Below are 57,671 nucleotides of genomic sequence, written 5' to 3'. Positions count from 1 at the left end.
CCACCGTGACGACGGGTATACGGACCGGCATGCTTAAACCGACGCCGGCAGGCGAGCTTGAGATAGGTCAGTGGTTCGGATGGCAAGCATCCATGGCTGGAACCGGCCGGCCTCTCGCCCGCCACCTACGAGATACCATGCTCCCCTACGCGGTCGCGCTCGATGTTGCACAACCATGGCTCGAAAGCGCGGGATCAGCTCCACCGTGGTTTGGCTCCGGTGGGGAATCCCCCCTGCGTGCCGCCGACCTCAACGCGGCCTATCGCGCTTTCATGCACGCACCGGAATGGTCGCTCAGCGGGCGATCGGAAGACGCGGCAAAGGAGGCCGCGCACGGGTACGAGGTCGAGCTCGAGGCACTCGAAATGGAGTCACTGGATGCCGGGCCGGTTGCCCAGTACGGAACCGCCGCCGAATCTGCAGAGACAACTGGTGATCCTGAGGAACTTGGCGAACCTGCGGCAGGCCCGGCCGAAGCGGCGGCGATGGAGCATCGGCAGCTCGAGGGAGAAGGTTCCGCCGAGGAGAAAAAGGGTGGCGGCTGCTTCCGCAGTTGCTTCGGGGCCGCGTTGAGCCTATTGGGGACGGGGGTTGTGGTCCTGGTCGTCCTCTTAAGCCTCGATGTGGTCTCGCCGCGCGAAAAGCCGTGTCCTTTGAACTCCATCCCGATTCCTACGCCCGCACAGATCGCCGTGGCCGGCGACCTTTGGCGCGATGGTTGCGTGAGCGTCCGTGGCATGGTCGTGTTCCAGGACGTCGACGAATTGGTCATGGAGGTGAACCGGGGAGAGTACGCGCAGCAGGTAAACGTCCGCGTACCTACTGGGGCCTTCGGCAGTTTCTCCCCGGACAGCGTGGTGACGCTGGCTGGATGGCTCAGGGTGGAGGAGGACGGGACGTACGCGGTCGACTTCGTTCCGGACCATGGATCGGATCGGGGGTGGTGGCGAAATCTTCTGGAGAACCTCGAAGGTTTGTACCAGTAGGACGGGAGCGCGCAAAGCGGTCGCTGCTGGTGTCCCCATGGCGCGGCGTTGGTGATCATCCCGCCGATCCGGACGGGCAAAACGAATCGGTTGTTTGGGCCCGCCGCATTCCGAGGGCTTGGTCAGCAAATCACGTGGCGAGAGTTGCGAACTCGACCGGTGCGATTGCCCCGACCGCGTGACCGTTGCCGCTCATCGCAGCTCGGATCTTCGGAGTGCCTCTTTCTCCAGGATCTTTGGCGAAATTCGAACCCCAAGCGCCGAGTAATTTCCCGCCATTTGGACGCTTCATCTTGCGTAACGAAGGTGATCGCTTCCCCGTTGCGGCCCATTCGCCCGGTACGCCCCACGCGGTGGGTAAACAGCTGCGCCGAATCGGGGAGGTCGAAGTTGATCACACGGCCGATTCCGTCGAAATCCAGGCCGCGGGCAGCCACGTTGGTGGCCAACAGGATCGGCGTTTCGCCGGATCGAAACCTGGCCATCACGCGCTCGCGCGCGTTTTGACTCAGGTTTCCCTGCAGGGCCCCGACCCGGTAGCCGAGCGCATCGAGCTTGCGGGCAAGTTTCTTTACGCCGTGCTTGGTCCGGCCGAACACGATGATCGATTCCCCATCGCGTTCGTCCAACAACGTCTGCAGGGCGTCTAGCTTTTCATCGCGATCGATCGTGTATACCAAGTGGGTAACGCTGGGCAACGCCTTCAGGTCCGCGTCCACCTTGACGGTGGCCGGATTCGTGAGGTGTTTGGCCGCGGTCTTCGCCACCCAATCCGGCATCGTCGCCGAATATAACCCGGTCTGGCTGTCGGCCGGCGTGCGGGCGAGGATCGCCTCCACGTCACGGGCAAATCCCTGGTCCAGCATCTCGTCGGCCTCGTCGAGGACGAATAAGCGGAGTCCGCGAAGGTCGAGGGTTCCCTGGCGGAGATGATCAAGTGTTCGGCCCGGGGTGCCGACCACGATCTGCGGCCCGCGTCGCAGGGCATGGAAGTCCGAGCGCGCCGAGCGACCACCGTAGAGCAGCGTTGTGCGCAGTCGGTGCGAATCCGCAAAATTCTCGATGACGCCGGCAATCTGAATCGCAAGTTCGCGGGTCGGGGTAAGGACCAGAGCCTGCACCTCGCGCACGGACGGATCGCAGCACTCGGTTATGGGGAGTGCGAAAGCCAGCGTCTTGCCGGACCCGGTTCGCGCCTGCGCGATCACGTCGCGCCCGGCCAGCGCCAGCGGGATCGCCTGCTCCTGGATGGGAGTGGGGACCGAAATCTTCATCGACTCGAGGGCGGCGTGCGCGGTCGGGCTCAGGCCCATCGCCGCGAACGTTGCTGCGGGCGCAGCTTGACCGTTGGCGGACGAAACCGCGCCGAGCGACTCTCGCGACGGGATCTTCTCTGGCGCGGCGCGGCGTGTTTCGAAGCACTCCGCGCAATAGACCGGACGGCCCGGACTGGGCCGGAACGGAACCGTCGCCGTTGCGCCGCAGTCCGTGCAGACTATGTTCTGTCGGAACGAACGACGCGGCGACCTGCGCCGGACCGGGGCGGTAACTGGGGGCATGTAGACGCTGCTTCCTGATTGCATTCAGGTCCATGTGTCGTCGGGCGCGAGCCCGGCGAGCAAATGTGATATGGGCGGATTCGAGCGCCGATGTCAATCAGGACGTCGGCAATGTAACGCGCGCAGGGCGCCCTATCGAATCGGTGGAATTCGATGGATTGACAAGGATCCGGTCACCAAGAATGTTGCGATCGGCGGTGTTGTCCGCCGCGCGGCGCGGAGTCGACGCTCTGATGTCCAGCGATTTTGCAGGCCTCAGTTTCTATCGCCACGGGTGAAGGTTTGCGATCACTCGCCGCCAATGACCCGATACGCGTACGCGGTTGAGGCTACGGCGCTGGTTGTTGTCCGTTTGTCTAGCCAATTGCGCGTTGAGATTGTCGCAGGTTGAACGCTTGCCGGGGCGAACTGTCGCCGTGGAGACGGGCCGGACGGCGTTACGGTACCGGGCGTCTCCGACATTTCAGCCGGGCGGAGGCATAAAGACGGAGTCGGGAAGCGACGGATCTATCGCGCCAGCCTCGGCCGATTGCAAAACCCTTGGCGAATCCCAACTCCAAGAATCTGCCGAAAGTTCCGCCGTCGCTAGGGGCCCGGCGCTGAGCGCAAACTCGCATTCAGCGGGTGACGCTTCGCCGGCGACGGTCCCACCGGCGCAGATCCTCCGACGGGGGTCCTGGTCCGATCCTTGCGCAATCCAATCGCCGCCGCCAGCGGCGGCGATCTGCATCAGGCGCCCGCGGAATCCTCCATGGTTGCGTCGATTGCCACATCCAGGTCGCTCCACATTCGCTCCACCATTGACTGCAACCGCATGTTTCGGAATGCGCCCCATACGGCCATCGCCGGGGGCACGAGCAGCACTGAAACGACAAGCGAGTAGGCGATGGTAATCGCCGCTACGATGCCGAATTGCGCGATCGTGGCAGCCGGCGACAGCGCCATTACGCCGAATCCGATCGCGGTCGTGACCGCCGAGCCGACCAACGCCGCCCCGGTGGTGGCGAGGGTCTGCGCGGCGGCGGATTCCGGGTTGCGATTTGCCGTGAACTGCTCCCGATATCGGTGGATCACGTGGATCGTGTAATCGACGCCGATGCCGATACAGAGCGCGGTGATGAGCGAAGTTACGGGCGAAAACGGGATTCGCAGCAACGCCATGGTCCCGAGCACCCAGACGAGCACGATCACGACCGGGACGACTGCGATGACCGCCAAGACCGGCTCGCGATCTGTCGCCCAGAAGAAGGCGGCCAGGACGATAAGGGCCGCGGCCACGGTGGTGAGAATCGCCGCGGTTTGAAGATCCGCCACCGATTCCAGGATTTCCAGCGACCGGATTCTGGTCGAAGTGACCTGGACTTCCTCTTCGGCTCCGAACCAGAGGTCATCCAAGTCGTCCAGCAACGCCTGGGTTTCGACGTTGTCGGTGGTTGCCCCGCTGAATCGCAGCAGCATCGTGTCTTCTCCCGCGGGATTGTTGACCAGCACCCGGCGTAAGCCGTCTGGGTTCTTGGCGGCGAGGAGGTCGAGGAACGACTGGATCTTCGCCGGATCCAGGATTAGTCCAGCTGTCGCTTCTTCGAATGCGGCTTCTACCTCGGAGTCGTATTCGCCGCTTCCGGGCGTGATCACATCGCGGACAAGCAAACCGAGCGAAGCCTCCATCGGGCTGGCAGCGCCAGGTGGTCGGGCTTCGGGGTCGTCAAATGTCTCGGTGATTTCAAAGACGTTCAGGAACGTGCGGGTGTCGGTGATTTCCGCCTTAATCACGACGTTCACGTGCTCGCTCGCTTCGCCAACGGCGGCTTCGATCGAATCAATCGCCTGGGCGGTCTGGCTCCCGCCCGGCAATACGTCGCGCGGACTGAATTCACTGGTCAGGCCGGTGGCGGCGAATGCGAACCCGACGCTGACCGCGACAACGCCCACGATATAGGGCGTGGAGTTGCGTGCGACCGAGATGCCCAGCCGTTCGGCCGCTTTTCGCATGCCCGGCAGGGCTTCCGAAACCGGACGCGGAGCCGTCAGCGTCCCCTCGGCTTCTTTGCGTCGGTCGATGATCACCTTGACCGCCGGTCCCAGCGAGAGCATTACGACGAGGCTCAGCGCGACGCCCAATCCGGACACGACCCCGAAATTGCCGATGGCATCCACTGGTGACAGCGCGCTGGTGGCGAAGCTGATGGCGGTCGTAAGCGCGGCCAATGTAAGCGGAATCAGCACGCGGCGCAGTCCGTTCCGCACGGCCTGGGCGGCCGGTTCGCCGGCGATTCGGTGCTCTCGGTATCTGGCCACGGCTTGGATGGAATAGTCGACCGAAAGGCTCACCAGGATGATCGGAACCATAGCGGTCAACGCGTTTGGAGCACCGATTAATGCCAGCCCGTTCGGTCCGAGCCACCCTTCGGCCCCGATGATCCAGACGACTGATACGATGATTCCCAGCATCGTAACCACCAGATCAGACAGCCGGCGCAGGAAAAGAAAGATCAGCGCCCCGATCAATATCACCGCCAGGCCGAAGAACGGGGCCGACAAGCGGGTAGTGCCTTGCCTGAAGTCCCGGTTCAGGGACGCAGTCGACACCGTGGTAGTGCTCAACGGGCCGGGCGTAGCGTCGGCAATGGTCTCGACGTTTTCCTGCGCCGCAAGCATCCGCTCCCGGTCCGACGAATCGAGGTAGACGGCGGCGATGCCGAGCGGCGCCCCGTCATCGTCGGTTCCGTACAGGCGGTCGAAGGCGCGCTTTGCCCTCGGGATTGCCTCGATCGAAGCTACGGCGGACTCGATCTGGGCGGGGGTTGCGCTGCCCAAATCACCGATTCCGGCCACCGCCGCGATCACGGTAGATGGGGCAACGGCCGGGTTGGACCTTGATTGCACGGCCGCGACGTCGGGGTCGGACGTGACGCCGGCTAACACTTCGTCCATCTGGGCCAGCCCGGCCGGCGAAAGTACGTCGCCCTCGAACAAGATCGTGGTCCTGGCGACTCCCGCGTTGTCGGAGAACAAGTTCTCGACATCCTGAGAGGCCTGGGCCACCTCGCTGCTGTCCGTCAGGAATGCGTCGGAGCCCGCGAATGGTGCGCGTAGCGCAATTCCCGAGCCGAGCAGCAACGTGATTACAAATAGCACCCCCAGCGTCCACCAGGGCCGGGCAGTAATCGCAGCGCTGACAAAGTCCCAAATCCGACCCACTTCAGCCGCCTTCCGATCCTGAACACGCGCGGATTACACGGGAAATCGATCCCTTGCTAACAGCATATTGCCAGTCGGTCGATCCGGCGTCCGGGCGGCCGATCGCGATTTGCAACTCGGCTCCGGAACGCCGAATGTCGTCGAATCTAAACGGCCGCTGTTGGCGCGAATTGCCCTATCCCGCATAGCTCGCGAGCCCCGGCAATCGAGGTGTCCGCCGTATCTGGGCATGGAGATCTACCCGCAATAGATCTGGATCGAATGGCGCAGTCGTAAATGTCTCGCAATCGGACGCGTTACGGGAGGAATTCCCTGTTCACCTTGGCCACGTAGGTGAAGGTCGGGTTTACGAATTGGGTGCACCGGGCTTCGAGCACTTGGCCCAGGAAAAGGTAGGCTTCGCCCCTGGTGAAGCCGTAGCTGTCTTCGAGCCAAAGAATCATCTCCGCCAAGGCCGCGCGAAACGCGTCTTCGGCCGGCCTGGCCATCGCGGTCGTCATGATGTGGGTTTCGTTGGTGATCCGGGGCCAGGTCATCGACGCGGGTTTGGGTTCCAGCTCGCAGGTGATCCGGACGCGGCCGCCGGCTTCGATTCCGCCGGCGCCGCAGATTTCACCGTCCCCCTGGCGGGCGTGCATATCGCCGACGTGGAGTAGGGCGCCGGGGACCGCAACGGGCAGATAGACCGAAGCTCCGGTCGTGATCTCCTGGATGTCGAAATTGCCGCCCCACTCGCCGGCCCAGGCATTAGTCCAGCGCGAGTGTTCTTGCGCCACGCCCACAACTCCGAGCATGGGTGCAATTGGCAGTTTCAACCGATCGTCCCAGAGGATGTGGTTTTCCCTTATTTCGACGACCTTTTGCTGGTGACCGATCCCGGTGCCGCCAAGCCAGCCAGGCATTGCACCGTTGGCCCCCCTGAATTGGGTGAAGCCAATTGGATCGAGGTCAATCTCGCCCACGCGCACTACGAGGACCTGACCGGGTCGGGCACCCTCGACGTACACACATCCGCTGGAGGGATTGCCGCCGCGAAGTTTGCGGCTCAGATCTTCGCGATCAGGATGGTCATCGAGCCAGGGGCCGCGGTTGACCTGCGTCTCGACTTCGATTTCCTCACCGGGTTCAACCCGGAGAGTCGGTTCATTGTCCGGGCCGATCTCAAAGTACAAGACTTCTTTGGTAGCTTTCTGCACGCTCAATCTCCTTGATGCCTTCGGGGTGATGAATTGTTGCGCAGCCAATCTCCGGGCATTTGTACCGTGAAAACGTGATTTCGCGTGGAAGCTACGACCCAAAGCACCCGACATCATTGATTTGGGTTAAGCCACGAGGATGGAAACCATCACAAACTGCCGCCAAATTCCATTCGCGATCGTGGCTGCGGATCGCGACTTCTTGGAAACTTCCGCGCCGAATTCGAGCGAACGAGCCGTTGGCTACTTCTTGCGTCGACGGCGCAATGGCAAGGATCGGGTCGCGCTCAACGCCATTAGCGTATACGTTTCAAGAGACCATCAAACGGCAGCCAGCTCCGGAGAAATGCATGTCCTCGAACGACTACGAGAGAGTCGAGGCCTCCATTCGATATTTGGCAATGAATCGCGAGCGCCAGCCGGAACTCGCCGATTTGGCTGCCCATATCGGACTTAGCCAAAGTCATCTGCACAGACTTTTTTTGCGTTGGGCCGGCGTCACGCCAAAGCGCTTCCTCGAGTACCTCACCGTGCAGCACGCGAAGCAGCTGCTTGACCGTTCAGAATCCGTGCTCGGCGCGGCCTACGGGAGCGGATTGACCGGGCCGGGAAGGTTGCACGATCATTTCGTCACTGTTGAAGCCGTCACACCCGGCGAGTACCGAAACAAAGGTGCGGGCTTAACAATTCGCTTCGGCACTGGAGATTCTCCATTCGGTCCTGTGTTTGTCGCCCGGACCGAGCGCGGCGTATGCCGGGTCGGATTCACGACAGATGGAGATGTTTCCGCCGAGATTGAGGCGCTCCAGCGGACGTGGGAGCATGCGTCGTTGGAATGCGACGAACAGATGGCCGAAGCGTTGGCGCGGTCTATCTTCTCAGCGCCATTGGAAGCCGATAGTCGCCCATTGACCGTGCACGTACGCGGGACGAATTTCCAACTGGCCGTCTGGCGCGCCTTGCTCCGCGTTCCCTTTGGGCAGGTCGTCAGCTACGGCCGCCTGGCAGCAGAAATCGGCAACAAACAAGCGTCTCGCGCGACGGGGGGCGCGGTGGGCAGAAACCCGATTGCCTTTCTCATCCCATGTCACCGCGTTATCCGCGCGGGCGGGATTACGGGTGGCTACGCCGGTGGAGCCACGCGTAAACGTTGCATGCTGGCGTGGGAGGCAAGTCGCCAATCCATCGCGGGCAGGCGCAGCTAACCGAATTCGACGGTTTTAGGGAGCCGGTGTTTCTCGGTTCCGCACTGGATAAGGGCCCCGCAAGGGTGCGCCACCTCATAACGATCTCGCGCCGTCGGCACCACGGGCCCGCAGTTGGATTCCAAGGGCCGAGAAGCATCAACCGAGGCAACCCCGCTTTTTCGCGCGTGGAGCTTCCACCGCAGCGAAGCATTCCACCCCGCGGCCCTGCTCGAATTGAATCAAAGCCTGCGGCGGGGTACCTCCGTGCGCGACACCGGGCGCAGCTGTATTGACATAATGGCTCCTGGTAACTATTTGCTGATTCCGCAGATTTCTAGTTGCCTAGAACTCGAGCGCGGGGCGCAAGTTGCCGGCGCTTTTATCGACAACTGAAAGTGGACAACATGGACGCAGATCCCGCCAACGCCGACCCTTACATGTACAACGGGTTTCCCATGAATACCCCCATGGACATTCGGCTCGGTCTGACCAACGAAGACGGAATCCACCACCGATTGCGCTGGGGCATCATCGCCGCATCGGCAATTTCATCGGATTGGGTCAAATCTCTGCAGGACGTGCCTGGAGCATCCGTGGTCGCAATTGCTGCCCGGGATAAGGATCGGGCGAGCGCATACGCTGACGCCCATGGTATTCCTACGTCATACGACTCTTACGAAGCGCTTTGCAACGACCCCAACGTCGACATCGTCTACATCTCGTCTAAAACCTGGCATCACCACCGCGACCTGATGATGGCGATAGCCGCCGGCAAGCACGTGTTGTGTGAAAAGCCGTTCACCGATACCGCGGATCAGGCGAAAGAAGCGTACGCCGCCGCCGAAAAGGCCGGAGTCGTTTGCTGGGAAGGCATGTGGACGAGCTTTTTTCCGGCGATCGAACACGCCAGGGCCGCAATTGAACGCGGCGACATCGGCGAATTGCAAGTTGTGCAATCGGACTACCCGGATCCGGTCTATGCGCTAAATCCTGTTGTAGCCGGGTTCGGGACGAGTGAATTCCCGGTAATCGCCGCTGCCGGTGGGAAACCCATGCTCCGGGACCAGGCCATGGCCGAGACCGGGCAAGGCGTTTTTTCCGAAGGCTATTCGGTCGGCCATCCCTGCGCCGCCGTCCTGCAATACCCCCGGCAGCGGGGCATCGGTGTCGTTACTATGCCAACCGCCAGTATGCCAACCGCCAGATTCAAGGAGGAGACTCTTTTCGTGGGGACAGAAGGGCGAATCACCGTCGAAACTCCCGCCCATCACCCGACCGCACTGACCGTTGCCACCGGGCGTCCTCCGCGGCGAGGGAGCCGGGCGGCTGAAGGCAAGCCGGATATGGAATACACGTCTGGTGGAGGCCGGGTCGGCGACTGGCTGCCGACGCACTGGAACCAGGACCAGAATCCCTCGAGCGGCGCCTTCAATCATGTGGAGCGCTTCGAATATCCGGTTCCCAACCCCGCGCCAATCCATGCAGGTTATCCGGCAGGGTCACGTTGGACCGGCGAAAAGCTGATTACCTACAAGGGATGGACTTGGGGTCACGGAAACCAGCACGGATTCACTTATCAGGCGCGGGCCGTGCACCGCTGCATGGAGGCCGGGCTCAAGGAAATGCCCCAATTCACTGTCGGCAATTCAATCCACGTCTGCGAAATCATTGACGAAATCAAACGCCAATGTGCCGAGAGAGGGTTTTAGTTGGATCCCTGGGCAGGGGAAGTCTGAATTCGCGTTAGGTGCCTGCGCCGATCGGCGAAATTTCACTGGACATAATGGCGAATATGTTAATCCAAGATCGAATCCGCACGCTGTGGCGTGATTCTTGGTCTTCAGAAGGTGGCAACCGGAATACTGAACCAACTATTCGTTGCCGCCGATTAGATTGCGCTCAACAACGAAGGTTTAGAGGATGAATTGGCCGCAAATCCTTCGAATTGATTCTCAAGGGAGTCCGCGCGAAATCAATTGCGAACTATGAATGAATTCCCGAAGTGGACCAACAAATCGACGGTGTTGTTTAAGTGATCCGCCACGCCGCGATTAAATGGCATGCCGGATACTATTGCGGCCTTGAATCTTTCTGTCGCTTCTTCGGCGTCAGGGCGCTTTCTTAGTTCGGTTACCACTGACATCAGAAAGAGTTGCAGTTGTCGGGGCGGGACTTCTGAAACCAACTCGAGGATGATGCCGGCACCAATTGACGCTGCAATTGCTGCCGGGCATTCATTGAAAGACAACGCGCCCAAGAGAGCTCTAGTCCCAGAATTTGAAGCAAAACCGTTTTCACGGTAGCTGTAAACGACGTCGCTTACGCCCACGCGAATGTGTTTGTAGCCGAAGGTAGCGAGGCTCTCAATTGCGGCAGAGTACCGGTCGTCGGACAGGATTTGAGTGCGATTGAGCTCCTCTAGGAGAGACTGAGTATTGGCGACACTTCTGCCGCGCGCAACTGCCAATCTTCCGAGGATCAGGTCATCGCAGACTATTACGGTTTTTTCCGAATGTCCGATTTCGCACCCGGAAAAGACGACACCCACTCCAGGGGCACGTAGTACCGAAAAACACTCTTCAGCGTCGTTTTCAGCAAGTAACGGGTAACAGGGCGTTTTGCCCAGTGACCCGGAAAACTCGGCCAGTGAATTAACAAATTCCCTCCATTCATCCCAATATGACCTGTCCACTTCGGTTAAGAAGTACCTCCCGTCCTGAGCGACGCCGACATGGCCGGCAGGCGCCTTGAGGCTCGCTTCAGCTGCGCTGCGAACAAACTCGTCAACTACATGCTGTGGAACCAAAACCCTGGCAAACCGGTTTCGTAAATCGTCAGCAATTCCTAACTCATGGATCGCAATGAGCGCCAGCGCATCCACTACGACGGCGTCCGCATTCGCTAACGAATTAGCGGCAGTTTCCGCTTCCTCTTCGGATCCAGTTGCAAATTGGATTTGGTGACTGTCGTCCTTGGAAAAAGCCCGCCAAACTTCGGCAATCGAGCGTCCTAAACGTGCACAAAAAATTGTGAAAGGGAGCATCCCGTCTTCATAGACGCGCCCAACTTCCTCTGCATATCGGCTGTGTTCATTCACGACCCGGAAAAAATTCGAAAAATCATCGCCGGCGATTTCGATGGCGTTAATGCCCAAGTTTGTTGGGAATCGCGTAGAGAACTCGGCCGTGGTTTCTTGGAACGCGCGAACAAATTTGCTTTGGATTTCAATGACTTCATATTTCAGAGTCTCGAAGCCTCTTTCGATTTCAATTTCATCACCGACTTTCTTCCCTATGAGGAGTTGCGCCATCTCGCTATCCGGGCCAATATCGCGGGATCCGTTAGCAAATCTCTCGTCTTCAAATATTTGCCACCACTGCTCAATTTGGCCGACCCTCAACCTCACTGCGCTCCCGACCGTTACTTCAGTCTCTTCCGAGATTTCCCCATCATCGCTACCAATCAGCGCAAAGTAACCCATATGCACGTTCGCGTCGTGAAGCCCCATACGGCGAGCCAAATACGCATCATCCAAGTACCCCTGGATTTGAAGGTGTCTCTTTAAATGTGCTACTCGCATGAGCGCATTGGGATTTCCTGACAATGACCACCGATCAATGCGATTCAGGTGATCCACGCAGCCGCATTTGTTTCCATCGCGAATCAATGCGATTGCTAAATCAATCTCGTCCTCGGCAGTCGAGTCTGGAAGAGCACAAATCTCAGAGCGGCGTTCAATTGCCAACGGCATATCGCCGACCAATTCGTACAGCTTCGCTTCCACCTCCAATACCAAACGCGTTGGCTCGGCTGCGTTTGCCCTGATTGCTCTCGCCCAATCGAGCGCGCACTTGAAGCGCTTCGAGTTCACCAAACAAATGAGCAGATCCGTAGCAAGCAAGTGCTGCGCATCCCCATCCACTACTACAGCAATTTCATCCGCGGCCTCTCCGAATCGGCCACGCTTTCTCAGTAGCACCCCTCTGAGCATTCCAACTTGCAAGGTGTCTAATTGGGTTGAATGACCAGCCGCTCGCTGGCTCCACCGCATAGCGGCATCCAAATCATTGCGCGCATCTTTGTAAAGCGCCGCCATTGCGAATAGACGAGGGTTGTTTGAAGATCTTCTTATTGAATAAGCAATTTCCTTACACGCGGTTTCGCTAAGTCCGTCAGCGACCTCGGCCCTGATGAGCAATTCCGCTCTCCTAACGTCGCTCCAATTCGGTTCGCAAAAATCGATTTCACCCCCCAGTAGGTCAATGGCTGCGCGCGGATTTCCATTGGCAAGTTCGGCTTCAGCAAGAGCGACTTTCGCAGTCGGGTCAGGTTTCGACTCCACTACCGGACGAAGAAGGGAAACGGCTTCCAGGGTCCGGTCATCATCGATCAGAAGCATCCCTTTGATTAAGCGTGCCGCCCTATTGGTTGGATCTCGCGACAGGACTGCATCAAGATCTTCTAAAGCCATCTGATCGGATCCAAGCATTGCATGCGCTTGTCCCCTGATCACTAAAGCTGAGTGGTAAGTGCTATCCAATTCACCGGGATTCAGGGAATCGATCGCGCACGATGCAGCGCGAACTGCCGACAAGAGGTTCGGCCGAGCGTCAATAAATTTCTTCCCAGATTGAAAGTGGTGCTCCACCGACGCAATTTCGATCGACGCTTGCGCGAGAAAAACATTTGGATCAACGGATTCTGATTCCGTGATCTCGCGCATGATTCCGATCGCTTCGGGATGCCTTTGTTGCAGTGATCTGATCTCCGCCAATATTGACGCGCAATATACGTCCTTGGTCATCCACTCATGCGAAGAAATCAAGAGTTCTAAATCATCGACCTGGTTCTGTCGCCAATATGCTCGTAGCAGTACGCCGAATGCACGGGAATTGCGTGCATCTATCTTGATTGCTTTACGGGCCAATTTCTCAGCCAGTTCCGGGTCTTCCCTGATTTCTGCAGCAAGTGCTGCATTCGCTAACGCGATCTCACTGTTTGGCGAGTGCCCCAATGCGTCATCGATCAACTCGCAAGCACGATCGATTTCATCTTCAGCCAAATAGCAGTAAGCCAAGTACGTGCAAATCCGAAATTTAATTGCTGGCGGTAACGGTGTTTCACTTTCCTGGATCTGCTGCAGAGCGGTTCGGGCCGAACGGATCTGGAACTGATTAAATAAGTCGCGCGCCAAATCGACTTGTCCGCTTAATGCAACGAGCGCCGGGTCTTCCGAGACTGAATCGTTGCCCTTGTCCGATTGCGCTGAAAGGGCGGAGAGTGACGACTTAATCTCGGTTGTGGCGTCGCCAAGTGCGGAAAGTATTTCGTTCTTGCGGTCTTCTTCGCGAGCGTCATGTACCAATAGTCCGTTTTCGCTTCGAAGCAATTCGTTCGACAAGTGGCCAATGAATCTGGACAAGACTGCCGCTGCAGTCTTTTCGAGTAGGTCTTGGTCATCGAAGTGAAAGCCTCCGACGTCGGTGAAAGACGCAACGATTTCCGCATGGCCCAGGTCTCTTTCCCCTTGTTCAAGCCTGACGATGAATTGATTGAACTCATCACTCGAAATCCACGTTCCAAGGGCTATTTCGGCACCTGGGATATGTGCAAATTCGGGCACGGTGACCGAGACGGCTTGTTGGGCAATTCCAACGTCAGGCCGAAAAACCTCCCTGATCCGACCAAATCCGTATTTCGCGGCGATCGGCAATATTGCCTGGACGAATTGCACGCCGACATTTAGCATTGCTTCTTCCGCCATTGATTGCGCCTCAACCCGATTTCATAGGCCGAACGTTCTCTCACCCAAGAGGATGCGTCACTGATTCCATCTCGTCGTTCGTACTTATTGCCGCGCTGCCGTAGCAATGAGCCTTCGGAATTCAACCGAGGGATTCTAAGATCGACTACTACATATCGTGGGCAACGGATGTCTCGTGGGCACCATATTCCATATGTGCAATTCGGATTAGCCGAATATCCATGACATCTCGCCAATTCGATTCCACGTTTTTGCGGTAGGGATATCGATCACCCTCGGATCGGGCTAAGCGCGCACTCAACATAATTGGGAATATGTCCAGTCTCAACGCGCTGTACCCCGATGAAATGTCACAGCCACGGGAGACTGGCGACGCCAGATTCTGAGTAGCTTTTTCGGCCAGCGTGCAGTTCAGCAGCACACGGATTGGTTGCAGGCTGCGTTTCAAAATTGGATTTCAAGAGAAACGCGTCGTCGCCTCCGAGTTGGAGTGAATCGTGGCAAATATCCCGCAAACTCATCATTCACTTTGCGGCTCGTCGATCGCCTTGCCAGCAGGAAGTAATGCGTGAAAGGGAATTCAGCAGCCATCTGGGAGGTTCCCAAGCCATCGTCCTTGCTGCAGGTTCAGGTGGAAGATGGCAAGTCAATCACGTTGCGGCGTCACGGAAACCCGAATGGCCCCAGATTGATTGTGAGTCACGGGAACGGTCTCGCCATCGACCTTTACTACCCGTTTTGGTCCCTCCTCGCCGGCGACTTTGACGTGCTTGTGCACGACCTCAGGAATCACGGGTGGAATGAAACTGGCGAATTGGAGGGCCACAGCGTTGATGCGTTTGCGCGCGATCAGGACCGGATTGCTTCCGCAATCTCCAGTCACTACGGACAAAAGCCGACCGTTGGCGTTTTCCACTCAATTTCGGCGCTTGCAAGCCTCCACACACCGTCGAAGGGAGAAAACTACTCCGCTTTGGTTCTATTTGATCCGCCCATCTCGAACACCGCTTCTGGAACCAGGAAACTCGAGACGCGATCCAGAGAAACGGCAAGCATGCTCAGGCGCAGGGCTCGATGGTTTCGGTCCCGGGAAGAGCTCGCGGATCTTCACACGTATTTGCCGTATTTCCGCCGGTCGGTTCCGGGAACCTTGGAACTATTGGCGAGGACAACCCTCAAGGAATCGCCGACCGGAAAAGGTTTCGAGCTCCGATGTCCCTCCCAGTTCGAGGCAAGGATCTGGGACCACGCCTCCGAATATGCGGCTTCGGTTGACTTCGGAGCGCTGAGATGCCCCGTAAAGATTGTTTTGCCGGACGCCACCGCTCAGGATCTGGAAGACCCTGTTTTCAACTTTAGAAAAGCTGATGTTTGCCGGCAGGTGCTGCCAGAAACTACGCATCTGCTTCCTCTCGAAAAACCCCATGCGTGCACGGAAGCCGTTCGGGGATTTCTGAAGAATTTGGGGATCCTTTAGACCAGAAACGCGTCTAACTGAACCTGTCAAGCGCTCCTGAATCTGGATTACCCTTCGCCTGGCAACTACCGTTCGCCGTCATCTAATCCGTATTCCTTACGGGCCGCTTCCTCAGAAACGAATCCTTGCCGGACGTCACGCATAACGAGCTCTCGAGCACGCTCAAGTGGGTCGCCGTAACCCCCGCCGCCGCCAGTCCTGGTTTCGACGACCGTCCCGCTGGGCAATTCGCGGGCCCTCATCTTCAAGGGGTGTTCCTCAGTTCCATCAGGAAAACTGATGGTGTTATTGGGGGCTGCTCCATCGCCGCCGCCGGCAAGTCCCCAGGCCGTCGTCACGGAACGATCAAACCAGAGCGCGCCGAAACAACTCTCGAGCAATTTGAAGCGCCGGACAACGCCACAACCGCCGCGCCACTTTCCCGCACCGCCGGAGTCTCGACGTAACGCAAACTCTTCCACTCTGATCGGGAATTTGGTCTCGTATACCTCCGCCGAAATATTCCGAAAAGACCCATTCACGAGATTGATCAGAGCGCTTTCGCCGTCGCCGTCGACACGTGCTCCCCATCCGCCGGCGGTAGGTTCAATCGCGATCCATTGACCGCGGCTTGGATCGACAGAGAAAAAGCAGGAAACCATCGAATCCCCGTAGTGGGCGGCCGTGGCTCGATCCGGAACCGCTTCCGACATGCACGAGATCATCAGGTCGGCCAACAACCCGAGACCGGTGAAGTACCACTCGCAGGCCACCGGCTCCTGGGCGTTGAAGAGGCAAGACCGGGGGATCTTGACCTTCATGGTTTCGAACGACCCGCCGGTGATGGCCCGGTCCGGGTTGATCATCGTCTTGTAGGCAAGTCGCAGCAGGGATTCGGTTTGCACTGCGCCGCAATTTACCGACCCCGGGACCGGACCCGACGTGCCAGACAGGTCGATCAACATCTCTTCGCCACTGATGGTCAGGGCGAGGGCGATCTTGATCGGCCCGTTCCCAACGCCGTCATCGTCAAGGAATCCCTCGCGGTAGTAAGTGCCGTCGGCGAGCTCCGCAATGGCTTCCCGGTCAAGCCTGCGAGCCTGTTCGAATATGTTTTGGCACGCCGAACGGTAAACCTCCGTGCCGATCCGGTCGAGCAACTGTGCCAACCTTTGCTGTCCGGTTCGGATTGAGGCGATCTGCGCATTCAGATCGCCGATCGACACTTCCGGCAACCTGGTATTGAGCCGCAGGTGATCGAACCATTCCCGGATCGGTTCGCCCGCGCGGACGATACGGGTCGGACCCAACCTGAGGCCTTCCTGGTAGATGTTTGTCGATCCCATTACGGACCCGGGGTCGATCGCTCCAATGTCCCCCCAATGCGCCCGGGCCGCACCGAAACCGACCAGATCGCCTTCATAGAAGATGGGGCCGACCGCGGTGATGTCGTGCAAGTGCGTGCCCTGGAGGTAACTGTCATTCATGATGAAGATGTCGCCGGGCGCGATGTCTTCACCGTAGTAATCACGGACATGGTGAACGCAAGCGTCGATGGCGCCGATAAATAACGGAACCCCGGTCGATTGGCCGAGCATGTTGCCGTCTGAATCGAGCAGTGCCACGGCGCTGTCGCGACCCTCATAGATGACCGCCGAATAGGCCGAACGCCACAGCGCCGCATTCATGTCCTCGGCGCAGGAGAGGACGAAATTGCGGACAACCTCGGTCGTTACGGGATCGGCGGTTGCTCGCATCGCCTATCGCTCCAATCGACTGAGCAGCAAGTGCCCGCCGGCAATGGTCGTTGCGATCCATCCGGGCGGAACCAGGGTGGTTGCGGTTCCTTCTTCGATGATGGACGGGCCGCAGACGGTCTCCTTCGCGCCGATCGCCGCTCGTTGCAATATCGCTGTCGGGACTGCCTTGCCTGAGAAGTACACGCTTCGGCTTCGCTCCGGGGAGGGCTCGGCATCGCCCGGCTCGGCCGCCGGGGGCCGGTCGAGTTTGCCCAGGGCGGCAACTCGGAGGTTGGTCATCTCGACCCTGGCTTCCGGGTTGTTGTGCCCGTACTGGCGCGCGTAAGCATCATCAAACGACGCGCGGATCTTGGCCAAATCGATCAATCCTGGCGGAAGTGCGATCGTTAATACGTATTCCTGGCCGTGATAGCGGAAATCGATCGCGCGCTCGAAGGAAATTTCGTCCTTCGATACGCCGTCGGCAACGAGCTCATTGAGCCCTTCGCGCTCGAGATCCGAAAACCTCTCCTGGATTTCGGCTACCGCCAACTGGTCCCAGAAACCGTAATGAGTGCTCTTGAAGTCGTGGCGAACGTCGGTTTGCAGCATGCCCCAAGCCGAGAACGCGCCCGGGAATACTGGGATGACCACATCCTTGGTGCCAAGCTCGTCGGCCAGCGCCGCCGCCTGGGACGGCCCGGCGCCGCCGAATGCGACCAGCGTAAAGTCCCGCGGATCGATGCCACGACGAACCGTGATGGTACGGATCGCGTCCGCCATCTTGGCGTTGATGATGTCAACGATTCCCTGGGCCATGGCGCAGGCATCCAGTCCGAAGCGGGCGCCCATCGATTGCATCGCTTGTTCGGCCCCCTCGGCGTCCAGAGTTACCCGGCTGCCGGCAAAATTTGCGCCGTCGAGGCGCCCGAGCACCAAATTGGCATCGCTTACGGTCGGTCTATCGCCGCCCAATCCGTAACAGATCGGACCAGGTTCGGAGCCCGCCGATTGCGGCCCGACCCGAATGGCTCCAGCCTCTTCCCAGGCGATGGAACCGCCGCCGGCGCCAATAACGTTGATGTCTACGATCGACATCTGCACCGGCAGGCCCTCGATCCTGGCTTCGTTGGACGTCGAAGGCGAACCGTCAATGATCAGACTGGCATCGAAGGACGTTCCGCCCATGTCGATGCAAATGAGGTTTTTTCTCCCGGTCGAAGCCGCCAGGGCGCGGCCGCCGATCGCGCCCCCCACCGGCCCGGAAAGCAGCGTCTGCAGTGGCGAGGTGCTTGCCGCTGAAGTTGACATAACTCCGCCATTGGACTCCATCACATGCAGGGCGCGACCCTCCGGCAGGCGGTCCCCTATTCGAACGGCCAGTCGCTGGAGGTAACCGCGGATGACCGGGGCTACATAACTGTCCATGACCGTCGTCGAGGTACGTTCGAATTCGCGCCACTCAGGCGAAACGCGATGCGAAAGGGCGATGTCGATGCCCGGCAGCCGCCGGCGCAGGATCTCTTCCGCCGCCAGCTCGTGTGCCGGGTTCTGGAAGGAAAAGAGAAAACAGATTGCAATCGAATCGAACTCGCCGGCCTCGACCGTGTCGGCAAATGCTTCAACGTCATCCGGATTGAGCGGTTCGACTACTTCGCCGTCGGCGGCGATGCGCTCTCTCGCGGTGTAGGTGTTCTCGAGCGGGACGAGCGGCTCGGGTTTGTTCCACCGAATCGAGAAGATCTCGCCCCGGTCGTTCCCCTGGATCGTGTAGATGTCCCGGAAATATCGGGTGGTCAGCAACGCTACGCGGGCGCCGGATCGGGTAAGGACCGCATTGAGGCCGACGGTGGTGCCGTGAACGAAGAAATCGATTTCGTCGGTCTTGGCGATTGCGGCTTCGATGCCTTCGACCACCGCGCGAGCTGGGTCACTCGGAATCGAGAGAACTTTGGTCGCGCGACATTCACCGGTAACCACGTCCTGCGCCACGATGTCGGTGAACGTGCCGCCTATGTCGGCGGCCAGTCGATAGCGTCTGGTCGGTTGAGGCAACGAAGTATTTCAGAGGGACAGGAGAAACGGATCGGCAGGTCGGGCCCGTCGGTTTGCAGCTTATTTTCCCGCCGGGTGGTCGGGATTCTGTTGGGAACCGGCGTTACAGGCGCTTGCGCATTTCCACGTGCGGAATGTCCGCTTCCAGGAACACGTCACCATGACGTGCATATCCCCGCTTTACATAAAACTCTTCAATGTATTGCTGGGCGTGCAGCACCGCCCACTCGGAACCGCGGTCGCGCGATTCTTCTTCCAGCTGCGCCAGGATCCGCCCACCGATTCCACGTTCGCGGAAGGCCTGGTCCACCGCCATGCGACCGATCCGGGCAAACCCATCGTCCTGGCGGACTACCCGGCCGGTTCCCACAACATTTCCCTGAACGAGTGCGATCGCGTGAAGCGCGGTGACGTCGTGTTCATCGCGTTCAATTTCCACTGGAATCTGCTGCTCATCGACAAACACCCGGTGGCGGACTTGCAGGGCGCGCTGCAGCTCGGCTTGCGATTCGGCCAGTTTGACGATGATGCGATTCAAAGTCGTGCTCCTGGCAAGGCGACATTACGGACGAATCGGTCCAGGCTGCTCCCGGTTTGGCCGCCTGAGTCATCAGAATTAGACATAATAATGATTATGTCTAATGGCTCCAAAAGGAGCCCGTGAACTGAATCCGCCATTTCTGACTCAAAGTGCCTCTTCAAAGTGGCTGATTCTTTTTGCGGCTTGAATTTGGGATTGCGACTGCACTTGAATTGGATTCAATACGTAAGGCGGCGCAATTGTTCAGCCAACCCCACGAGCGTCTGCCATTGATTCACGCTGGGCTTCATTCGGGTTTTGACCTCAATCGTCCACCCGGAAAAATCGTCCGCATGGCTCTCGATTTCAACATCGCCCATGTGGCGAATAAGGTCCGTCAATTCGTGTTGTCCATTGAGAGATTCAATCAATCCGGATCCGTAGTCCTCGCCCCGCCAATCGACCGAAGTGACTTTGCCAAACAGGGGAAAGGATTTGGTCCTCCGGGTGGAAACCTTAACCGGGTGGTGCGCCGCGCCAGGAAGTTGGGCAGGAACCAGCAACGCCGTCCACCATTGCGGCGGACTGTATTGAGACCCGTCAATCTTGAGTACGTTGATCGACGCTACTGGGCCTCCTCTTATGTCAATTATGCCCAGTGAACGGCGAAACAGCGATTTGCACACTTCTTCTTCCCGGCGGCCGCGATTGGCCATAACCGCGTCGACACCCGCTCTCCGAAGCGCGAACTCCAGGTCGTCTCGCGTCTTGTCACGAAGTTTTTCTTTCAAGAATTCGCGGTCCTTGAATCGTTAGCAAATTAACCGCTCAACGCTTTCCTATATATAAAGGCGGTCCAGCTCCGCAGTCGCAAAGACAATTGTTCGATGCAACAAAGTAGTGGACCTTTATGTCCACTTCTTCTAGCCACGGTCGAGGCCGGAGGGCGCCAGAACCACCATGCCGTTATCAATCGAGCAGTTTGAAACCGCCGTCCGCGAATTAGCGTGTGAGCCGGATGTCGATTGGCGGCGAGCGGCTTGCGGCGTGACCCGCCCCGGGCGAGAAATCGTCACTCTGGAGGGTCCGGATTTCTACGACAAGGAATGCAATCGGATCCGAGTAGCGCTGGTCGGCGGGCTGTCAGGAACCCCAGAAGACGTCGAAATTGCGCTACTCGCTGTGCGGGCCATTGCATGTAAGTCCGATCGGTCCCGCATCGCCGTGATTTCCGTACCGTGCGCCAATCCCGGCGGGTTGGCTTTGGGATCCGGGCCGGCGAATGGAGCGGGCGGTCGGGTTGACCGCGGTTACCCGCCGGCCGGCGGATTCTTCAATCATGCGACCAGTCCTGAATCCCGCTATCTGTGGCGTTGGACTTGCTACCAGGCTCCGGACGTCGTAATCGAAGTTCGATCCGGGCACGGCACGGACTGGGAAACGAATTTGGCAGCAGGCACGTTGCGCAACCGCCTTGCGGCCAAACCGGCGACGCCGCACGACTCATTCATTGCCGCCCTCGGCGATGACGGCCAAGTTGATCCGGGTCCCATTCCCGGGGTCCGCCTCACGGCGGGCGCAGATTCGCTCAACCGGGAGCTCGGGCGCTTGCTCGATCTGCTGTCCGATGAACCGCCGGGCCCCTCCCGGTCCCGACAAGTTATCGAGTCGCGGGCTGCCCGCGATCCAACCGAAGTTGGGCGCGATCTGGCAAGAACGAACGGTCGAACGCTGGACCCGATCAATTACACGCAGGGCGTGGCGATTAGCGGCAGGTTGCGGCTTGCCATGCTGGAGCCGACCCCAATGGGCATCGTGGGCGACGTCGCTTCACTCGTTGAACCTTTGACCGCGGATCCGGCTAGCGTTCTTGGCGCCAACGCGGGAGCGCCCGCAGTGGCGACGGTGGTCTGGGCTGAAGAGATGCTCGCGCTGACCAGGGACGCCCGCTACGGAAACGTGCTCGCGAGCGCAATGCGCGCATTCGAAGCCCGCGGCGATGATGAACCGCCTTTTCCGCTGGACCCTAACTTCATCGCCGAAGATCATTTCCTCGCATCCGCGGTTATAGGCAGGGGTGCACGCGTTAGTCGGGACTCCAATTCCGCCAATTACGTGAAACTGCTCACCGACTTCTTGCTGAATGCGGAGATCCAAGACCCGAACGGCCTTTTCAGGCACAGTCGGCACGGACCGGTTTACTGGGGACGCGGCAACGGGTTCGCCGCAATGGGCCTGGCGGAGTACCTGACGTACATACCCGAAGACGGGCGGCGCGATGGCGGAGAGTTGGTATCGAGATTCCGCCGGCATATGGAAGCGCTCCGACCCTTGCAGCAACCTTCCGGGATGTACCTGCAGGTCCTCGACTTCCCGGGTTCGTATCAAGAGCTGACCGCCACCTGCATGATCGGTTACGCCATGGCCCGCGGAATCCGGCTGGGCGTCCTAGATGACCGATTTCGGCAGTCTGTCGGAAGCGCCTGGCGCGCCGCGACCGAGCGCATAGACGCTGCCGGAAACATAGTTGACGGGTGCGCGAGCACCGGGGTCATGGACGGATTGCGGAGCTATCTTGATCGTCCCGCCAATTCCGGTTACGACGACCGTACCGGTGCAATGGCGCTTTGGTTTGCCGCCGAAATCGCCCGGCTGAACTCGGGAGATGACGGCTAACAGCACAGGCTTCCGTCCGTCGCCCGAGCGCCCGGCCGAGACAACCGGCGAAGACATTCCAAATTCGGCTAAAGCACCACGCCGACGGTGATGGCGCCGGAATAACCCGCCGTGTCTCCGGTGATCGTCGCGAGCAGGTTGCCGTCGGAGGGATCCTCTCGCAAAACCGAGTCGTTGCCGTTGCGGGTTGCGCGATTTGGCCGTTCGCTGTACGGAGGCTGCTCGAACACGCGATCGCTCACGTCGTCCGGGAAATAGAACTGGGAAGTCAGGAAGGAATTCCCCTGGTAGTGGACCTTGAAGTGAATATGGACCGCGCGGCCGGGGTACCAACCCGGATAAATGGTGTCGAACCGGGCAATTCCATCGACATCAGTTAACTGGGTCCCACGCAGAAAAGTCTGCCCGGACGTGTCCAGCCCGCCCAGCTGGTCGGGATACCCGGAATAGGTGCCGGCGGCGTCCGCGTGCCAAATATCCACGTATGCGTCCTTGAGCGGCTCGCATTTTTCGTCGACCCTGACCACCCGGACGGACATTTGCAGTGGGGTCCCGACGCGGTCTTCGACGATGTCACGCCGTACCTGATCGGTATCGAAGTAAAACGGTCCCTCCGTCGCCTCGGGTGTAAGCACGCAGACTGGATCGTCCACGATCGGCGCCGGAATCGGCACGGAGGTAGCCAGAGTGTTCTCCCGGCTACCAGATCCGATCGGCGCGCGGAACTGGCACCCGGTGAGCACCGCCGCTCCCAATAGGCCCAACTTCCGAATCAACCTTCTTCGGGTGCCGAAATTGGGATCCGGACATGGATCTTCTGATACTCGCCGGTGGAGGGAGAGTCTGTCTGTTTCCAGTCCCGTCATTCTTTCCGCTCGCGGCACGCGGTGCATCCAAATTCGCGCCCGCAGAGGGCGAGTCCATTTTTGTTGCAACCACTCAATGTTCGCCGGCTCCAGCGAGCCGCAGCTCCGCGCTCGCCCGAGCCGAATTCCAGTAAACGTCTTCACATTTATGTCTACTTCCATAGTGCCTGCCGTTCCGGCATCGATCCCCGACCATCCGTGGGCCCGGAGGACAGGGAAACAGTTCCGAAGATCCCATCGCCGTGCGTTTTGGCCCGCAATTCGATCGGGTGCAGCAGGTAATCACGCCGCGTATCTTCGACACCCGCCCGGGTCTTTATCAATAATGGTCACGCCACCAGCTGAAGGGACGTGCGGCCGTGATTGATTGGCTCGGAATCGACCATCTGTTTGATCTCTCCGGGACCGAAGCCATTGCGGGGTTTCTTACGCCGCTGGCGGTATTCGCGGTGTTTTTTCTTGCCCAGGTCATCCTGCCCGCGCGCCGAGTTCCGGGATATGTCCAGAATCCGGCCACTGGCGAGCCGCGCAATTACCGGCTAAACGGTGTGATCGTTTTTTTGATCGCGTTGGTCGTGTGGGCATTCGAACTCACCGGCATGCCGCGCGATTGGTTCTACCGCTCGGCAATTTATGCCGTTGCCGGGGGCACCGTTTTTTGTCTGGTGTTTTCATTGTTCGCGGTTTTCAGCCAACCGCAGGGCGAGATCAAGAATTCATTCCTGGCCTTGTGGGAGGGGCGCGCGCTCGAACTGCCGTTCTTCAACGAGCGCTTCGACGTGAAGATGTACCTCTACGTGGTCGGTGGGACCATGCTTGTGCTCAACGCCCTGTCCGGCGCGGCGTACCACTACGAACTCTTTGGCGATGATTCCAATCCGGGCGTATTCCTCTACGCGGCCTTTTTCACGTTCTACATATTCGATTACATGGTCTTCGAGCGAGTCCAGCTCTACACGTACGACCTGATCCATGAAATGCTCGGGTTCAAGCTCATCTGGGGCGGACTGGTCATCTACGGCTGGCTTTACATCCTTCCGATCTGGGGGATGGCAGTCCATCCCGATCCGGGTTTTTCGACGGCCTGGACGTACGTTTGGCTGATCGGCACCACCGTCCTGTTTCTGTTCGGGTGGAGCATTTCGCGCGGCGGAAACCTGCAGAAGTACACGTTCAAGCGCTGGCCGGACAGGAAGTTCCTGGGGATCATCGAACCCCAGTACATCCAGGCCGGAGACCGCAAGATCCTTTGCAGCGGCTACTGGGGCCTCGCTCGCCACTTGAACTACCTGGGTGAGGGGTTCATTTGCATTTCGATCGGTCTTGTTTTCGGCTACTTCACCAATCCCTGGGCCTGGACCTATTTCGTATTCATCGTCTCGCTTTTCACCTGGCGGCAACGCCTGGACGAATCTGTCTGCGCCGAGAAATATGGCGAAGAAAAATGGGCGGAGTACAAGGCCAGGGTCAAGTACCGGATTTTCCCGGGCATCTACTAGAGAGTCCCGGCGCAGCTCGTGTGGGCTCCCTCCGCGTCCGCCCAAGTCATGCAATTGAATTCGCCCGGCGTTTCGATATCGCTCACCTGGCGTTCGAGTTCAGGCAACATTTTGGTCGATCCCGGTCGAACTTCGCGCCCGTTGATAGTCCGGGCGCCTTGGCCACAACGGCCGCTAAATTCGGGTAAGGCGAGTGATCGTGATTGACGGGCTCGGAATAGGCCACCTGCTCGAGCTTTCGCCGGCGGAGGCCGCAGCCGGGTTCTTCACGCCTTTGGCGATCTTCGTAGCGTTTTTTCTGGCGCAGCTCGTTTTGCCGGGCGTACGCGTACCCGGCTACGTCATAGATCCGCGCACCGGGCAGACCCGCAAGTACCGCCTGAACGGGATCCTGGTCTTTGCGATCGCTCTGGCGGTGTGGGGATTCGAGCTCACCGGAATGCCCCGGGACTGGTTTTACAGATCCTCCGTTTACGCCGTGGCCGGGGGAACAGTCTTTACCGCTAGCTTTACCGCCATCGCGGTGCTCACCCAGCCGGCGGAATCGTCGAAGGGACTGCTGGCGGCGCTGTGGAGCGGGAGGGTCCGGGAGCTGTCGTTCTTCCGGGACCGCGTGGACCTGAAGATGTATTTCTATGTCGTGGGCGGCACCATGCTTTCGCTAAACGCCCTATCCGGGGCCGCCTATCACTACCAGCGATTCGGTGACGACTTCAACCCTGGGGTATTCCTTTACGCGGGATTCCTTACGTACTACGTGCTGGATTACTTTGTTTTCGAGCGTGTCCAGCTTTACACCTTTGACGTGATTCACGAAAAGCTGGGATTCAAGATGTTCTGGGGTGGCATGGTCGTCTTCGGGTGGTTGTTCATCCTCCCGCTGTGGGGCATGGCTGCCCACCCGAGCCCGGAATTCCATTCGCCGTGGGCACTCATATGGCTCATCGCGGCGCCCGTCTTGTACTTGACCGGTAATGGGATTGCACGGGCCACGAACATGCAGAAATACACGTTCAAGCGCTGGCCGGAACGCAAATTCCTAGGGATCATCGAGCCCGAATACATCCAGGCGGGGGACCGCAAGATCCTGTGCAGCGGGCTTTGGGGATTGGCCCGCCACCTCAACTACTTCGGCGAATTCGTCATGGGGCTGGCGATCGTGCTGGCTTTTGGGTATTTCGCCAATCCCTGGTCGTGGATTTACCTCGTGTACGTGGTAACTCTTTTCACGGTTCGTCAACGCGAAGACGATCACTACTGCGCCGAAAAATACGGCGACGAGAAGTGGGCGGAGTACCAGGCCCGGGTTCAGTACCGGATCATTCCCGGCATCTATTGAATTGCACGGTTCGGGCGCGCGCCGGGTTTTGAAGCTTGTTGGCCCGAACCCTTGCCCGAGCAGCGGACTTGCAAGGGCGGAGTTCTAAGCGCGCCCGGCGACGCGTCCCGGCGCCGCCCGGAGGGATTGCATCGGAATTGGCGGACGGGCCTGGACTACAGCCGGAGGTCGATGTTTCCGCGAATTCAATCCGGGCCCGTGTGTCCGGGCGCATCGCGGCTGCGTTCGATCCGGGCGGTTGGGAGTAGCGGCGGAAGTCCGCACAGCATCGACGGCGGAAAGAATTCAACGACCAGTCGCCGATAATCTGTCCCTATTTTGGTAACCCGCACCCAGCCCGACTGAGCGAGCAAATCCAAAAGGTCTCCCCATTACCCGCTCTCGGGTGGATGTTCGTCGCCTCGTTGCGCGCGCAGTTCCGAATGAGCCGTCGCGACATAGGGGACCTCTTCATGGCGATTTCCCACCCTGTTTACGCGCTGATATTCATGGCGATATTCGTCCACGTCGGGCGCGAGGATCTTGCGTCCTATGCGCTGGTGGCTCCGATGCTGATGGGAGTTGTCGGGACGGCGGCTTTCGTCGCCGGCGAGCTGGTCATGCGCGAGCGGAGGGATCAAACCCTAGAGGTTTCGGTCATTTGTCCAGTGCCGTTTCCGGCAGTCATCTTTTCAAGAATCCTGGTCATTACCGCGATATCGATGGTCGGGATCGTTGAGAGCTGGCTGATCGTTCGGTTCGGGTTTGGAATTGATATTGCGATCCATCATCCGGGCACGTTCGCTGCGGCGATCCTGTTGACCACGATCGCGTCCGCGGGTACCGCGCTGATCGCCGCGGCGGTGTTTTGTTTCGCGGAGGAGGTCAGGACCTTTCAAAACTCAATCACGTTCCCGCTGCTTCTTTTTTCCGGGGTCTTGGTACCCGTCACGGCGTTTCCCGACTGGCTGGAGCCGATCAGCCGGGCCGTATTCCTCTACTGGTCCGCGGACCTGCTCAGGGCATCGATGCAGCCCGAGATCCCGCAGGGTGCCAACCTGGCGCTGGCGGCACTCGCCGGACTTGGGATCGGCTCGACGCTCCTGGGTGCAGTTCTGCTCAGGCGGATGATCGGATACCTTCGGCGCGAAGGCCGGCTGGGGGTGTTTTGACCGCCCTGCGCACATTCAGATTCGGCTTTTTCGTGGGGGTACGTGACTTCACGAGTTTTTGGGGCTGGAAGTCGTGGTTCGGCGGCTGGATGGTCCAAATGATCGCCCAGGCAGTCTTTTTCTCGCTCTTGGCCAGGTTGTTCGAATCGCCGGACCAGGAACGGTTCCTTCTGATCGGCTATGCGGTCGCGGTCGGCGCCGCAAACGTCGCCTGGACGATCCAATCCACTGCCTGGGATCGATGGATGGGCACCTATCCGCTGCTGGTGATCGCGCCATCGAGCCTGGCGCCGGCGGTGATGGGCCGCACGTCCATTTGGTTGCCGGCGGGAGTGGCAACCACCTTGTTGACGTTGTCGTTTATGGCGATCGTATTCGATCTGGCATTGCCATGGCCGGCCGCAATCGCCGTGGTGCCGCTCGTCGTGTTGACATCGCTCAGCACCTATTGTTTTTCGTTGTTCCTAGGGGCGCTGGTCATCCGAATCCCCGGGGCACGCAACTTCATACATTCGGTCATAACGATCGGCGCCCGCGCTTTTTGCGGCGTCAGCGTCCCGGTTTCTTTCTGGCCGGAAGGGGTGCAAATCGTGGTGCAGGTTCTTCCGATTACCCACGGTTTGCAAGCGATTCGACTGCTGTTCGATGAAGCGCCCGCCACCCAGGTGCTTATATCGGCATCCCTGGAGTTGGCGGTCGCGCTGGGCTGGATCACCCTCGCCCTCATTGCGATGGATCGAATGGCGAATGCCGGAAGGGCCGACGGTTCAATTGAATTCGTGTGAATCGCGGCGCGGTTAGGGTCAAGGCTTGATTTCGGTAGCGACCAAAGACCTGACGAGGGTTTACAAGATCAGGGGCGCGAACCCCGACGTGCTTGCCCTGGACCATGTATCGATGAATGTCGAGGAAGGCGAGATCCACGGTTTGCTGGGCCCCAATGGCGCCGGCAAGACGACCCTGGTAAAGGTGCTTTCCACCGTGTTGCTGCCCACCAGCGGCACCGCATCGGTGCTCGGCTTCGACGTGGTCCGCGACACGAACCGGGTCCGCCAAATGATCGGCGTCGTCCTGGGCGGGGACCGCGGAGTTTACTGGCGGCTGACCGGCCGCGAAAACCTCGAGTACTGGTCGGCACTGTACAAGGTGCCGGCGCGAACGGCCAAACGCCGGGTGACGGAGCTCCTGCGAATGGTCGGCCTTGCCGATCGCGCCGACCACCTGGTTGAAGGGTATTCGCGGGGAATGAAGCAACGGCTGCACCTCGCGCGCGGACTCGTTGGGGATCCCCAGGTCCTGTTTCTCGATGAACCTACTTCCGGCATGGACCCGGTCGCCGCTCTTGAATTCCGGCGCCTGGTGACGGACCTGCGGGCGCAGGGCAAGACAATACTGCTGACCACTCACGATATGGCTGAGGCCGAGGCCGTTTGCGACCGCGTGACCTTGATAGATCGCGGAAAAATCCTGGCCGTCGAAACCCCGAATTCGCTGGGCCGGATGGTCGCGCAATTCGAGCGGATCGACTTCCAAGGGGGCACGGACGATCTGCTGCAAATACTGGCTTCGGTGCCGGGAGTCGCGTCCGCGAAGCTTATGCCGGACGGCCGCCACCGCGTTGAACTGGAAAGCGAATCGGCCTCGCGCCAGGTACTTGAAGTCCTGGTGAGCGCCGGGGTTTCCGCGATCAATACATCGCGACCCAGCCTGGAGGAGGTTTACCTCCACGTCATTGGGAATCGCACCGAATAGTCCAGTCTGTCGAGCATTAGCCGGCCTCGACCGCCGGGTTCTTCAGGACCGATCCGACCGTTACCGCCGCCGGAATCGAACGCGATTTTTTAGGAGACCAAGCGCCTGGAGCGACCGACCGATACGGCCGACCCTTCCGCCAGGAAGACCGACGCCGGAACGCTTTCAAGGTACCCGGCAAAGACATCTCCATACATGGACCGAGCGTCGAGCTTCCACGAAACGATTGATGCCGGGGCGACCCGCCACCGGGGCCGATCGACGCGGTACTCCACCGTTGCGCCGTCGCGTTGGATCACGTACCCCCAATGGTGTTCGGCAACGAACGAAGTATTGGAATCGATATCAGGAATCTCCGCCGGTCCGGTCGCCTGAACGGACAGGTTGCCCCATTGCCCGCCCATACGCCATTCATAGCGGGCAAATCCTGAACCGACCTCGTGACGCATCGGCAAGGTGTGATAGTTCTCGTTGTAGACCGCTCGCGCGACCAGAGTCACAGCCCGCTTGGGGACTATTTCCTTAACGAACACGACCCCTCTTCGCAATTCGCCGCCGACCGTGCGGCTTACGTAAAAGCGAAGATTCATTTCTTCGAAATCCCGATGAAACGGCACCGGGACGCCCAGGAGGCGAGTGTTCAGGAACCGGAAGGCTACGAGGCTGACGAAGCACCGGCCCCGCCACAGGCTGAGCTCGGTCCCATTCGGGACGAATCGCTCCAGCATTTCGGGGTCGACTTCGAAATTGACGATGGCCAGATCACGCCATTCGGCGGTGAGAAAGGGCCTGCCCGGTTGGCCTCCGGTCAACGCCACGTCAATTTACCGGGTCCGGCCGGCCACCGTGACCGACCTAAGTTCGTTTTCCGATCGGGGGTGGCGCAATGACTGTTGCTGCTAACGGTGCTGACTCTGGCAAGGTCAGGGCTCGCCGCACCGGTCAAGCGCTGCCGGCAAAGTAAAACTCGGCGGAAGCACTGACGATAAGCGCGCCATCTACGGGGCTTTCCTCCCTGATCTCGACGCGAATGAATCTTGGTGCAATGATTTCCGGCAATTCGACTGACTTTGCGAATGTGCCCGGCCCGCCGAATTCGCCCTGCACAGTTATGTAGCCTTCGCCGACGTTTGCTCCGGCCCGGTCGTAAAGCCGGTACGAGAGATTCTTCTCAAACGGCAGCGAGCTGATCCGGCCTCGCAATTCCAGGGAGCCGAAAACAGTCGAGCCGCTTGCCGGGAGCTCCAGGACCAGTTCGGAGACGGGTTCGCGGCGTTCCCTTCCGTCGGTAAGCGGGGCGGCCTGCAGGATCACCCCGACGCTCGTGCGGGCCGGTTCCATTCCCCTCGCCACGGCAGGGTCTATGATTTCGATTCGTCCCGGCTCATCTCTGGCGGCGAAGAATTCGATCGGCGCGGCGAACGTCGTCGGGTAGTCCGACTCCGACCCTTCTGCGACCGGGATTGTTCCGGTGCCGATCACTCCTCCGCGGGCATCGTAAACGAGATAGGTGAGTGAACCAGAGCCAGGAGTCGTGCTCGCAGTGCCGCGGACCTGGATTCCGCTTGCTACCGACTCTCCCGGGAGCGGCGCGCCGATCACCAAAGCCTGCCGCGAAATCAGCCGGTCTCCGCGGAGCAAATACCTGCGGGCAACCGACAAACTCGGGCAACAGAGCCCGTCGCCCGGGCCATGCGAAACGGTATCGGCGACGATTCCGCCGCGTGCGGCGGCAAGGCGTTCAACCCGCACGCGGTCGCCCAGAAAGGCGCGCGCCGCCTGCACCGGTTCTCCGCCGCGGTCGAGGAACGCGACCAGATGGATGAACGTCCCGCTTCCGCCCCCGGAGGTGAAGGCGACGATCGCGGCATCGGTGTAACCGTCGCCGTTCAGATCGCTGAAAGCAACGGTGTCCGCGATGACACCCGCATATTCCCGGACGCTCGGCTCCCGTTCGGACGCGATCGAGGCCTCGCCGTCTGCCAGCCGGATCGGGGTGTCCTCTCCGCCCAGCAACGGCAGCCGGTATTCGGCGTTCAGCAGTTGGTCGAGGGTGATTCGACGCAACGATCGGTCTGGTGGGTCCCACGCTTCCCAAGGGAAGTACTCGTCATTTGGCCATGGCCGGACCCCGGCGGGGCCGCGGACCCAAGTGTGTCGATGATCGAAGAATCCGGTCCAGTTGTCGGCTTTGCGCCAGGTGAGCAGGCCGTTGCTGGTTGCCTGTTGGGTCAGTCCCGTTTCCGGATCGTGGTGCTCGTTCTCGAGGCACTCGCCGACCACGTCCGGAATCAGGTCGCGCAGGGCCTTGAATCCCAATTGAAAGGAGCAGTCCTGGGCGGCCAGAGGTTGCGCGGCCAAAAGCAGCGCGGCCAATCCCAGCAGCACCGCCAGACGCACACCTAATTCGCGCCTTCTTCGGCTGAGGCCATTTCGCCGGATCATGCGTCTTGCCTGACAACTTCCAGTTGCGGTGCGGGGCCTACATCAGGGCGCCAACGGTCACCCGGAATCATCGGATGCAGGCAATTTTCGGTGCTACAGTGCGCCCCGGCCAGATTTTGCGCGTACGCCTATCCGGCCGCGACCGCATCACGCAAGACGAGGTTGCGGCCGAATGCGCGCCCCCGGCGAAGCGCGACCCCCTAGGCGCCAGGCACTCGGTAATCGACCTCGATGTTTCCGGCTCGGTCCAGGGTCTCGGGCGAAACCAATACCACCGTTCGAATCCCGATAGCGCCTGCCTTGGCGACCTCCATCGACATCGCCACCGCTGACTCGTCGTCGGGTAGATCGGCGATCATGATCAGATCGTCCGGCCCGAATGCGTAGTAGAACGCTTCGAGGCTGCCGCCCAACTTCTCGATCATGGCGGAGAACATTGCTTTGCGGCCGGTCCCGCCTTCACGCTGCAGCCCTTCGATTCCGGCCGTTGTGTAGCCGGCGCTGAACAAGAATTTCGGCATCGTCCCCGTCCTTTCCTTGCAATGCCCTATGCCAATTGAAACACCCCGGCCGGTGCCGCCGGTGCCGGTCATTGCGGGCCGGTCCAGCGCCGCCGGGTGGGAAACCGGCCGATCAGGCGCCGTATGCGGGCGGTCCCTGCAGCGATCGGGGCCATCGGGTATTTCGCAATTGGAATTGCGCAACTCCCCGCGGCCGGTTTTTTCTGGCGCCGGCGACTAGTCGCCGGCCTGCCGCGGATTCCGGCGGATTGGTTGCAGATTCCGGTAGGTGGCGCACCGCCACAGCCATTCGGCGGGTCCGTACCGGAAGTGGCTCAGCCACAGCTGCGACCACCAGATCTGCAGGACCCAAACCCCCGCCACGAATACCAGGATCGCGGTCCGATTGACCTCGTCGGAATCCCCGAGCCAATAGGTTAGGACGAGTACGCCGAGGACCGATTGCGCCAAGTAGTTCGTCAGCGCGAGTCGGCCGACGGCGCGCAATAGTCGCTTCGGCCGCGAATCCGCGCCATTGTTCCACAGAACGATAAGGCTCAGATAGCCCAAGGACGCCGGTATCGTGCCGACCGTGTTCGGGACTTGGCCGACAAACGCCACGCCGGGTCCATAGTCGTTGGCGGCGGTGACCACGACCCCGAGTGTGGCCAACCCTAGGCCGATGGTCAGCCCCAGCGCGGCCGCTGCCCGGTACCTGGCGACCGGCCATTCACCGCTGAGGAAACCGGCTCGGTAGATTCCCGCGCCCAACAGCATCATTCCGAGCGCCCGCGGGAAATAGGCCAGCAGTGCGAGTCCGGCGAGATCTTCGTTCTCGGAGGAGCTGCCCGGGGTCCAGATGCCCGCCAAAGACATGCCGGATGAATCCGCGTACGCCTGGGCCAGCAGCGCCAAGGGGACCGATAGCGCAAAGGCCGATACCCCGGCCGCTACCAGGATCCAATTGCGCAGCTTTCGCGCCACGATCAGGAAAACCGAGCAGACCGCATAGACCATGAGGATGTCGCCTTCCCAGAGGGCGAAGTGGAGAAGGCCGATGGCCAGCAGCAGCGCGTTTCGCCACAGGTACAAAACGAGCGCCCGCCTACCTCTGCTCGCGGCCCGGTCAACGAAGAGGATCATCCCGGCCCCGAAGAGCAGGGAGAACAATCCCATGAACTTCTGATCGACGAATATTTCGCCGGAGATGCCTACCGCCCAGTCCAGGGCCGACTCCGACCCGGCGGCGCTCAGGTTCAGATACCCGGGCCAGTCGAATTTGAACGCGACCGCATTCATGAGCAGGATCCCGAGCACCGCAACGCCGCGAATTAGATCGAGGCTGGTTATCCGCCCGGATTCGCTAATCGGGCCGGAATCGGCCGCACGCTGGTTAACCGCCAAGCGTCCTCCCGCGAGCATCAAACGGCGCGCCGGTTAGCCTAGGCGCGGAATTGAATCTAATCGCCCGCCTTGCGCCGGGCGATGGCTCGCTCCCCTCTTGGGCTCGACACGCGCCGGGTCAACACGTTCACTAGGGCCGGTCTGCCGGCTCCGAACGCGCGCTCCAGGGCCGGTTCCAGTTCGTCCGGACGCTGAACGAATTCGCCATGGCCGCCGAGCCCCTCGGCGACCAGGTCGTAGCGGGAAGGCAGCAGGTCGGTCGCGACCGCGCGCCCGTAGGCGGCGAGCTGGATCTGGCGGTCGATCCCCCACGCCGAGTCGTTTCCCAGCACGGTCACGATTTCCAATCCGTGGCGGACCGCCGTGTCGAATTCCATCCCGTTGAAACCGAAGCTGCCGTCGCCGGTGATCAGGACGACTCGCGCGTTGGGCCGCGAAGCCTTGGCGGCGATCGCGGTCGGCATGGCCGATCCGAGCATGCCGAGATCGGGCAACGACCACCAGCTCCTGGCGCGGGCCGGCAAGTTGAGCTTGGCGAAATGGCAGAAATCGCCGCCGTCGAAAACCAAGACATCGTCCGGCCGCAGGACGCGCTCCAGGCGTTTGAGCACGAACAGCGGATGCATCGGCGGGCCCGGGTCTGCAACCCGTTCCGCCCATTCGGCCTGTTCCGCCAGCCGGGCATGCAGGGATTGCAACCAGGGGCGCTCGGGCCAGCTGTGCGCGGAGGCTTCTTCGGCAAGTTGATCGACCACGCCGGCCACGTCGCCCACGATCCCGACCGCGGCTTCCCGGTTGCGTCCGATCTGCTCCGGCGCCGGATCCACCTGGATCACGGTCGCGTCCGCCGCTATGACTGGAGGCAGGGCATACCCGATCGAATAGTCGAATTTTTTGCCCAGCATCAGCACCGCGTCGGCGTCGCGAATCATGGCCGCCGCCCTGTTCAGGCCGAGATCGAAGAAACCGAAGCAGTCAGGGTGGTCGTCGGCGACTATTCCCCGCGCCGTCCCTTCGGTAAACAGCGGGATGCGAGTCAACTCCAGAAACCGCTGCAAGGACTCGGAGGCAGCGTCCTCGTAACCGGCTGGATTCGAAGCAACGACCATTGGCCGCTGCGAACGGTGCAGCAATTGGACCGCCCGGCGGACCTGATCGCGGTTGGTGACCGAAGGCCCTGAACGGCGCGAGGTCGCCGGATCCGGCAAATGAATGGAATCCTCGTCGACCACCGCCTCCTGAACGTCGATCGGAATGGTCAGGTGCACCGGGCCGCGACGGCCGGAGAGAGCGGTCCGGATTGCCATCGATATGTACTCGGGTAGGCGATCGGGGTCGCGCACCAGCCAGGCGGCCTTGCAGGTCGCCTTGGCCATCCCGACCTGGTCGATCTCCTGCATCATCCCGCGGTCGTAGTTGGAGAGCTTGTCGGAGCCGCTTATGTTGAGCACCGGCGCTTCGGTGGCCATCGCGTGAACCAGGCCCGGCAGCGCGTTGGCGTGACCCGGGGTGGTAACCATGCACACTCCGACCTGGTTGTTGATCCGCGCCCACGCGTCGGCCATGTGCACGACGGCCTGTTCGTGACGGCCGTCGATGAATTGAAAATCGAAATCCTCCATCACGTCCAGGACCGGCAGGATGTGGTCGCCCGCCAGGGTGAATACGGTACGGACGCCTTCCCGTTTCAGGGCACGGGCGATTAGGTGGCTGCCGGTAATGCTCATGGTGCCCGCTCCCGGGAATTTCAAGCCGCCGATTCCGGTCCGGACGCCGCGTCCTGGCATCCGGTTCTGGCACTTGATGCTTCGTCCCTAACTTTCGGTTACCGGAGGCCGCGGGTAATACCGGCCGAAACGACCCCGTCGGCGGCCCGCCCTTCCCGGCGACTTGCGACCGGATCGAAGCGCGCCGCCTCGATGCGCGAACTGGCCCATATATTGAGTCGGTGGAATCCGGGATACATTTCTGAGGTGCGCGTTGCCGGGTCCGACAGATTGAGCCGATGACCGATCGGGAGATTCGCACCCAGGTGGTCGTGGTAGGCGCCGGCAACGCGGCCATGGCCGCGGCGGTGGCCGCCCGCGAAACGGGGGCGGAAGTGGTCGTCCTTGAAAAAGCCCCGCGGACTCACCGCGGCGGCAACAGCGCTTTGACCATCCAGATGCGATTCCCGTATTCGGGGGTGGATGATCTTTTGCCCCTGATTCCGGACTTGTCCGCAAGTGAAGAGGGCGAAATGCGCGAGCAGATCGCCGGCTACAGCGAGCAGGAGTACTGGGACGACATCATGTCGGTGACCGAAGGCCTCAGCGACAAGGCCCTGGCCGGCACGCTCGTGCGGCAGGCCCACCCGACCGTTGAGTGGATGCGCGGCCTGGGTCACGAATGGGAACCGACGTTCAAGAACCCGCTCTCGGCCAACGCGGTCTCCTTTGCCGGCGGCGGCTACAACCTGCTCGAACGTTGGTTCGCGGCCGGCCGGCGGCGGGGGATCGAGATCCACTACGAGGCCCGGGCGACCGAGCTCATTCAGGACTCGCGGGGAATCGTGACCGGCGTTCGGGTCCTGCGCCCGTCGGGATTCCACACCTACCACGCCGTCGCGGTGGTGCTGGCCTGCGGAAGCTTTGAATCAAGTCCCGAAATGCGCGCCCGGTACCTGGGAACGGGCTGGGACTCGGTCAAGCTGCGCGGGGTTCCCTACAACACCGGCGACGGCCTGCTGATGGCGCTGGGAATCGGCGCGTTGCCGTACGGCTCCTGGACAACCTGCCACGCCTCGCCGCAAGATTTCAATCGGCCGGCCTACGATCTACCCGGACCCGGGGTTGCCGGCGACTACTGGAGCCGCTACGCATATCCGTATTCGGTGATGGTCAATCTCGACGGCCGGCGCTTCGTCGACGAGGGCGCGACCTGGCGCGGGCTCACTTACGCCAGGATGGGACGCGCGATCCTGGCCCAGCCGGAGGCGAAGGCCTTCCAGGTATTCGACGCCAAGCACCGCGACATGGGCCTTCTGGAGCGCTACCAAGACGCCGAGGTCGTCAGGGCCGGTTCGCTGGAAGCGCTGGGGCGCGGACTAGGTATTCGCGACGTCGAATCCTTTGTCGCAACTCTTCGCGAGTACAACGCCGCCGTCCAGCCGGGTGAATTCGATGCGTTCAGGCCCGACGGCAAGGCGGCGGCGAACATCGATCCGCCGCGGTGCAACTGGGCGCTGCCGATCGATTCGCCACCGTTCGAGGGTTACGCGGTCACCTGCGGTATGACCTTTTGCTACGGGGGTCTGCAAATCTCATCCGAGGGCGAAGTGCTGCACACCCTGGACAGGCCGATTCCCGGCCTTTACGCAGCCGGCGAAATGGTCGGGGGACTGTGGGCCTGGAACTACCCCTCCGGCGGCGGGATGATGGCCGGCGCGGTCTTCGGGCGCATAGCCGGCCGCGCGGCGGGGCGCTTCGCCGGCGTCTAGGCCGCTCCGGCGGTACCTGACGCCCGACTCACGGCCAGGGGACCCGCATCAGCTCCTCGCCCCAGATGATCCGACCTTCCCAGGCCCGGCGGGCCTCCAGTTCGCGGGCATCCCGCATCTCCGGCCGGGTCAGCCGCTCGCCGATGTGGACCATGACGAGCTGGCGCACGCCGGCCGCGGCGGCGGTCTCGGCGGCACCCCTGATCGAACAGGTCCCCTGGGCGAGATCGCTTCCGTCGACCACCTCGCCGGTCTCCCAGCACATCATCAAAAGGATGTCGGCCCCGCGGGCAAGGTCGGTGATCGAATCGCAGGGGCGCGAGTCGCCCGCAATCACGATCGATCCGTCCGCGGTTTCGAGGCGATAGGCGAGTGATTCAAGATAGGGCTGGACATGCTCGGCCCGGGCCGCGGTAATTTCCCAGGAGGACCCCCGCAGGACAAAATCCGGACCCACATCCTGGGCGGCGATCCTGGGTTTGGAGCGCGGCAGCCGCCCGCCCCGGTCGCGGTAGGTCACCTGGCTTAAAGGGTGGTTCACCCGCGCCAGCCAATCGTGGGCGAATAGCCCGTTTTCGGCGTCTACGATTCCGTTTGCGAACCTGACCGTCGGTGGCGGCCCGTAGACGTGCAACGTTCGATCGGTCGGTACGAGCTGGTCCCAGCGGGAAAGCACGAATGTCGGAAAGTCGGCGTCGTGGTCAAAGTGGTGATGGGTGAAAAAAACGTGGTCGAATTCGGCCGGCGAGATTCCGGCTTTGGCCAGCTTGAACGTGGTGGCCGGACCGCAGTCAAAAAGCAGCTTCTCGCCGTCGATTTCGACCGCGTAGGCAGTACCGAACCGGTCCGGGGTCGGGGTCGGGGTGCCGCACCCGATGATGGTGATATTTGGAAAGCCCATCGCCACCGACCCATGATCTGGCCCGAAAACCCTCCGCGTCCGGCCGATCTATTCCGCCGGAAGGAGTAGCGGTGCAATCTGGATTGCCGCAATCGATGTTATGGCGAACCGCTGATCCCTCATCGGGGCGGCTGCCTGCTTTGGCCAATTCGAAAGGGCGGTCGCCGGCATGCCGCTGATGCGCGCGGTTGCCGCTCGTGCCGGCCGGCTAGAGCTGGTGGATATCCCCCGGCCGGAGCCGGGAGAAGGCGAAGCGCTGGTCAGGATCCTGGCCTGCGGAATCTGCACATCCGATATTCACTTCCTCGCGCACGGAGAGGAATTTGTTCGCACTTCGGCCGAAATCGGCGGCCGATTCGCTCTCGACCTTTCGCGCGACGTGGTTATGGGCCACGAGTTCTGCGGGCAGGTCGTTGCCAGCGGCCCCGGCGGCGACGGGGTTCTGCTGCCCGGCGAACGGGTTACTTCGGTGCCTCCGCACGGGGCCTTCAGCAACGACTACACCGGCGCTTACGCCGAATTCATGCTCGTAAATGAGCACCAGGCCCTAAGGGTTCCCGACCACGTCCCGTCGGAACTGGCCGCCATGACCGAACCACTGGCGGTGGGCCGCCATGCGGTCGCGGCGGCGGGATTCAAAGGCGGCGAACCGGCGATCGTCTACGGCTGCGGACCGATCGGCTTGGCCGTCATTGCAAACCTGCGCGCCGCCGGCGCGGGATTGATCATCGCCAGCGAATTGGCCGCATCGCGACGGGCTCTGGCCTCAGTCATGGGGGCCGACATCACGGTCGATCCGCGCAAATCTCCACCGATGGAATCGCTCGTTGACGCGGACGGCTTCGAGCCGGGCCAGGACGTAGTGATGTTCGACGCGATCGGGGTTCCGGGCTCGCTAGCCCTGCTGATGCGCGAGGCGCCGCTGCGGGGGGCCCGAATCGTCGTGGTGGGGGCCTGCCTGCAGCAGGACCGGATCGCCCCGATGGCCGGAATCGAAAAGGAGCTCGAACTCAAGTTCGTCCTCGCCTATTCGGAGGCCGAATTTGAGGCGACGCTCGAGGAAATCTCTCGCGGCGAGATCGACCCCATCCCGCTGATCAGCGGGCGGATCGGATTGGATCAGGTCGCGACGGCATTCGAGGCCCTGGAGGACCCCGAACGGCACTGCAAGGTGATGATCATTCCCTGACCGACTGCGGTCCTGCCCGGGCCCGGACGGGCTGGGCGCTATTGATTGCCAGATCCAAACGCGGAGGCGCGGATAATCGCCGCGGAATCCGCACGCCCAACGGACCGTTGCTTGCGCCCGCAGTCTTACGCCCAGTTGATGCCCCGCTACGAGCAGTTGGGCACCCTTCCCGGAGTCCGCATCGACCGGTTCCGGGTGCCTGACCGTTCGCACCAGATTCTGGGGATCAGCGTCGGCCCGGCCGAAGGAGCGGAGATGTCGGTTGGTCTGAGCGCCGGCGCGCACGGCGACGAACCGGCGCCGGTCCAGGCTACGCTCCAGTTCCTTGAGGAAGAGCGCTGGCGGGCCTGGCCGAACGTGAAGATGCGGATTCTGCCTTGCCTGAATCCGACCGGGTTCGACCTGCGGACCAGGGAGAACGACAAGGGACAGGACGTCAATCGGACTTTCAAGTGGGGCAACAGCCCCGAGTCGCTGGCGGCGATGGTGCTGATCGGCCTGGAAAGGGTCGATCTCTGGATAGACGCCCACGAGGACCCGGTCGAAGACGGGTTCTACTGCTTTTCGCGCCTGCCCGAAGATTGGGGCCCGCCGCTGGTGGCGGCCGTAGGCGCCGAGGGGCCAATTTACCCGCGCCCGGAAGTGGATGAAATGACCGTCAGGGAAGGGATCGTGCAGTTCGACGCCGACCGGCAGAGCGAGCGGCGGCGGCGGATGCGCGAGAGTGGATCATGGGGGCTTTCGGGGCACATCGATGCCCAGATTTCCGACAAGTCGGTCACGCTGGAGACTCCGGGCGTGATTGAACTCGAGACCAGGATCCGGATGCAGCTGGCCGCGTATTCGGCCCTGCTCGACCTGGCGACCAAGCGCTAGCGGCGCCCGCCGCCGGGCGCGGCACCGCGGTTCCGCGGATACTGCCCCTCGCGCGCGATTCGTATGTGACCGGTTCGCTGGCGGGCTAAGTAGTAGTCAACGGTGTTTCGACTGCGGGGCGCCGGCAACTCGCTAACGTAAAAATCTTGTCTACCAACCGCACTGACAAGGCGCCGCCCGGATGCAGATCACCGACATCACCACCACTCATCTCTTCTATCCGCACGCCCGGCCGATTCAGGATGCGACCATTCCCGATCCGCCGTCGTGGGCGGGCGGACGCGGCAACGTTTTCGTGCACATCCACACCGACGAAGGGGTGGAGGGACTGGGCGTCGGCCTCGCGTACCCCGGGGTCAGGCAGATCATCGACGCCCAGTTCCGGAAGCTGCTGGTCGGCAAAGATCCGTTCAACATCGAGCAAATCTGGGACGACATGTTCTGGCACATCCGCGGTTACGGTCGCAAGGGCATCGCGATCGCCGCCATTTCGGCGGTCGACATCGGGCTCTGGGACCTGAAGGCCAAGGCGCTCGGGCTGCCGGTTTACAAGCTGCTGGGGCCCTACCAGGAATCGGTGCCCATCTACGGGAGCGGCGGCTGGACCAACTTCGACGAGCAGGAGTTGGTCGCCGAGATGGTCGATTATGTCGAGCAAGGGATTCCGCGGGTGAAGATGAAGGTCGGCAAGGACTTCGGTCGCTCCGAACGCGAGGACATAGCCCGCCTGAAGGCGGTCCGCGACGCGGTCGGCGACGAAGTCGAGATCTACATCGATGCCAACAACGGCTACAACGCCAAGCAGGCCATTTACATGGCGCGCGAATTTGAAGAATTCAATGTCGGCTGGTATGAAGAGCCGCTGATCCCTGACGATATTCGCGGCTTGGCCCGGGTCCGCGACGCGGTAAACATACCGGTTGCCACCGGCGAGCACGAGTACACCAAATTCGGATTTGCCGAGCTGATTGCCGGTGGCGGGGCCGACATCTGCCAGCCGGACGTGGGACGCTGCGGCGGAATCACTGAGTGGTTGAAGATATCCCACCTGGCTCATGGCGCCAACCTTCCGGTGGCCCCGCACTCGGTCCAGATCGTCCACCTGCACGTAACCTGTGCGGCGCCGAACCTCAAAGTCGTCGAATACATGAACACCAACCTGGAGACCGACCGGATCTGGTACCAGGAGTACCCCCAGCAAAAGGACGGCATCTGGGCTCCATTCCCCGACAAGCCCGGGCTAGGGCTCGAGCTGGTCCCCGAAGCGGTCGAGAAATGGGCGATTTGAGTCTTCCGCGGAAGCTGAATGTCAACCCTTGCCGGCGTCGGATTTCGATAATCAACGCGCCCCGCTGAAGGCGAACCGGCCCATGTCCAGAGCACGAAACTACCAAGAGCTTTTCCAGCGCTACCTTGCCCTGCAAGGTGCGCCCGGCGTGCGGTTGATTCGACACAACCTGCTCGAGCGCGGGCTCGATCTGGTTCGCCTGGAGCTCACTTCGGCGCCGGATCCGCGATTGACCGTAGCCATGTACTCGGGAACGCACGGCGATGAGCCGGCCCCGGTGCACGCGGTGCTGCAGTTCCTCGAGGAGGAGCGCTGGCGCGCCTGGCCCCAGGTCCGGTTCAAGGTGATGCCGTGCATAAATCCGACCGGTTTTGATCTTGGGACCCGCGAAAACATCGACGGGCAGGACGTCAATCGAACCTTTAAGTTGGGCGACAGTCCCGAATCGCGGGTTGGGACCGAGATGATTGGCCGCGAGCCGCTGGAAATGTGGATTGACGCCCACGAGGACCCGGTCGAAGACGGTTTCTACTGTTTTTCGCAGCTCCCCAATCCCTGGTCTGACGCGCTGGTGGCCGAGGTCGGTCAGCACGGCCCGATCTTCTCGAAGCCGGAAGTTGATGAAATGCCGGTCGTGGGCGGCGTGGTGCACCGGAGCGACGACGAGGATGACGCCGCATTGACCGAGGAAATCGAGGATTGGGTGCGCGAGCGGGAAAACTGGCCGCTGCCGTTCTACGTGATGGTGAACCTGGCGCGGCTGGGGGTGACCCTGGAAACGCCGGGGGTGATCGATCTAGAGGCGCGCATCCGGATGCAGCTGGCCGGATTCGACATCCTGCTTGACCTGCTCTGCGGGCGGCGCGACCCGCTTGCCGCGGTCGCCGCGGCTAAGGAAGCTAGTCGGCCCTAGCTAACCCGAAACTCCGGCCGCCGGCCAATCTCCGCGCTGCGGCCCCTAGCCGGCCTGAAAGTCGGCCGCCTCCTCCGAACCGCCGGTGGTGTTTCCCTCGCTGTAGGAGTGGGCTCCTGTGCCCGCCAGGGCGCCGCCCTGAACGATCAGGTACTCGTCGCGGATCGGCTGGCCCGAAAACCAGCACTCCAGGATCTCGCGCACGCCGGCGGCGTAGCGGGCCTGGGCCGAAAGGGATGTGCCGGAGGTATGCGGCGTCATCGCGTGGTTCGGCATCGCGCGCCAGGGGTGGTCGTTGGGCGGCGGCTGCGGGAACCAGACGTCGCCGGCATAGCCCGCCAGCTGACCACTGGCCAGCGCCCGAACGATCGCGTCGCGGTCGCAGATCTTCCCCCGCGCCGTGTTGACGATGTACGACCCCCGCTTCATCTTGCCAATCAACGCGTCGTCGAACATGTGCTCGGTCTCGGGATGCAGCGGACAGTGAATGCTGACCACGTCGCACACGCTGACCAAGGATTCCACTGATTCGTGGAAGGTCAGGTCAAGCTCTTCCTCGACTTCCCGGGAGAGCCGGTGGCGATCGTTGTAGTGGAGCTTGACGTCGAATGGCTTCATGCGGCGCAGAAAGCCCAGACCGATGCGCCCGGCCGCGACGACCCCGACATCCATTCCCTCGACGTCATAAGAGCGCGAGATCGCGTCGGCGATGTTCCAGCCGCCCCGGACTACCCAGCCGTACTGGGGTATGTAGTCGCGCACCAGCGCCAGCACCTGCATCACGGCGTGCTCGGACACGCTGACGCTGTTGCACCAGGTCACCTCGCACACGGTGATGCCGCGGTCGATGGCGGTCTGCAGGTCGACGTGGTCCGAGCCGATGCCGGCGGTAATCGCGAGCTTGAGACGTTCGGCTTTGGCAATCCGTTCGGCCGTCAGGTATCCGGGCCAGAACGGTTGCGAAATCACCACGTCGGCGTCGACCAGTTCGCGTTCGAACACCGAATCCGGCCCGTCCTTGTCCGAAGTGACCACCAGTCGATGGCCGGCATCGGCCAGGAACCGGCCCAGTCCCAGGCCTCCGGAGACGGACCCCAGCAGCTCGCCGGGCGTGAAGTCTAGACCGGCCGGCGTGGGCAGCGACTGCCCGTCCGGGTAATTGGAAAGTTGCGGGATCTGGTCGCGGGCGTAGGCGGGCGGGTAGCCGGCAACCGGGTCCTCGTAAAGGACGCAGAGGACTTTCTGCGACGAATCTGCGGTCATCTTCTCAACCTGCCGTCTCAACAAGGGTTCGTTAGCTTGCAATCGCGCCCTGATTTTGCCCCGCGAACCGCGTGGCGCCTTTTTCGCAGTCGATCGTGGCTCGGGCAAGGAGCCTTACGGGTGCGAAGCGGTCCTGGCGTTCAGCTCATCCCGCGCAGGTACTGGCCGGCCGACATGGCAACGGCGGCCCCCTCGCCGGCGGCGGTGGCAACGTACTTGGAACTGTTTTTGCGGATATCGCCGGCGGCGAAAACCCCCGGTACCGAAGTCTCGAACAGGCCCGGTGGCGCGGCCGGTGATTCCTCCAGCAGCGCCATCAATTCGGCCGCCTCCGCATCCGGCGGCGGCGCGTCCGGGCCGGTGCAGACGAATCCCCAGTCGTCCAGCGCGACGGCGCTGCCTCTGAGGAAGCCGGAATTGGGCACCATTCCGATGAAAACGAACGCACCGCGGGCCTCGATCTGGCGCACCGAACCGCTGATCTCGTCCCGCACGAGCACCGATTCGAACTGATCACCGCCGCGGAATTCGCGCACGTCCAGGTGGTATTGCACTTCCACGTTGGGCACCTCGAGCAGGCGCTGGACCAGGATGGAATTGGCGGTAAGGCTGTCACCGCGCACCAACAGATTCACCTTGGCCGCGTGCTCGGAAAGCGCCAGCGCGGCCTCGGCGGCCGAGTTTCCGCCGCCCACCACCGCCACCTTTTCACCGGTGTAGGCGAACGCATCGCTGGCGGCGCAGTAATGCACCCCGCCGTTGATGAACTCCGACTCCCCGGGGACCCGCATGCGCCGGTAGGTGCTGCCGGTGGCGATGATCAGGGCAAAGCAGCTGTATTCGGTTCCGTCAGCAGTAACCACGGTGTGGTAGCGGCCCAGGCTGTCGACTTCGACCACCTCGGCCGCCTGGATCATCTCGACTTCTGCCCGCCGGGCCTGTTCCCGCAGGCGGTCGCTTAACTCGAAACCGCTGATTGGGTCCGGGAAGCCGGGCATGTTCTCAACCTGGCCGGAAACGTTCGCGTTGCCTCCGACAAACTCACGCTCGATGACCAGGGTGTCGATCCCGTCCTGGGTCGCAAAGATCGCCGCGGTCAATCCGGCCGGCCCGCCGCCGACGATGATCAGCGGCCAGTACCGGCGTTCGCTGCCGATCTCGATTTCCAGCGCGCCCGCAAGTTCCGAGTTGCTGGGGCGGAAAAGTGTCGCTCCGCCCTCTATCAGGACCGTCGGCAGGACCGGTCGCCCGTCTCCCAGCTTTTCGAATTCACCGGCCGCGGCCGGTCGCTCGACCAAGTCGATCCATCGGTACCTGACGCCGTGTTCGCCCAGGAACTTCCTGGTCCGACGGCAGTCGGGGCACCATCGGATTCCGTAAATGGTGACTTTTGGATTGGCCATGGTGGGCTCCCGGCGCGGTGGCGGGGATCTCGGACTGTGGCATTCCCTGGTCCGGCCGTTCCCCATTTTTGCGCACGGCTCGTTGGTTGCCGAATCTGACCTAACCGGGGTCGCGCACCGTCGTGATCGCCGGCGAACCTAACCTAATTGAAGCCCGGCACGATCACCGCCGCACGGCGGCCGAAATTCGCGCCCACGCGCGACCGGCAATAAAACTGGCGCCGATTGACGAGCGAGGCAGGCAATGAAGCAAGTCTGGGAGGTTCTGCTCGTCGCGACGCGCCTGGGACTGACCTCTTTCGGCGGCCCGATCGCCCACATCGGCTACTTCCGCGAAGAGTACGTGGTCCGACGCCGATGGCTCAGCGACGCGCGGTTTGCCGAACTGGTGGCGCTTTGCCAGTTCCTGCCCGGCCCGGCCAGTTCGCAACTGGGGATCGCGATTGGCTACGGTCGCGCCGGGTATCTGGGCGCGCTGCTGGCATGGCTGGGGTTCACCCTGCCTTCGGCCGCGGCGATGATCCTTTTCGCTTATGGCGTAACCGAATTCGGCGGCGAGGACGCCGGTTGGCTGCGCGGCCTGCAGATCGTGGTGGTTGCGGTCGTGGCCAACGCCCTCTGGGGGATGGCCAATCAACTCGCCCCCGACCGACCACGCATATCCATTGCGGTGTTGGCGGCGATCGCGCTGCTGGTGCTGGGAGGAGTGGCGGCACAGCTGTCGGTCATTGCCGCCGGCGCCGCCCTGGGGTTGATTTTCCTGCGCCCCGGGACCGCGGAAGCGGCGGCCCCTCCCGTCCGGCGCCGCGGCGTCGGCATGGCTGCGCTGGCGCTGGTTCTTTTTGCGGGACTGCTGGTGTTGCTGCCGGTGGCCAGCCGGATCCTTGCCGACCCGGTTCTGCAGGCGTTCGAAAGCTTTTACCGTTCCGGTTCGCTGGTGTTCGGCGGAGGGCACGTGGTCCTGCCGCTGCTGCAGGCCGAGGTGGTCGGTCCGGGTTGGGTATCGGCCGACGATTTCGTCGCCGGGTACGGCGCCGCGCAGGCGATCCCGGGGCCGCTCTTTACTTTCTCGGCGTATCTGGGAACGATCATGGGGATCACCGAATCGGCGTGGCTTGGCGGTCTGATTGCGCTGGCGGCAGTGTTCCTGCCGTCCTTCCTGCTGGTCCTGGGCCTCTTGCCGCTCTGGGACCGGGTCCGCACGATCCAGTCCGTGCGCCGCGCGCTCCTGGGCGTAAATGCCGCCGTGGTCGGGATCCTTCTGGCAGCGCTCTACGATCCGGTATTCTCCGGATCGATTGCATCGGCGACGGATTTTGCCCTTGCGGCGGCGGCATTTGCTTTGCTTTCGTTCTGGAGGACCCCTCCCTGGCTGGTGGTCTTGCTCGCCGCGGCGGGCGGGGCGTTGTTGCAAGTCGTATAGCGACGGCGCGGCCGGCAGGCCTGACCGGCGGCGACGCGGGCGGGCAGTCACCCGATTCCAGGCCCGGTCGGGTCCGGGCCGGCTTTCACCGGGCTGGTTGATCCGAACTCCCATCCGAATTGCCGGGCACCAGATGGAATTGGTCCGGCGAAGCGCCGCTAGCAGGACCGCATAACCCGCGCGAGAGGCAGGATGGCGGGAGCCTTGCCGTCAACCGGGTTGTTGCGACCGTCATTCACAAGTCGACGTCGACCGCCGCGCAACGGGTCTGCGCCTGCGAAGCCGCGCTCCGAAGCGAGGAGGCGGTTAATTCCGGCGCGCTCCAATTGTCATTCTTGACTAAATCACCTGAATATGCCAAGATTCGCAATGAGTTCGCTTGCGGCCGCCGCCCGAGGGATGGATCGCTCGACGGCCGGCGGTCTGTTATCGCTTGTCGGTCTCGCAGTCGTCTACCTCCTCGCGCTGGGTGCCGACGCTGCATGGCCGGTGTTCTGGGTCGTCGGGGTCGCCTTCGGGGCAATCTGCCAACGAAGCCGCTTTTGCTTCGTCGCCGGTTTTCGCGACCTCTTCCTGATGCGTCAGGGACGAATGCTGCGCGGCATCATAGCCGGCCTGGCTGTCGCCACCGCCGGGTTTGCGATGGTCATGGCGACCATCGTCCCCAACCCGGGGTCGGGAGTGCTGCCCTCCGACGCCCATATCCTCCCGCTCGGAATCGCCACCGTGCTGGGAGGGTTGCTGTTTGGCTACGGCATGGTCATCGCTGGCGGTTGCGTGAGCGGATCGCTCTACCGGATGGGCGAGGGGTACATCGGATCCTGGGTGGCGATCGGGGGCGTGTTGATCGGTCTTTACGCTCTAAACCGAACCTGGAACTGGTGGTGGGACAACCAGATCAGCGGCGACATCATCGCCTGGATTCCTACCAGCTTCACCTACACCTGGGCGATCGTGCTAACACTGGCGCTGCTGGCGCTCGCGTTCGCCGCCGTGTCCTGGTGGGAGCGCCGCGGGTTCACGGCAATGTCGGTCGCCATCCCGATCAGCTCCGCCGCACCCGAACGCAGCGTACCCGACACCACGCTGGCGGCCGTTGCCCGCAAAGTATTCCGCGCCGAGTGGACTCCGCTGATCGGCGGAATCGCGCTCGCAGCAGTCAACATCCTCCTGTTCATCCGCTACCGCCCGCTGGGCGTGGTCGGCGAGCTCTCGCGCTGGGTCTCCGACCTCGCCGACAGCGTCGGGGCCGGGGTCGGCGAGCTCAACGGGATCAACGACCTCCCTGGCTGCGTGCCGCGCTTCGTCGAGGGGACCTGGTTCACCGACGCGTTCATGCTCAACGCCGGCATCATCGCCGGCGCGTTCACGGCCGCGCTGCTGGCGCGGGAATTCCGCCTGCGCATCCCGCGCAGCCCCCGGCGCTACCTGCAATCGCTCGCCGGTGGGGTCGTGATGGGCTATGGCGCCGGACTGGGTCTGGGATGCACGATCGGGGCTTTCTTTTCGGCAATCCCTTCGCTGGCCCTCAACGGCTGGGTATACGCGCTGGCGCTGGCCGTCGGCGCCTATGCCGGGACGGCCTTCATCAGGCGGTTCCCGTGAGCGTGCAGACCCTCGATCTGCGGGGTCGGCCGGCCCCCGAACAGATCCGGCTGGCCCAGGCCGCGGTCGGAAAGGCCGCCGCAGGTTCGGCCCTGCAAATCAACACCGACCTCGAAATCGTCGCCACCTCGGTGTTGGCGGCGGCGGCCGGGAAAGGCCTCGTCGGCCGGGTTGAACCTCCCGCCGACGGCGCGCGAACAATAACCATCTCGCCGGGCAAGCGCCCGGCGGCGGCAATTCCAAGCAAGGAAGAGGAGTCCGTCCGATGACCCAAGAAAGCAAGACGCCGGTGCTCGATGTACGCGGCGAGATCTGTCCGTACCCGATGCTGCGCACCACCCGCGAACTCGACAACGTGCGTCCGGGGGCGCCCGAGCTGCTGGTCTGGACGGACCATCCGCCGGCCCTGGCCACCATTCCGCCGGAAGCATTCAAGCGCGGTTACGGTTGCGAGATTTCCGAGCGCCGGGCCGGCGAGTGGGAGATCCACATCTTCAATGCCGAAGCGGCGGCCGACAAATAACCCTGCCCAACTCAACTTCACGGGGTGGCTCAGTCCCCCCAACAACCACAGACACATAGAGAGGTTTTATGAACATCTGGTCTGGAATTTCTGGCGGCCTTGGGCGACTTGGCCGCAAAACCGGCTTGCTGGCCCTTGTCATGCTGTCGGTGGCTGCCCTGGCGGTGGCCTGCAATCCTTTCGAGGATGAAGCTCCTGAACTGGCGACCGGCCTGGAAGACCGTGGCTACGCCAACACCGAACGGCTAGTCACGACCCAGTGGATCGAGGACAACCTTGACAACGACCGGGTTCTTCTCCTGGACGTGCGCAAGGAAGAGCAGTACGCCGAGGGTCATATTCCCGGCGCGATCCGGGTGACCCCCAACGAGGCCTTCCAGCAGGAGATCAACGGCGTCGCCGGACTGATTCCGCCGGCATCACACGTTGCCGGAGTGCTCTCCAGCGTCGGTGCCAAGCCCGACACGACCATCGTCATCTACGACCAGCGTGCCTCGCTCTGGGCATCGCGCGGTCTCTGGGTGCTCGACGTGTACGGTCACGAGGACGTGCGGATACTCGACGGCGATTTCCCGCTTTGGGAGTCCGAGGGTCGCGAGGTCAGCACCGCAACCCCGTCGGTTTCGACTTCCGACTACGAGTTCAGCGGCACGCCGAACAACGACATCATCGCCAGCTGGGACGACATCATCGCATCGATTGAAGACCCCAGCGTCCTGGTCTGCGACGCCCGTTCGGCCGAAGAGTACGCCGGACGCGACATCCGCGCCGAGCGCGGCGGCCACATTCCCGAATCCGTGAACGTGGACTGGGTCCGCGCGATCGATGAGGATGGACGCTTCCTGACTGCCGCCGAACTGCGCGGCATCTACCAGGGCGAAGGCGTTGAGGCCGAAGGTACGGTTTACACGCTCTGCCAGACCGCGGTGCGCGCCACCCATTCGTGGTTCGTCCTCTCCGACCTGCTCGGATACCCGGACGTGAAGGTCTACGACGGATCGTGGACCGAGTACGGCAACCGCGCCGACTCGCCAATCGAAAACTAGTTTTCTTCCGGGGCGTCGCGGGTCGCGCGACGCCCCGGAATTTGCCCCGGGCCGGTCCATCTGCCCGGTTCAGCCCGGGGATCCGGTAGCCCCGCGCCGGTGGCAGGATCGGGATCGCCGACCCGCGCGAGCGGGAAGCGCGGAGGCTGGACGGCTCCGATCGACGGGCCAACCGCGCCCGCACCACGCTCAACCGGGAGCGGCTACCCTCGCCAGGCGCAGTTCGTGGGCGCCGTCATCGCGCCCGAGCTCGTAGAAGTAAAGCAATTCGTCGCCGTACCGCACGCACTCAAGGTACCGCAGACAGCCCGTCCCGAACGGCCCCTCCAGGACCGGACCGTCGACCGAGTGTTTGACCACGTGGACCAGGTCCAGCGACGAACAGACCCCGGTCTTGTCCTCGTAGACGTCGCCGTCGGTCACGCGGCCGTCGTAGAAGATGACGAATCCCTGCTCGTGCATGACCACCGAGGAGATTCGGGCCACGTTTCGGTCCCAGCCGTTGCCGGGCTCGGTTATATCGCGTTGAAACTGAAACCTGCGCCCGCAGGCCGACGTCCACAGGCCGGTCGGATGGAGCACCAATCCGGTGGTGAATACGTTCTCGGTCGAGTGCAGGTCTTCGTAGCTTGATCCGGGTACGACCGAATCGCGCGGCGCGTACGGGACGAACATGTAGGTGAGCCCACCGATGTAGAGCACCACCGGGTCCTTGACGCCCTCGGTCAGGGTGGAAGCCGAATCGAGCACCCTGACCCGCGTGGCCGGGTCGAAAGCGCGCGGGTCATCGGCTTCCAGCAGGTCGATCACCCACCGTCGGTCCGCATCCACGTAGGAAATGTAGTAGCGCCAAATTCCGGACGGGGCCCGGACCAGCGCGCTGCGCTCGATCGAAGAGGTGTCAAAGTCCCCGGCAAAACACGCCCAAATCTCATCGAAATCGTCGCCACCGTCGGACAAGCTAATCGCCGACTTCCAGCCGCGCCCATCGTCCAGCGGGCGGCGATGGCGAGTGCTCAGATAGATATTCCGGCCGTCCACCCAGGCGCTGGGGGCGCCCACCCAGTACCCGTCAGCGGCAACCTCGGGCCGCTTGATTACCTTTCCCGCGGCGGGATCAAATAGAGGCAGGGATCCGATCGATTTCACGCCCGTCGGCAACTCTTCCGCTCCCGGTGACTGAACGATTCCGCCGCCGCCAACGGCCCCGGTGCCTGACGCAAATGCGGCCGGCGCGGCGATCGGTCAGATTATCGATGTCGCCCGCGGGCGGTTTGGGCCGGACCCGCACCCGCGGCCCCGGCCGCCGCCCCGGTCGGGCCTAATCGATCAGCGGCGAAGTGCGGAACCGCCAGGCCGCGATCGCGGCAAACACGGCCGCGAAACCGAGCAGGGCAATCAGTTCGCCGGCGACCGATTCGAACTGACCGCCGAAAAGCATCAGGCGGTTGAACGCGGTGTTTGCCCAGCCGTGCGGGGTTATCAACGCCAGCGACTGCATCCAGTCCGGGGTTATGAAAAGCGGCCACCAGCATCCGCCGAGCGGCGCGGCGACCAGCGCCGCCAGGATTGCGGCCGGGGTCGCGGCGCGCTCGGTCCGCACAAGACTCGCCAGCAGGATCGCAAATGCCGAGGAGACCAGGACCATCAGCAGCGCCACCAGGATCGTCACCAGCGGGGACAGACCGAGGTCCATGCCGAAGACCAGCACTCCGAACAACCCCAGCACGGCGACCTGCAACAGCCCCAGGGCGGCGGCCGACAGGAATTTCCCAAACAGGACCTGGGCCGGGGCGGCGCCGGCCGCGACCATCCGCGCAAGCGTGCCCGAAGCGCGCTCGCGGGCGAGTTCAGCGGCTGCAAACGCCGCCGCCATGAACACGAACATGACAAGGTAGCCCGGGATCGTGAAATCGGCCGGGTTGGGCGGTTCGATGCGGCCGACGTCGACTTCGGAGAACTCCACGCCACCGCTGGGGGGCTCGGCAAAGGCCGCCAGCGGCGCGTTTAGCGAGGCCAGGGCGGCCGCCAGCGCCGACTGCAACTGGATCTGCTGGGCGATCGAGCCGGCGAATGACTCGAGCGCCGCCTGTTGCTGCGGGTCCGAATCGGCGACTACCTCAAGCCTGGTTCCGGCGCCGGAAAAGACGCCCTCGCCGAAGTCCGGCGCGAAAAGGATGTAGCCGGTGAGCTCGCCGGATTCGAGTTCGGCGCCGGCCGCCGCCTCGTCGACCGATCTGATTTCGAATCCCGGGACCGGTGATTCGAGCAGCGCACCGATCAGCACCCGGCTAAAGGACTGCGCCCCGGGCTCCCCGGTCGCGAGCGTGATTGTGGGGGGCGGCGCGTCCTCGGCGGACTCGGAAAGGCCCGGTCCGAGCATGAAAAAGAATGCGACCGCAAATGCCGCCGGGAAACCCAATGCAAACGCCAGTCCGAAGCGGTCCCGGCGCAACCGCAGCAGGTCTTTCCCGGCCACCGCCAGGATCATCCGGACGCTCGCCATGGCTGGTCAGCCCCCCGGTCGTGCGGTGGCAAAGAGTAACCGCCCCAGAACCAGCAGCCCCAGCGCAATTCCCGCCAGCACCGCCATTTCCAGGCCGTGGTCGGCCAGGCTGGTGCCGTCTTCGATCAGACCCCGCAGCGCGTCGTTGGCGTAGCGATTGATGGTGGCGTATCCGACAAGATCCAGGGCCCCTTCGAGATCGCCCTGGAAGAACGATCCGCCGAGCGTTGCCATGACCAGGGTGATGGTCACGCCGGCCCAGTTTGCCTGGGCCTGGCTGCGGGCGAGGCCGGCGATCAGCATGCCGATCGCGGCGGCGGCGGCGGCCATCAGCAGGCCGATCAGCAGAATCTGGGCGAACTGGGCCGGTGAAAACGAGCGGTTGATCGCCCAAGCCAGTCCCGTGAGCAGGACCGCGGGGGCGAATCCGCGGGCCAGCGCCCCCAGGTACTTGCCCAGGAAAATCCCGGTCGCCCCGAGCCGCGTGATCAGCAGGCGCTCGAGCGTCCCGTTTTCGCGTTCGAGGACTATCGCGGCGACCGAAGTGGCCACCGTGAACATCACGATCATGGTCAGTATGCCGCTGAACGTGCGATCGAAGGCGTCGGCGGTGCCGTCACCCTCCGGAGTGACCACCGCAATCAGCGGTTGGCTTTCCCAGGCGGCCAACTGCTCCAGGAATCCGGTCTCGGCCGCCGCCGGATCGGCTCCCGGAACCCCGTCCGCCGCCGCCCGAATGCTGCCCAGCGCGGCGGCCGTCGCCGCCTGTTGCCCGGCCAGCGAGCGGACGATAGCGGCCACCACGCGGCCTTCGTCGCCGCCTCCGCCGCGGGAATGGAATTGGACCGCCGGCGCCGATAGGCCCGACGCCAGCGATTGTCCGTAGCCGGGTTGGATGTGGGTTACCAGAAGACGCTGCGAACCTTCGAGCAGCTGCCGGGCCCGATCCTCCTCGAGCAGTTCAACCGTCAATCCGGGCCAATCTTCAATGGTCCGAATCAATTCCTCGGACTCGGGACTGCTGTCCAGATCGACGATGCTGGCGGTCGCCGAGAAATCGCCGCTGCCGCCGAACGCCCCCACCATCACCGCCAGCAGCGCCACCGGCAGGGCCAGCGACAGCAAGAGCGCCTGGCGGTCGCGAACGTAGCGCTTGATCTCGGTTATCCCGAGGTCCAGCGGCGCCAACAATCTCATCGGCTCTATTCGCGCAGCGAGCGACCGGTCAGGCCCAGAAAGACCTGTTCCAGCGTCACTTCCTCCGGGTCTCCGATACCCGACTTGAGCTCGCGCGGAGTGCCCTGGGCCCACGATCCGCCCGAGGTCGATGACCACCACTTGGTCGCAGAGCCGGTCGGCTTCTTCCATGTAGTGCGTCGTGTACACGATCGTCATCCCCTCGTCGCGCAGCGATTCGACCACTTCGAAAATCCGGTTGCGCGACTGCGGGTCGACGCCTACGGTCGGTTCGTCGAGCAGGAGCAGCCGGGGGTTGGCGACCAGGGCCACCGCGATGTTCAGGCGCCGTTTCATGCCGCCGGAGTAGGTTCCGGCCCGGTCGGAAGCCCGGTCGGCGAGCCCCACCAGCTCAAGCTGCCTGGCGGCGCTTGCCCGGGCCTGGCGGCGCGAGAGGCCCGAAAGACGGCCGAAAAACGCCACATTTTCCTGACCGGTCAGGTCTTCGTAGATCGCAAGGTCCTGCGGACACACGCCCAACTGGGCGCGGACCGCGGCAGGGTCGGCGCTCACCGAAACCCCACCGACCGAAACGTCGCCGGAGTCGGCGGGGAGGATCGTCGTGAGGATGCGCAGAAACGTGGTCTTGCCGGCCCCATTCGGTCCAAGCAACCCGGTTATGCCTCCGTCGGCAACTTCAAGGCTGATTCCGTCGAGGGCCACGCGGGCACCGAAGCTCTTGCCCAGCGCGTCTACCGATATCAGTGGACTTGAGCGCAACTTGAACCTCCGCTAGCGTGCCGGGAAAGGCCGCAGGTCAGCGCCGGATTGAGTTCTGACTCTCCCCAAGGGTTCGCCTCCGCCGGCCTACCAGATATTGAGTTTGTACCACAAACTCATTTGTATTTCAAAGTTTATCCGGTCGCCGGCCGGCGTTGCACGCAAACGGGGGCCTGAATGTCGCCGATCCCGAACCGGGCTCAGCCCTGCCCGGATCCTTGGGTCTGCGGCGGGGGGCGGCGGTTCAGCTCGAACCCGAACCCGCGGGCGAAGGCACCCGCGAATTCTTCGGCCACCGCTCCGAGGGCGACCGAACCACCCTGAAGCCGGCTGATCGAGGTAACCGGCGCCCCGGGCAGCCCGCAGGCGACGATGGCTTCGAACGGGCGCAGATCGAGATTGACGTTGATGGCGATCCCGTGCCGGGTAACGCCGCGCTGGCAGCGGACCCCGACGGCCGCGATCTTGGCCCCGTCGACCCAGACACCAGGCCGGGCCGGATCGGCGGCCGCGGGGATGCCCCGGGCGGCCAGCACGTCAACGATCACGTCCTCGAGGCGGTGAACGTAGTCCGAGGGACCAAGTCCGATTCGCTCCAGCAGCAGGATCGGGTAGGCCACCAGCTGGCCAGGCCCGTGGTAGGTGATGTCGCCGCCGCGATCGACGTCGACAACTTCGATTCCCTGATCTCCCAGCTCGGACTCTTGGGTCAGCAGGTTGGCCCGCCCTCCGCGGGCGCCCATCGTGTACACGGGCTCGTGTTCGAGCAGGCCGAGAACGTCCGGGCCGTCGCCAGACCGGACCCGGTCGGCGGTCTCGTACTGCCACGCCAACCCGTCGCGATAAGCGATGCGGCCAAGATTCTGAACGTCCAATTGCGCCATCGGATCAGCCAGGCTCCAGCAGCGGCCGGCGCGCCTCCGGCCCTTACCCAATTAACATTAATTCAGTATCCGGTGACCAGGGCGGCTCCGCCCAGTGGGGCGATTAGGGAACCCTTAGTCAATGCACACCGACCCGGCGACCGTTGCCAACGGCGAGCTCCCAATCGACGAGCTTGAACTGCTCGATTGGACCCAGGCCCTGCAGGACGTGCTGCACGCACGCGGCCCCGACAGGGTCAAGCGGCTGCTTGAAGACCTGCAGATCTACGCCCAGCGCGCCGGAGTGTGGTCACCCGAGGCGCTCAATACTCCTTATGTAAACACGATTCCGGTCCACCTGCAATCCGAATACCCCGGCAACCAGGCTCTCGAACGCCGGATCAAGAGCATCATCCGCTGGAACGCGATGGCCATGGTGGTCAAAGCCAACATGGAATCCGACGGCATCGGCGGCCACATTTCCACGTTCGCTTCGGCGGCGACCCTGTACGAGGTCGCCCAGAATCACTTCTTCAAGGGTCCCGATCACCCCTCCGGGGGCGACATCATCTACTTCCAGGGCCACGGCTCCCCGGGGATGTACGCGCGGGCCTTTCTTGAAGGACGTCTGAACCAGACGCAATTGACAAATTTCCGGCGCGAACTGCAGGACCAGCCCGGGCTGCCCTCCTACCCGCACCCCTGGCTGATGCCCGATTTCTGGAACTACCCGACGGTCTCGATGGGTCTGGGTCCGTTGATGTCGATTTACCAGGCCCGCTTCATGCGCTACATGCAGGCCCGCGGGCTGGAGGCGCCCTCCGAGCGCAAGGTGTGGGCGTTCGTGGGCGACGGCGAAATCGATGAACCCGAGAGCCTGGCCGGCATTTCGCTGGCCACCCGCGCGATGCTCGACAACCTCATCTGGGTGGTCAACTGCAATCTGCAGCGCCTGGACGGGCCGGTGCGCGGAAATTCCAAGATCATCCAGGAACTGGAGGCCATTTTCCGCGGGGCCGGCTGGCACGTGATCAAGGTGCTCTGGGGTTCGGATTGGGACGAATTGTTCGAGCGCGACCAGAAAGGACTGATCGCGCGGCGCCTGCGCACCGTCGTCGACGGGGACTTCCAGAAGTATTCGGTCTCCGACGGTGCCTACCTGCGCTCGCATTTCTGGAACGCCGACCCCGAACTGGCGGCCCTGGTCGCCGACAAGAGCGACGACGAGCTCTGGCGGTTGACCCTAGGCGGTCACGATCCGATCAAGGTCTACGCCGCCTACCACCAGGCGATGCGCAATCGCGGCGCGCCGACGGTGATCCTGGCCCGGACCATCAAGGGCTACGGGCTCGGCGAGGCCGGCGAAGGCCGCAACATCACCCACCAGCAGAAGAAGCTGAACGCCGACGAACTGCTGGCGTTCCGCGACCGCTTCCAGATCCCGATTTCCGACCAGGTCGCATCGGATCTGGATTTCCACCATCCGGGTCCCGACAGCCGCGAAGTCGTCTACATGAAAGAGCGAAGGCGCCAGCTCGGCGGCTCCATCCCGGAGCGCAGGGTCACGGCCAGCTCGCTGCGGGCCCCGTCCGATGAATTCATTGAGGAATTCCTGGCCGGTTCGGGCGATCGCGTTGCCTCGACGACGATGGCCTACGTCCGCATCCTGACCAAGCTGCTGCGCGACCCCGAGCTCGGCCGCTACGTCGTGCCCATTGTTCCCGACGAAGCCCGCACGTTCGGCATGGAAGCCCTGTTCCGGCAATGCGGGATCTTCTCACCGGTTGGGCAACGCTACGAGCCGGTCGATTCGGCCAGCCTGCTGCCCTACCGCGAAACCGTCGACGGCCAGATCTTGCAAGAGGGAATCAACGAAGCCGGCTCGATGTCGTCATTCATCGCCGCCGGGACTTCGCTGATGAATTACGGTCAGCCGATGATCCCGTTCTACACCTACTACTCGATGTTCGGGATGCAGCGGGTCGGAGACCTGGTTTGGGCGGCGGCCGACTCGCGCACCCGTGGTTTTCTGGTGGGCGGGACCGCCGGGCGCACCACCCTGGCCGGCGAGGGCCTGCAGCATCAGGACGGTCACAGCCATCTGCTCGCCTCGGCGGTGCCCAACCTCTACAGTTACGATCCAGCCTTCGCATACGAGATTGCGGTGATCATCCAGGACGGCATCCGCCGGATGTTCCAGGACGACCAGGAGGTCTTCTACTACCTGACGGTCGGCAACGAGAATTACCGCCAGCCGCCCATGCCGGACGATCCCGGCGTGCGGGAAGGCATCGTCAAGGGGCTCTACAAGTTCTCGACGTCGCCGTTGCCAGAGGCGCCCCTGCAAGTGAACCTGATTGGCAGCGGCCCGATGCTCAACGAGGCGGTGACGGCCCAGGCCGAGCTTGCCGACCGCTTCGACATCGGCGCCGACGTCTGGTCGGCGACCAGCCTGGGTCTGCTGCGCAGTGACGCCGACGCGATCGAGCGCTGGAACATGCTCCACCCCAACGATCCGCCGCGAGTCCCGTACGTCCGGCGCTGCCTGGGCGATGCTCCGCGGGTCTCGGTCAGTTCGTCGGATTACGTGAAGGCCATGGCCGATTCGCTCGGCCGCTGGACCGCCGGTCCCTTCCTCGCCCTAGGGACCGACGGATTCGGGCGATCCGAGGCCCGGGCCGAGCTGCGCGACTTCTTTGAAATCGATCACCGCTACATGGTGCTGGCCGCTCTCGGGGCACTGGCCAAGCGCGGTGAAGTCGAAAATTCGGTCGCGCGGGCTGCTATCGCGCATTTCCAGATTGATCCCGAAAAAGCCAACCCGGTGTTGAGTTGACTGTCGAAGATCCCGCCGCGGCGACCAAGCGGCTGAAGATGCCCTACCTCGGCGACGGCGCCGGGGAAGCCGACATCCTCAAGGTGATGGTCGCCGAAGGTGATGAGATCGCCGTCGAGCAACCGGTGATCGAAATCGAAACCGACAAAGCCACCGTCGAGGTGCCATCGGATCTTTCGGGCAAGGTCCTAAAACTCCTGGTCGCACCCGGCCAACAGATCAGCAGCGGCGACGCGATCCTGGAGATTGCGGCCCGGCCGAGCAGCGAACCTGCCCCGCCGGCCACGTCCCCGCCGGCGCCCCAACC

At 62.4% G+C, this 57,671-nt stretch carries 43 protein-coding genes (1 of these 43 running past the window's edge); 22 read left to right on the top strand and 21 right to left on the bottom strand.

Annotated features, from left to right (window positions below; all coding sequences use genetic code 11):
* Window positions 1-986: the 3' portion of a DUF2207 domain-containing protein gene (locus tag F4X41_00215; GenBank protein MYB15449.1), read on the top strand. 721 nt of this gene lie to the left of the window's left edge; 986 of the gene's 1,707 nt are visible here — the last part of the coding sequence; its start codon lies beyond the left edge, outside the window; its stop codon occupies window positions 984-986.
* Window positions 987-1,108: 122 nt separating this feature from the next.
* On the opposite strand, the gene F4X41_00210 is transcribed toward F4X41_00215, so the two are convergent.
* The 3 genes from F4X41_00210 to F4X41_00200 form a co-directional block, all read right to left on the bottom strand.
* Entirely contained in the window at window positions 1,109-2,569 is a 1,461-nt protein-coding gene (locus tag F4X41_00210; GenBank protein ID MYB15448.1) for a DEAD/DEAH box helicase, read from the bottom strand.
* 705 nt (window positions 2,570-3,274) lie between these two features.
* Window positions 3,275-5,746, bottom strand: coding sequence for an MMPL family transporter (locus F4X41_00205; GenBank protein ID MYB15447.1), 2,472 nt, complete (start codon window positions 5,744-5,746; stop codon window positions 3,275-3,277).
* A 296-nt stretch (window positions 5,747-6,042) separates the two neighbouring features.
* Complete coding sequence (locus F4X41_00200) at window positions 6,043-7,059, bottom strand: acetamidase (GenBank protein MYB15446.1); 1,017 nt, start codon at window positions 7,057-7,059, stop codon at window positions 6,043-6,045.
* 149 nt (window positions 7,060-7,208) lie between these two features.
* On the opposite strand from F4X41_00200, the gene F4X41_00195 reads away from it, so the two are divergent.
* Both F4X41_00195 and F4X41_00190 read left to right on the top strand, forming a co-directional pair.
* Window positions 7,209-8,147 (top strand): methylated-DNA--[protein]-cysteine S-methyltransferase, encoded by a 939-nt coding sequence (locus F4X41_00195; protein MYB15445.1) that lies wholly within the window; start codon window positions 7,209-7,211, stop codon window positions 8,145-8,147.
* Between the two features lie 386 nt (window positions 8,148-8,533).
* Window positions 8,534-9,838: a Gfo/Idh/MocA family oxidoreductase gene (locus tag F4X41_00190; GenBank protein ID MYB15444.1), complete on the top strand. Its 1,305-nt coding sequence runs from the start codon at window positions 8,534-8,536 to the stop codon at window positions 9,836-9,838.
* Between the two features lie 263 nt (window positions 9,839-10,101).
* Here the strand turns inward: F4X41_00190 and F4X41_00185 are convergent, their stop codons facing one another.
* Window positions 10,102-13,893, bottom strand: a complete 3,792-nt coding sequence (locus F4X41_00185) for a hypothetical protein (GenBank protein ID MYB15443.1) — start codon at window positions 13,891-13,893, stop codon at window positions 10,102-10,104.
* A 568-nt stretch (window positions 13,894-14,461) separates the two neighbouring features.
* Here F4X41_00185 and F4X41_00180 point away from each other — a divergent pair.
* On the top strand, window positions 14,462-15,370 hold the full coding sequence (locus tag F4X41_00180) for an alpha/beta hydrolase (GenBank protein ID MYB15442.1): 909 nt from the start codon (window positions 14,462-14,464) through the stop codon (window positions 15,368-15,370).
* A gap of 65 nt (window positions 15,371-15,435) precedes the next feature.
* Here F4X41_00180 and F4X41_00175 read toward each other — a convergent pair whose 3' ends face one another.
* From F4X41_00175 to F4X41_00160, 4 genes are all read right to left on the bottom strand, one after another.
* Window positions 15,436-17,106: a hydantoinase B/oxoprolinase family protein gene (locus F4X41_00175; GenBank protein MYB15441.1), complete on the bottom strand. Its 1,671-nt coding sequence runs from the start codon at window positions 17,104-17,106 to the stop codon at window positions 15,436-15,438.
* Between the two features lie 3 nt (window positions 17,107-17,109).
* The gene (locus F4X41_00170; protein MYB15440.1) at window positions 17,110-19,143 is read right to left on the bottom strand and encodes a hydantoinase/oxoprolinase family protein; all 2,034 of its coding nucleotides are present in this window, start codon (window positions 19,141-19,143) and stop codon (window positions 17,110-17,112) included.
* 103 nt (window positions 19,144-19,246) lie between these two features.
* Complete coding sequence (locus F4X41_00165) at window positions 19,247-19,672, bottom strand: GNAT family N-acetyltransferase (protein ID MYB15439.1); 426 nt, start codon at window positions 19,670-19,672, stop codon at window positions 19,247-19,249.
* Between the two features lie 230 nt (window positions 19,673-19,902).
* Window positions 19,903-20,454 carry a hypothetical protein gene (locus F4X41_00160; protein ID MYB15438.1) on the bottom strand — a complete coding sequence of 184 codons (552 nt, stop codon included), beginning with the start codon at window positions 20,452-20,454 and terminating at the stop codon, window positions 19,903-19,905.
* A gap of 169 nt (window positions 20,455-20,623) precedes the next feature.
* On the opposite strand from F4X41_00160, the gene F4X41_00155 reads away from it, so the two are divergent.
* Entirely contained in the window at window positions 20,624-22,339 is a 1,716-nt protein-coding gene (locus tag F4X41_00155; GenBank protein ID MYB15437.1) for a hypothetical protein, read from the top strand.
* Between the two features lie 68 nt (window positions 22,340-22,407).
* On the opposite strand, the gene F4X41_00150 is transcribed toward F4X41_00155, so the two are convergent.
* Window positions 22,408-23,367, bottom strand: coding sequence for an intradiol ring-cleavage dioxygenase (locus F4X41_00150; GenBank protein ID MYB15436.1), 960 nt, complete (start codon window positions 23,365-23,367; stop codon window positions 22,408-22,410).
* Window positions 23,368-23,546: 179 nt separating this feature from the next.
* Between F4X41_00150 and F4X41_00145 the strand changes: the two genes are divergently transcribed.
* From F4X41_00145 to F4X41_00125, 5 genes are all read left to right on the top strand, one after another.
* Window positions 23,547-24,704, top strand: a complete 1,158-nt coding sequence (locus tag F4X41_00145; protein ID MYB15435.1) for a DUF1295 domain-containing protein — start codon at window positions 23,547-23,549, stop codon at window positions 24,702-24,704.
* A gap of 178 nt (window positions 24,705-24,882) precedes the next feature.
* Window positions 24,883-26,043, top strand: coding sequence for a DUF1295 domain-containing protein (locus F4X41_00140; GenBank protein ID MYB15434.1), 1,161 nt, complete (start codon window positions 24,883-24,885; stop codon window positions 26,041-26,043).
* Between the two features lie 389 nt (window positions 26,044-26,432).
* On the top strand, window positions 26,433-27,194 hold the full coding sequence (locus F4X41_00135) for an ABC transporter permease (GenBank protein MYB15433.1): 762 nt from the start codon (window positions 26,433-26,435) through the stop codon (window positions 27,192-27,194).
* A gap of 32 nt (window positions 27,195-27,226) precedes the next feature.
* The gene (locus tag F4X41_00130) at window positions 27,227-27,979 is read left to right on the top strand and encodes an ABC transporter permease (GenBank protein MYB15432.1); all 753 of its coding nucleotides are present in this window, start codon (window positions 27,227-27,229) and stop codon (window positions 27,977-27,979) included.
* Between the two features lie 112 nt (window positions 27,980-28,091).
* Window positions 28,092-28,946, top strand: coding sequence for an ABC transporter ATP-binding protein (locus F4X41_00125; protein ID MYB15431.1), 855 nt, complete (start codon window positions 28,092-28,094; stop codon window positions 28,944-28,946).
* An 89-nt stretch (window positions 28,947-29,035) separates the two neighbouring features.
* Here the strand turns inward: F4X41_00125 and F4X41_00120 are convergent, their stop codons facing one another.
* From F4X41_00120 to F4X41_00100, 5 genes are all read right to left on the bottom strand, one after another.
* Window positions 29,036-29,770, bottom strand: coding sequence for a DUF2071 domain-containing protein (locus F4X41_00120; GenBank protein ID MYB15430.1), 735 nt, complete (start codon window positions 29,768-29,770; stop codon window positions 29,036-29,038).
* A gap of 118 nt (window positions 29,771-29,888) precedes the next feature.
* Window positions 29,889-31,391, bottom strand: coding sequence for a hypothetical protein (locus tag F4X41_00115; GenBank protein ID MYB15429.1), 1,503 nt, complete (start codon window positions 31,389-31,391; stop codon window positions 29,889-29,891).
* Window positions 31,392-31,591: 200 nt separating this feature from the next.
* The gene (locus tag F4X41_00110) at window positions 31,592-31,984 is read right to left on the bottom strand and encodes a GYD domain-containing protein (GenBank protein MYB15428.1); all 393 of its coding nucleotides are present in this window, start codon (window positions 31,982-31,984) and stop codon (window positions 31,592-31,594) included.
* A 144-nt stretch (window positions 31,985-32,128) separates the two neighbouring features.
* Complete coding sequence (locus tag F4X41_00105; GenBank protein MYB15427.1) at window positions 32,129-33,316, bottom strand: DUF418 domain-containing protein; 1,188 nt, start codon at window positions 33,314-33,316, stop codon at window positions 32,129-32,131.
* 35 nt (window positions 33,317-33,351) lie between these two features.
* Entirely contained in the window at window positions 33,352-35,082 is a 1,731-nt protein-coding gene (locus F4X41_00100) for a thiamine pyrophosphate-binding protein (protein MYB15426.1), read from the bottom strand.
* Between the two features lie 218 nt (window positions 35,083-35,300).
* Between F4X41_00100 and F4X41_00095 the strand changes: the two genes are divergently transcribed.
* Window positions 35,301-36,773, top strand: a complete 1,473-nt coding sequence (locus F4X41_00095; GenBank protein ID MYB15425.1) for an FAD-dependent oxidoreductase — start codon at window positions 35,301-35,303, stop codon at window positions 36,771-36,773.
* A gap of 28 nt (window positions 36,774-36,801) precedes the next feature.
* Here F4X41_00095 and F4X41_00090 read toward each other — a convergent pair whose 3' ends face one another.
* A complete protein-coding gene (locus F4X41_00090; protein ID MYB15424.1) occupies window positions 36,802-37,674 on the bottom strand; it encodes an MBL fold metallo-hydrolase in 873 nt (290 codons plus the stop codon).
* A gap of 169 nt (window positions 37,675-37,843) precedes the next feature.
* Here F4X41_00090 and F4X41_00085 point away from each other — a divergent pair, with 169 nt between their 5' ends.
* The 4 genes from F4X41_00085 (at window position 37,844) to F4X41_00070 (ending at window position 41,940) form a co-directional block, all read left to right on the top strand.
* Window positions 37,844-38,863 (top strand): alcohol dehydrogenase catalytic domain-containing protein, encoded by a 1,020-nt coding sequence (locus F4X41_00085; protein ID MYB15423.1) that lies wholly within the window; start codon window positions 37,844-37,846, stop codon window positions 38,861-38,863.
* A gap of 111 nt (window positions 38,864-38,974) precedes the next feature.
* Window positions 38,975-39,739, top strand: a complete 765-nt coding sequence (locus F4X41_00080; protein ID MYB15422.1) for a M14 family metallocarboxypeptidase — start codon at window positions 38,975-38,977, stop codon at window positions 39,737-39,739.
* A 181-nt stretch (window positions 39,740-39,920) separates the two neighbouring features.
* Window positions 39,921-41,027, top strand: coding sequence for a mandelate racemase/muconate lactonizing enzyme family protein (locus tag F4X41_00075; protein ID MYB15421.1), 1,107 nt, complete (start codon window positions 39,921-39,923; stop codon window positions 41,025-41,027).
* Between the two features lie 82 nt (window positions 41,028-41,109).
* Window positions 41,110-41,940 carry a M14 family metallocarboxypeptidase gene (locus F4X41_00070; protein MYB15420.1) on the top strand — a complete coding sequence of 277 codons (831 nt, stop codon included), beginning with the start codon at window positions 41,110-41,112 and terminating at the stop codon, window positions 41,938-41,940.
* Window positions 41,941-41,985: 45 nt separating this feature from the next.
* Here F4X41_00070 and F4X41_00065 read toward each other — a convergent pair whose 3' ends face one another.
* Both F4X41_00065 and F4X41_00060 read right to left on the bottom strand, forming a co-directional pair.
* On the bottom strand, window positions 41,986-43,203 hold the full coding sequence (locus F4X41_00065) for an NAD-dependent formate dehydrogenase (protein MYB15419.1): 1,218 nt from the start codon (window positions 43,201-43,203) through the stop codon (window positions 41,986-41,988).
* A gap of 140 nt (window positions 43,204-43,343) precedes the next feature.
* The gene (locus F4X41_00060) at window positions 43,344-44,672 is read right to left on the bottom strand and encodes an NAD(P)-binding protein (protein ID MYB15418.1); all 1,329 of its coding nucleotides are present in this window, start codon (window positions 44,670-44,672) and stop codon (window positions 43,344-43,346) included.
* A 178-nt stretch (window positions 44,673-44,850) separates the two neighbouring features.
* Between F4X41_00060 and chrA the strand changes: the two genes are divergently transcribed.
* The 5 genes from chrA (at window position 44,851) to F4X41_00035 (ending at window position 49,203) form a co-directional block, all read left to right on the top strand.
* Window positions 44,851-46,029 carry a chromate efflux transporter gene (gene chrA, locus F4X41_00055; protein ID MYB15417.1) on the top strand — a complete coding sequence of 393 codons (1,179 nt, stop codon included), beginning with the start codon at window positions 44,851-44,853 and terminating at the stop codon, window positions 46,027-46,029.
* A gap of 354 nt (window positions 46,030-46,383) precedes the next feature.
* Window positions 46,384-47,634 (top strand): YeeE/YedE family protein, encoded by a 1,251-nt coding sequence (locus F4X41_00050; GenBank protein ID MYB15416.1) that lies wholly within the window; start codon window positions 46,384-46,386, stop codon window positions 47,632-47,634.
* A 2-nt stretch (window positions 47,635-47,636) separates the two neighbouring features.
* Window positions 47,637-47,903, top strand: a complete 267-nt coding sequence (locus F4X41_00045) for a hypothetical protein (GenBank protein ID MYB15415.1) — start codon at window positions 47,637-47,639, stop codon at window positions 47,901-47,903.
* Complete coding sequence (locus F4X41_00040) at window positions 47,900-48,157, top strand: sulfurtransferase TusA family protein (protein ID MYB15414.1); 258 nt, start codon at window positions 47,900-47,902, stop codon at window positions 48,155-48,157. Before F4X41_00045 ends, F4X41_00040 begins: the two co-directional genes overlap by 4 nt.
* Window positions 48,158-48,225: 68 nt before the next feature.
* Complete coding sequence (locus F4X41_00035; GenBank protein ID MYB15413.1) at window positions 48,226-49,203, top strand: sulfurtransferase; 978 nt, start codon at window positions 48,226-48,228, stop codon at window positions 49,201-49,203.
* Between the two features lie 189 nt (window positions 49,204-49,392).
* Here F4X41_00035 and F4X41_00030 read toward each other — a convergent pair whose 3' ends face one another.
* The 4 genes from F4X41_00030 to lipB all read right to left on the bottom strand — a co-directional run bounded on the left by F4X41_00030 (window position 49,393) and on the right by lipB (window position 54,600).
* Entirely contained in the window at window positions 49,393-50,352 is a 960-nt protein-coding gene (locus F4X41_00030; protein MYB15412.1) for a hypothetical protein, read from the bottom strand.
* Between the two features lie 172 nt (window positions 50,353-50,524).
* Complete coding sequence (locus tag F4X41_00025) at window positions 50,525-51,709, bottom strand: ABC transporter permease (protein MYB15411.1); 1,185 nt, start codon at window positions 51,707-51,709, stop codon at window positions 50,525-50,527.
* A 6-nt stretch (window positions 51,710-51,715) separates the two neighbouring features.
* Window positions 51,716-53,665: an ABC transporter ATP-binding protein/permease gene (locus F4X41_00020; protein ID MYB15410.1), complete on the bottom strand. Its 1,950-nt coding sequence runs from the start codon at window positions 53,663-53,665 to the stop codon at window positions 51,716-51,718.
* 200 nt (window positions 53,666-53,865) lie between these two features.
* Window positions 53,866-54,600, bottom strand: a complete 735-nt coding sequence (gene lipB, locus F4X41_00015; protein MYB15409.1) for a lipoyl(octanoyl) transferase LipB — start codon at window positions 54,598-54,600, stop codon at window positions 53,866-53,868.
* Window positions 54,601-54,670: 70 nt separating this feature from the next.
* Here lipB and aceE point away from each other — a divergent pair, with 70 nt between their 5' ends.
* Both aceE and F4X41_00005 read left to right on the top strand, forming a co-directional pair.
* The gene (gene aceE / locus F4X41_00010; protein MYB15408.1) at window positions 54,671-57,364 is read left to right on the top strand and encodes a pyruvate dehydrogenase (acetyl-transferring), homodimeric type; all 2,694 of its coding nucleotides are present in this window, start codon (window positions 54,671-54,673) and stop codon (window positions 57,362-57,364) included.
* On the top strand, window positions 57,361-57,671 hold a 311-nt coding region (locus tag F4X41_00005; protein ID MYB15407.1), incomplete at its 3' end, for a biotin/lipoyl-binding protein. The genes aceE and F4X41_00005, both read left to right, overlap by 4 nt.

The organism is Chloroflexota bacterium (assembly GCA_009840625.1).
Lineage (GTDB): Bacteria > Chloroflexota > UBA11872 > UBA11872 > VXNJ01 > VXNJ01.
This window is presented reverse-complemented; position numbering and strand designations above follow the sequence as displayed.

Excerpts from the sequence above, each read along its gene's own strand:
- F4X41_00200 (MYB15446.1), bottom strand. The coding sequence starts at position 7,059 with ATGATGTCGGGTGCTTTGGGTCGTAGCTTCCACGCGAAATCACGTTTT.
- F4X41_00115 (MYB15429.1), bottom strand. The coding sequence starts at position 31,391 with ATGATCCGGCGAAATGGCCTCAGCCGAAGAAGGCGCGAATTAGGTGTG.
- aceE (MYB15408.1), top strand. The coding sequence starts at position 54,671 with ATGCACACCGACCCGGCGACCGTTGCCAACGGCGAGCTCCCAATCGAC.
- F4X41_00085 (MYB15423.1), top strand. The coding sequence starts at position 37,844 with ATGCCGCTGATGCGCGCGGTTGCCGCTCGTGCCGGCCGGCTAGAGCTG.
- F4X41_00150 (MYB15436.1), bottom strand. The coding sequence starts at position 23,367 with ATGGAAGTAGACATAAATGTGAAGACGTTTACTGGAATTCGGCTCGGG.
- F4X41_00190 (MYB15444.1), top strand. The coding sequence starts at position 8,534 with ATGGACGCAGATCCCGCCAACGCCGACCCTTACATGTACAACGGGTTT.
- F4X41_00070 (MYB15420.1), top strand. The coding sequence starts at position 41,110 with ATGTCCAGAGCACGAAACTACCAAGAGCTTTTCCAGCGCTACCTTGCC.
- F4X41_00125 (MYB15431.1), top strand. The coding sequence starts at position 28,092 with ATGAATGTCGAGGAAGGCGAGATCCACGGTTTGCTGGGCCCCAATGGC.
- F4X41_00040 (MYB15414.1), top strand. The coding sequence starts at position 47,900 with ATGACCCAAGAAAGCAAGACGCCGGTGCTCGATGTACGCGGCGAGATC.
- F4X41_00095 (MYB15425.1), top strand. The coding sequence starts at position 35,301 with ATGACCGATCGGGAGATTCGCACCCAGGTGGTCGTGGTAGGCGCCGGC.
- F4X41_00060 (MYB15418.1), bottom strand. The coding sequence starts at position 44,672 with ATGGGGAACGGCCGGACCAGGGAATGCCACAGTCCGAGATCCCCGCCA.
- F4X41_00175 (MYB15441.1), bottom strand. The coding sequence starts at position 17,106 with ATGCGAGCAACCGCCGATCCCGTAACGACCGAGGTTGTCCGCAATTTC.
- F4X41_00110 (MYB15428.1), bottom strand. The coding sequence starts at position 31,984 with ATGACCGGCACCGGCGGCACCGGCCGGGGTGTTTCAATTGGCATAGGG.
- F4X41_00050 (MYB15416.1), top strand. The coding sequence starts at position 46,384 with ATGCCAAGATTCGCAATGAGTTCGCTTGCGGCCGCCGCCCGAGGGATG.
- F4X41_00195 (MYB15445.1), top strand. The coding sequence starts at position 7,209 with ATGGCAAGGATCGGGTCGCGCTCAACGCCATTAGCGTATACGTTTCAA.
- F4X41_00075 (MYB15421.1), top strand. The coding sequence starts at position 39,921 with ATGCAGATCACCGACATCACCACCACTCATCTCTTCTATCCGCACGCC.
- F4X41_00210 (MYB15448.1), bottom strand. The coding sequence starts at position 2,569 with ATGCAATCAGGAAGCAGCGTCTACATGCCCCCAGTTACCGCCCCGGTC.
- F4X41_00185 (MYB15443.1), bottom strand. The coding sequence starts at position 13,893 with ATGGCGGAAGAAGCAATGCTAAATGTCGGCGTGCAATTCGTCCAGGCA.
- F4X41_00025 (MYB15411.1), bottom strand. The coding sequence starts at position 51,709 with ATGGCGAGCGTCCGGATGATCCTGGCGGTGGCCGGGAAAGACCTGCTG.
- F4X41_00135 (MYB15433.1), top strand. The coding sequence starts at position 26,433 with ATGTTCGTCGCCTCGTTGCGCGCGCAGTTCCGAATGAGCCGTCGCGAC.
- F4X41_00090 (MYB15424.1), bottom strand. The coding sequence starts at position 37,674 with ATGGGCTTTCCAAATATCACCATCATCGGGTGCGGCACCCCGACCCCG.
- chrA (MYB15417.1), top strand. The coding sequence starts at position 44,851 with ATGAAGCAAGTCTGGGAGGTTCTGCTCGTCGCGACGCGCCTGGGACTG.
- F4X41_00155 (MYB15437.1), top strand. The coding sequence starts at position 20,624 with ATGCCGTTATCAATCGAGCAGTTTGAAACCGCCGTCCGCGAATTAGCG.
- F4X41_00035 (MYB15413.1), top strand. The coding sequence starts at position 48,226 with ATGAACATCTGGTCTGGAATTTCTGGCGGCCTTGGGCGACTTGGCCGC.
- F4X41_00065 (MYB15419.1), bottom strand. The coding sequence starts at position 43,203 with ATGACCGCAGATTCGTCGCAGAAAGTCCTCTGCGTCCTTTACGAGGAC.
- F4X41_00100 (MYB15426.1), bottom strand. The coding sequence starts at position 35,082 with ATGCCAGGACGCGGCGTCCGGACCGGAATCGGCGGCTTGAAATTCCCG.